The 41,523-nt window shown below is 60.3% G+C and carries 37 protein-coding genes; 20 read left to right on the forward strand and 17 right to left on the reverse strand.

The genetic code is table 11. The features are described 5' to 3' along the window. From Q0K02_RS10320 to Q0K02_RS10340, 5 genes are all read left to right on the forward strand, one after another. Positions 1 to 183 (forward strand): autotransporter outer membrane beta-barrel domain-containing protein (locus Q0K02_RS10320; protein ID WP_294488403.1); only part of this gene is annotated, 183 nt, incomplete at its 5' end. A 1,011-nt stretch (positions 184 to 1,194) separates the two neighbouring features. Further along, complete coding sequence (locus Q0K02_RS10325) at positions 1,195 to 2,586, forward strand: MFS transporter (RefSeq protein ID WP_294488406.1); 1,392 nt, start codon at positions 1,195 to 1,197, stop codon at positions 2,584 to 2,586. 201 nt (positions 2,587 to 2,787) lie between these two features. Beyond that, entirely contained in the window at positions 2,788 to 3,753 is a 966-nt protein-coding gene (locus tag Q0K02_RS10330) for a hypothetical protein (RefSeq protein ID WP_294488408.1), read from the forward strand. Positions 3,754 to 4,455: 702 nt separating this feature from the next. Further along, entirely contained in the window at positions 4,456 to 4,827 is a 372-nt protein-coding gene (locus tag Q0K02_RS10335) for a hypothetical protein (RefSeq protein WP_294488410.1), read from the forward strand. Positions 4,828 to 4,845: 18 nt separating this feature from the next. Beyond that, positions 4,846 to 5,112 (forward strand): glycine zipper domain-containing protein, encoded by a 267-nt coding sequence (locus tag Q0K02_RS10340; protein ID WP_346666425.1) that lies wholly within the window; start codon positions 4,846 to 4,848, stop codon positions 5,110 to 5,112. Positions 5,113 to 5,499: 387 nt separating this feature from the next. Here Q0K02_RS10340 and Q0K02_RS10345 read toward each other — a convergent pair whose 3' ends face one another. The 5 genes from Q0K02_RS10345 to cadR all read right to left on the reverse strand — a co-directional run bounded on the left by Q0K02_RS10345 (position 5,500) and on the right by cadR (position 9,394). Beyond that, positions 5,500 to 6,324, reverse strand: a complete 825-nt coding sequence (locus Q0K02_RS10345; protein WP_294488412.1) for an ABC transporter permease — start codon at positions 6,322 to 6,324, stop codon at positions 5,500 to 5,502. After that, the gene (locus Q0K02_RS10350; protein WP_294488416.1) at positions 6,321 to 7,367 is read right to left on the reverse strand and encodes an ABC transporter permease; all 1,047 of its coding nucleotides are present in this window, start codon (positions 7,365 to 7,367) and stop codon (positions 6,321 to 6,323) included. The genes Q0K02_RS10345 and Q0K02_RS10350 overlap by 4 nt, the downstream gene beginning before the upstream one ends. Positions 7,368 to 7,527: 160 nt before the next feature. Next, positions 7,528 to 8,097 carry a hypothetical protein gene (locus Q0K02_RS10355; RefSeq protein WP_294488419.1) on the reverse strand — a complete coding sequence of 190 codons (570 nt, stop codon included), beginning with the start codon at positions 8,095 to 8,097 and terminating at the stop codon, positions 7,528 to 7,530. A gap of 15 nt (positions 8,098 to 8,112) precedes the next feature. After that, positions 8,113 to 8,727: a hypothetical protein gene (locus tag Q0K02_RS10360; RefSeq protein ID WP_294488426.1), complete on the reverse strand. Its 615-nt coding sequence runs from the start codon at positions 8,725 to 8,727 to the stop codon at positions 8,113 to 8,115. A gap of 178 nt (positions 8,728 to 8,905) precedes the next feature. Next, the gene (gene cadR / locus Q0K02_RS10365) at positions 8,906 to 9,394 is read right to left on the reverse strand and encodes a Cd(II)/Pb(II)-responsive transcriptional regulator (protein ID WP_294488429.1); all 489 of its coding nucleotides are present in this window, start codon (positions 9,392 to 9,394) and stop codon (positions 8,906 to 8,908) included. A 481-nt stretch (positions 9,395 to 9,875) separates the two neighbouring features. Between cadR and Q0K02_RS10370 the strand changes: the two genes are divergently transcribed. Together Q0K02_RS10370 and Q0K02_RS10375 are read left to right on the forward strand one after the other, a co-directional pair. Then, positions 9,876 to 12,047 carry a heavy metal translocating P-type ATPase gene (locus tag Q0K02_RS10370; protein ID WP_363315680.1) on the forward strand — a complete coding sequence of 724 codons (2,172 nt, stop codon included), beginning with the start codon at positions 9,876 to 9,878 and terminating at the stop codon, positions 12,045 to 12,047. 405 nt (positions 12,048 to 12,452) lie between these two features. Next, a complete protein-coding gene (locus Q0K02_RS10375; RefSeq protein WP_294488435.1) occupies positions 12,453 to 12,848 on the forward strand; it encodes a NifB/NifX family molybdenum-iron cluster-binding protein in 396 nt (131 codons plus the stop codon). A gap of 305 nt (positions 12,849 to 13,153) precedes the next feature. Here the strand turns inward: Q0K02_RS10375 and Q0K02_RS10380 are convergent, their stop codons facing one another. Beyond that, positions 13,154 to 13,360 carry a hypothetical protein gene (locus Q0K02_RS10380; protein WP_294488437.1) on the reverse strand — a complete coding sequence of 69 codons (207 nt, stop codon included), beginning with the start codon at positions 13,358 to 13,360 and terminating at the stop codon, positions 13,154 to 13,156. Here Q0K02_RS10380 and Q0K02_RS10385 point away from each other — a divergent pair. Both Q0K02_RS10385 and Q0K02_RS10390 read left to right on the forward strand, forming a co-directional pair. Next, entirely contained in the window at positions 13,347 to 14,213 is an 867-nt protein-coding gene (locus Q0K02_RS10385) for a UTP--glucose-1-phosphate uridylyltransferase (RefSeq protein ID WP_294488439.1), read from the forward strand. The genes Q0K02_RS10380 and Q0K02_RS10385 overlap by 14 nt on opposite strands. 363 nt (positions 14,214 to 14,576) lie before the next feature. Beyond that, entirely contained in the window at positions 14,577 to 16,289 is a 1,713-nt protein-coding gene (locus Q0K02_RS10390) for a M20/M25/M40 family metallo-hydrolase (protein ID WP_294488442.1), read from the forward strand. Here the strand turns inward: Q0K02_RS10390 and Q0K02_RS10395 are convergent. Continuing rightward, complete coding sequence (locus tag Q0K02_RS10395) at positions 16,231 to 17,397, reverse strand: glycosyltransferase family 61 protein (protein ID WP_294488444.1); 1,167 nt, start codon at positions 17,395 to 17,397, stop codon at positions 16,231 to 16,233. The two genes, Q0K02_RS10390 and Q0K02_RS10395, sit on opposite strands and share 59 nt — an antisense overlap. A gap of 230 nt (positions 17,398 to 17,627) precedes the next feature. On the opposite strand from Q0K02_RS10395, the gene kdsA reads away from it, so the two are divergent. From kdsA to Q0K02_RS10410, 3 genes are read left to right on the forward strand one after another with little or no spacing between them, the layout of a single operon-like run. Beyond that, on the forward strand, positions 17,628 to 18,461 hold the full coding sequence (gene kdsA / locus Q0K02_RS10400) for a 3-deoxy-8-phosphooctulonate synthase (RefSeq protein ID WP_294488449.1): 834 nt from the start codon (positions 17,628 to 17,630) through the stop codon (positions 18,459 to 18,461). Continuing rightward, positions 18,458 to 19,189, forward strand: a complete 732-nt coding sequence (gene kdsB, locus Q0K02_RS10405; RefSeq protein ID WP_294488452.1) for a 3-deoxy-manno-octulosonate cytidylyltransferase — start codon at positions 18,458 to 18,460, stop codon at positions 19,187 to 19,189. The genes kdsA and kdsB overlap by 4 nt, the downstream gene beginning before the upstream one ends. A 2-nt stretch (positions 19,190 to 19,191) precedes the next feature. Then, entirely contained in the window at positions 19,192 to 20,130 is a 939-nt protein-coding gene (locus Q0K02_RS10410; RefSeq protein ID WP_294488455.1) for a KpsF/GutQ family sugar-phosphate isomerase, read from the forward strand. A 267-nt stretch (positions 20,131 to 20,397) separates the two neighbouring features. Here Q0K02_RS10410 and metA read toward each other — a convergent pair whose 3' ends face one another. From metA to Q0K02_RS10440, 6 genes are all read right to left on the reverse strand, one after another. Next, complete coding sequence (metA, locus tag Q0K02_RS10415; RefSeq protein ID WP_294488457.1) at positions 20,398 to 21,339, reverse strand: homoserine O-succinyltransferase; 942 nt, start codon at positions 21,337 to 21,339, stop codon at positions 20,398 to 20,400. A gap of 95 nt (positions 21,340 to 21,434) precedes the next feature. Further along, positions 21,435 to 22,718 carry an O-acetylhomoserine aminocarboxypropyltransferase/cysteine synthase family protein gene (locus Q0K02_RS10420; RefSeq protein ID WP_294488460.1) on the reverse strand — a complete coding sequence of 428 codons (1,284 nt, stop codon included), beginning with the start codon at positions 22,716 to 22,718 and terminating at the stop codon, positions 21,435 to 21,437. 836 nt (positions 22,719 to 23,554) lie between these two features. Beyond that, a complete protein-coding gene (locus tag Q0K02_RS10425) occupies positions 23,555 to 23,962 on the reverse strand; it encodes a cupin domain-containing protein (protein ID WP_294488463.1) in 408 nt (135 codons plus the stop codon). A gap of 397 nt (positions 23,963 to 24,359) precedes the next feature. Further along, entirely contained in the window at positions 24,360 to 25,550 is a 1,191-nt protein-coding gene (locus Q0K02_RS10430) for an MFS transporter (RefSeq protein WP_294488465.1), read from the reverse strand. Between the two features lie 73 nt (positions 25,551 to 25,623). Beyond that, positions 25,624 to 26,670, reverse strand: a complete 1,047-nt coding sequence (locus Q0K02_RS10435) for an alpha/beta hydrolase (RefSeq protein ID WP_294488468.1) — start codon at positions 26,668 to 26,670, stop codon at positions 25,624 to 25,626. Between the two features lie 28 nt (positions 26,671 to 26,698). Beyond that, positions 26,699 to 27,727: an alpha/beta hydrolase gene (locus Q0K02_RS10440; protein ID WP_294488471.1), complete on the reverse strand. Its 1,029-nt coding sequence runs from the start codon at positions 27,725 to 27,727 to the stop codon at positions 26,699 to 26,701. Between the two features lie 201 nt (positions 27,728 to 27,928). On the opposite strand from Q0K02_RS10440, the gene Q0K02_RS10445 reads away from it, so the two are divergent. Continuing rightward, positions 27,929 to 28,828: a LysR family transcriptional regulator gene (locus tag Q0K02_RS10445; protein WP_294488473.1), complete on the forward strand. Its 900-nt coding sequence runs from the start codon at positions 27,929 to 27,931 to the stop codon at positions 28,826 to 28,828. A gap of 260 nt (positions 28,829 to 29,088) precedes the next feature. On the opposite strand, the gene Q0K02_RS10450 is transcribed toward Q0K02_RS10445, so the two are convergent. The 4 genes from Q0K02_RS10450 to larB are packed head-to-tail and all read right to left on the reverse strand — an operon-like array spanning position 29,089 to position 32,526. Continuing rightward, entirely contained in the window at positions 29,089 to 30,198 is a 1,110-nt protein-coding gene (locus tag Q0K02_RS10450) for a DUF362 domain-containing protein (protein WP_294488475.1), read from the reverse strand. 37 nt (positions 30,199 to 30,235) lie between these two features. Then, positions 30,236 to 31,057, reverse strand: coding sequence for a tRNA(Ile)-lysidine synthetase (locus Q0K02_RS10455; RefSeq protein ID WP_294488478.1), 822 nt, complete (start codon positions 31,055 to 31,057; stop codon positions 30,236 to 30,238). 18 nt (positions 31,058 to 31,075) lie between these two features. Beyond that, positions 31,076 to 31,876, reverse strand: coding sequence for a LarC family nickel insertion protein (locus Q0K02_RS10460; RefSeq protein ID WP_294488481.1), 801 nt, complete (start codon positions 31,874 to 31,876; stop codon positions 31,076 to 31,078). Beyond that, the gene (gene larB, locus Q0K02_RS10465; RefSeq protein WP_294488484.1) at positions 31,873 to 32,526 is read right to left on the reverse strand and encodes a nickel pincer cofactor biosynthesis protein LarB; all 654 of its coding nucleotides are present in this window, start codon (positions 32,524 to 32,526) and stop codon (positions 31,873 to 31,875) included. The genes Q0K02_RS10460 and larB overlap by 4 nt, the downstream gene beginning before the upstream one ends. 484 nt (positions 32,527 to 33,010) lie before the next feature. On the opposite strand from larB, the gene Q0K02_RS10470 reads away from it, so the two are divergent. The 7 genes from Q0K02_RS10470 (at position 33,011) to Q0K02_RS10500 (ending at position 41,297) form a co-directional block, all read left to right on the forward strand. Next, positions 33,011 to 33,970: a DUF362 domain-containing protein gene (locus Q0K02_RS10470; protein ID WP_294488487.1), complete on the forward strand. Its 960-nt coding sequence runs from the start codon at positions 33,011 to 33,013 to the stop codon at positions 33,968 to 33,970. Positions 33,971 to 34,407: 437 nt separating this feature from the next. Beyond that, positions 34,408 to 35,118 carry a response regulator transcription factor gene (locus tag Q0K02_RS10475; protein ID WP_294488489.1) on the forward strand — a complete coding sequence of 237 codons (711 nt, stop codon included), beginning with the start codon at positions 34,408 to 34,410 and terminating at the stop codon, positions 35,116 to 35,118. Beyond that, positions 35,115 to 36,656 (forward strand): HAMP domain-containing sensor histidine kinase, encoded by a 1,542-nt coding sequence (locus tag Q0K02_RS10480; protein WP_294488491.1) that lies wholly within the window; start codon positions 35,115 to 35,117, stop codon positions 36,654 to 36,656. Before Q0K02_RS10475 ends, Q0K02_RS10480 begins: the two co-directional genes overlap by 4 nt. Before the next feature lie 123 nt (positions 36,657 to 36,779). After that, positions 36,780 to 38,531, forward strand: a complete 1,752-nt coding sequence (locus Q0K02_RS10485) for a UGSC family (seleno)protein (protein WP_294488493.1) — start codon at positions 36,780 to 36,782, stop codon at positions 38,529 to 38,531. Between the two features lie 86 nt (positions 38,532 to 38,617). Beyond that, on the forward strand, positions 38,618 to 39,589 hold the full coding sequence (locus tag Q0K02_RS10490; RefSeq protein WP_294488495.1) for a DUF6282 family protein: 972 nt from the start codon (positions 38,618 to 38,620) through the stop codon (positions 39,587 to 39,589). Positions 39,590 to 39,654: 65 nt separating this feature from the next. Then, entirely contained in the window at positions 39,655 to 40,866 is a 1,212-nt protein-coding gene (locus Q0K02_RS10495; RefSeq protein WP_294488498.1) for a hypothetical protein, read from the forward strand. A gap of 140 nt (positions 40,867 to 41,006) precedes the next feature. After that, positions 41,007 to 41,297 (forward strand): helix-hairpin-helix domain-containing protein, encoded by a 291-nt coding sequence (locus Q0K02_RS10500; protein ID WP_294488500.1) that lies wholly within the window; start codon positions 41,007 to 41,009, stop codon positions 41,295 to 41,297. Positions 41,298 to 41,523: the final 226 nt, after the last annotated feature.

Genomic DNA, 41,523 nt, shown 5'->3' on the forward strand with positions numbered 1-41,523 from the left:
TATGCAGGCATAGGCGCGCTCGACAGCGTGAATACCCGCATCATGGATTCCACGAGCTGGGCCGGAACCCTCGGCGTGCAGGCCGAAAAAGGCAACTTCGCCCTCGGTCTCAACTACGGCGTGCAGGCTTCCTCCCACGAAACCGACCAGAGCGTCAGCGTCGGCATAAGCTGGAAGTTCTAAAGGCAGGAAAGGCAGAAAAGACAGGAAAGGCATGCGGGGGAGATAATCTCCCCCGCGCCCCCATGTTTCCGCCTCCCGGCTTCGCCGGTTCGGCGGGACAGGAGGAACGGGAAAGACTGATGTCGTAAGACCAGCTCCGCGCTTTTCTGCCTCCTTCCTTCTCGACCGTGATTCCGGCAAAGGCCCACGGTCGGGCTCCGCAGAGTTGCGTTCTGCTTGCGCAGCCTTTCGTCGAGTTCAGGTAAGGCGCTTGCAGTGATGCTGCCAAAACAAACAAGGGAAGGGCTCCGGTTCGTTTGGCCGGAGCTTTTTTATGCGGGAGGAGAAGCGCAGATCCGTTGCCTTCGGACGGCATGCCGAAGGAGGGGAGATTTTTTTGTCGGCGGCGGGAGTTTTCTGGAGAATGTGAGCGGGGGAGGGGAGCCGTTGCCGTGTTGGAAAATGAGAACAGCTTTCATGATGCTGACAGTGCAGTAGGGCGAAAAGTCGCTTCCTGAGCGTTCGGAGGTGACCGGGATGTTTTGGTGACGAGGCGCGCTGTCGGTATTCTCCGACCATGCGAAGAGCTGCGGAGGAACGTGAAGAAACATCATGATTATGTGAACTAAAGAACGATGATAAGAAGGAAAACCAGGGGCGGATTTCTGGGAGGCCTGACCGACGAGAAAAACGCGGTAATCGAAGGAACATGCCGGGCGATCTATGATTGTTTGAATAGAGGAAGGCGCGTTGCGGAAGCCTTGCAGGCTCAGCTTGTCGTTTGTGCTTTTGTCGGGTCTGCCGTCTTTCGCGGAAATGGTCGGACTGTCGGCACGATGTTTTGACGGCAATGCATGGTTATGCAGAAGAATCAGACGGAAAAGGATGTGGATGGATCAGAAATGCGGCGGTTATGCTGCATCGTGTTGCGGAGCAGAAGAAGATTATTGTATTGATCGTTATTTCACGAAGATGACGGGCTTTCTTTTCACCAATGACGGTTTGGCGTAGGTTTTTGCAGGGAGGTTCGTCATGTCCGAAGCCGAAAACACCTCGTCTCTGCATTTGAAAGCCGTTATTGCCGCCCTCTGGACGGGCAATCTGTTCGCGCCTTTTCTCATGAGCGGCGTGGCCGCCATACTTCCGTCCATAGGTGAATCCCTGGGGGCTCCGGCCGTCATGCTCTCGCTGGTTATGGTGTGCTATAACCTGGGGCAGTCCATATCGCACATGCTGAGCGGTCGCATTGCCGACATATTCGGCGTCAAGCGCACCCTGCTGGCGGGCGTGGGATGCTTCTGCCTTTTCAGTGTGTTCATGGGCCTTGCTCCGACCATGTCGGTGCTCATTCCCCTGCGTTTTACTCAGGGCGTTGCCGCCGCCACCATTTCCTGCGCCGTCACAACGCTCAGCGTGACGCTTGCGCCGCCGCATATCCGCGGTCAGGTGATAAGCATTGTGGTGTCGGCCGTGTACCTCGGACTCGCCATCGGACCGCTGGCCTGCGGCGGCATTACGGAACTTTCCGGCTGGCGCATGGTGTTCTTCCTCATCGCGGCGCTGGGTCTGGCGGAACTTATTTTGCTGCATCACGTCATTCCCGGAGGAACGCAGGAAAAATCCGGCCGTTCCTTCGACGTCGTGAGCGCATTTTTGGGCGCGCTGGGCCTTGCCTGCATGACCATGGGCGCAACGTGTACGTTTCTGCATCCTGCCGTGGTGGGCCTGCTGCCTCTGGGCGTGCTGATACTGATGGCGTTTGTCCGCAGAGAATGGACGTCCGCCGATCCCATGTTCGACTTGAAGATACTGGCCAAGGTCCCGGGACTTCCCGACGGCATGGCGGCGACCTTCATCAACTACGGTTCCTTTCAGGGGCTCTCCCTGTTTTTCTCTCTCTATCTTCAGCAGGTGCTCGGCCTGAACGCCTTCCATGCCGGCATGATCCTCATGATGCAGAGTCTGTGTCAGACGGTGTTTTCGCCCGTGGCCGGAAGAATGGCCGACAAGTATCGCCCCGGCATCATTTCCACTTCGGGCATGATGGTGTGCGGTTTGAGCATATTGAGCCTCATGCTGCTGGGAGAGGGCAGTCCCGTGTGGCAGGTCGTGGTCAGTCAGGCGGCACTCGGCACGGGGGCTGCGTTCTTTGTGGCTCCCAACATGACGGCCACCCTGGGCAACGTGCCCAAGGAACAGCTTTCCGTGGCCTCGGGCCTGTTCGGATGTCTTCGTACCATGGGCGGATTGATGAGTCACATCATCATGGCCTGGATGATCGGCTTTTTCATGGGCGACACCGCCGTGACGCATGAAAATTCCGGACTCTTCCTGCACGCCATGCACTACACGCTGCTGCTGTTCGGCATGCTCAATCTTCTGGGTGTGGGACTCAGTCTGCGCGCGTTGCGGCATCATCGGTAAAAGAGCTTGCCCGTCGTTCTTCTGACGTGTAGCATGCCGGAGTATGAAGGCCCCGGCCCATGCCGGGGAAGGGAAGTCATCGCAATGCCGGATTCGCAGGCGCTGCGCATGTTCGTTTTCTAGTGCGGCGTTTTGCCGGACCGAAGTGCCCGTGCGGCGGTCCGGGGGCATGGCTCGGGGAACATCGAAAAAGGAGAAGGTATGGGAGTTCTGGGCAAACTTTTCGGCGGCAGGGGCAGCAGCACGGCAAGCAGGCAGCCTCCCCTGAGAAACAACACGTCCAGTGATTCCGCGCCGGACAACGAAGGGCCGTCTTCGGCCTTCATGGGCAGACACTTTGAAGGCCTCGGCGACGTGTGGTCCGCCTTTTTCCCCGGCGGAAGCCGAGAATATGTCGAAGCGCTGCAGCAGCTTTTTGAAAAAAGCTCGGCGCAGGGCCCCGTCATGCATCGCAAGGACGGCAGCAGCGTCATTCTTCTGGCCTCGCCCGTGAGCGGCGGCATAGGCATTCATTCGCACATCGTCATGACGCAGGGCAAGGGACAGGCGGATTTCGTGGGGGGATATCCCGCGCTGGAAGGTCTGCCGGTGCCTTCCGTCATTGAGCAGGCGCACATCTGGACCAGCGGCATATCCGGCGTGGTGGCCACGAGGGCTGTTGTCACCGGCGCGCCGTTTTCGTTTTTTCTGGCGGGCTTCTTTCAGCATGTTCCGCAGCTGCAGTTCGGCAGCCGGGCGGAGTTTCATATGGCCGGACTGGCGCTTTCGCTGGAGCAGGCGCGGCATGTCGATATTGCGCTTGAGAAGGGAACGCCCGCCTATGACGAGGCGCTGAAGGCGTTTCTCATCGCCCATCCGGAGAAGAAGGCGGCCGACTTTGCGCCCAAGAGCGTATCCACGCACGGGGTGGGCATGCTGTTTCCCACGGAGGTGGTGAGCATGTGGGCCTTTCAGGTTCCGGTGCTCGGCACGGAGTGGGTGGAGTTCATGGGACGGCGTTTTCTGCGCATGCTCACGCTGTTTTCCGGTTCGGGAGAACGTTCGGTGCGGGGCTATCTTTACGCGGCGGAGCACGTGCTGAAAGGCTTCGTGCCGCAGGTGGGCGACGATGTGACCGGCACGCTGTGGCTTCAGGGCGGCATGGAACAGTACCCCGAAGAGCGATGAAAAATTTTTCCGGCAGAAATTTGAGGCGTACAAAGGGCTCTATCATGGCTTTTCCCATGGTTTCGCGGTAATGCTGAACGTAGGGAAGAGAAGGATTTCGCAGGAGTTTGTTACAAAGAGCACTGTGGAGAAAATGGCGTGATATATCGTATTAAAACAGTATAATACGTGTATTTTTTTCGATGTGTGGCTCGTTTGCGCGACTCTTGCATAACAGGGGGCTGTGCGCTATCACCCTAGAAAGGATCCTGTCCAGTCTGCACAGGAAGAGGTAACATATGGATAGACGTACCTTTCTTTGTTCTCTGGTGAGTATGCTGACCGTCGGCATGACGGCGTCGTTGCTGCCCCGCGAGGCTGAAGCTGCGCCGCCTCCGCCTCCCCGCAGGCCCGCTCCCCGTCCGGGCGCTCCCGCGCCGAGGCCCGGCAGACCTGGCCCTCGTCCTGCTCCCCGCCCGGGCAGACCGGGGCCGCGTCCCGCGCCGAGACCCGGACGTCCCGGACCGAGACCTGCGCCGAGACCCGGACGCCCCGCTCCCAGACCCGGCAGACCCGGGCCCAGGCCTGCGCCGCGTCCTGGATCGAGACCCGCTCCCCGTCCGGGTGCTCCGAGACCGGGAGCTCCGCGTCCCGGATTGAGGCCCGATCCCAGACGACCCATATGAGGGCTCGTCAATACGTCATCAGCCGGAGGAATTGCCTATGAAAGTTCGTTTTCTCAAGTGCGCATGCGCCGCGCTCCTGATCTGCGGCCTGACTGTTCCCGCTCTTGAGGCCAAGGCCGGCCCGGCCGACCTTACCGGTAAGCAGTGGACGGTTTCCACCACCTCGGAAAAGCTGGCCTTCCTGTACGGGGTGTCGAGCACCGTGGCGATCGAACAGCTTGTCGCCGACAGACAGAAAACGGAGCCTTCTCCGTTTGTTGCGGCCTGGATCAAGGCTTTCGGCGATCAGAACTGGAAGCAGATTCAGAAGAATCTCGACGACTGGTATGCCGCCCATCCCTCGGATGCGGAACGACCGGTGTTTGATGTTCTCTGGTATGAGTTCATGGCTCCGGCCTATAAAAAGTGAGATGTTTCTCGGAGTAGTATGATGAAGAAACTTCCCGTTGTTGTACTTCTGGTGGGCGTTATGGCCTTCGGCTCCATGGGCTGCACCAATATGAACAGGACGCAGCAGGGCGCGCTCAGCGGAGCCGCCGGCGGCGCGCTTATCGGCGGCGGCCTGAGTGCTCTTACCGGCGGCAGCGGCACGACGGGCGCGCTCATCGGCGGTGGACTCGGAGCCCTGGCCGGCGGCATTTACGGCCATCAGCAGGAACGGAATGATTATTACGATCATGGCCGTCGCTGGTAGTGTTGACATGTCATGAGACAGGATCCGGGAAAGGAGCCGCAAGGTTCGCTTCCGATGAATGACAGGTCGGCGTTTCCGGCGGGAAGCCGCAGGAAGGGAACGGCATGATGCAGACATGCGCTGTTCCGAGGCCGACAGAAAAGACTGAAAAAGCCCCCGAAAGGGGCTTTTTTTGCGTCTGTCGCACGTCTGGTGCGCAGCCTTGCGACCGGCGTCGGCGTCCGCCGCATCAGGGAAAAGGCTGCTTTGAGGCAGCACCGCGCGGCTTTTCGGCAGGGCAGCAAGCGTGTTGCCGGGCGCGCCTTGCCTTGCGCTTGCGGGTTCGAGAATTCTCCGTCCCGGGGACGCGGGCGCTCGCAGGTGAAAAAGGCGCGCGGCCGATGCCGGTCAGCGATCTCTCAGGCGGGGATCCAGCATGTCACGAAGACTTTCGCCGAGCAGGTTGTAGCCGAGCACCGTGATGAGGATGGCCAGGCCGGGGTAGAGCGAAAGCCAGGGCGCTATTTCCAGAGTATTTTTTCCGTCCATGAGCATGTTGCCCCAGCTTGCGTCGGGCGGCTGCACGCCGAGTCCGAGGAAGCTCAGGGAGGATTCCACGAGAATGGCTCCCGCCACGCCGAGCGTTGCCGAAACCAGCACCGGCGCGAGGGCGTTGGGCAGAATGTGGACGAAAAGAAGACGGGAGGTGGGAGCCCCGGCGAGCTTTGACGCGGCAATGAAGTCGCGTTCCCTCAGGGACAGCGTTTCCGCGCGGACGAGGCGCGCCACGCCCATCCACGACGTGAGTCCGATGACGACCATGATGTTGGTGAGACTCGGTTCCAGAAAGGCGATGACGGCAAGAATGAGAAAGAACGAAGGAAAGCAGAGCATGACGTCCACGCCGCGCATGATGAGTTCGTCCGTCCAGCCGCCGAAGTAGCCGGAAGCCAGCCCCAGCACTATGCCGATGGCCGTGGATATGCCCACGGCGACAAAGCCCACCCACAGCGACACGCGCGCGCCGTAAAGCAGACGGGAAAACACGTCGCGCCCGAGTTCGTCGGTGCCGAGGAGGTGCTCGGCCGAGGGCGGCATGAGAATCTGATCGAGGTTCAGGGCCGCGGGATCAAAGGGGGCTATCCAGGGCGCGAGCAGCGCAAGAAGGCTCATCACGAGCACGATGGTCAGCCCCGTGAGAAACATGCCGTGTCTTTTCAGGGAGATGCTCATGCCTTGTTCTCCTGACGGGCGGAGGTTCTGATGCGGGGATCGGCCAGCCCGTAGCCTGCGTCGGCGAGCATGTTGCCGAGCAGGGTGAGCACCGCGCCGAGCACGAGATTGCCCATGATGAGCGGGTAGTCGCGGGCCATGACGGCCGTGTAGAAAAGCTGACCGAGGCCGGGCAGGGCGAAGATGGTTTCGATGATGACGCTGCCGCCGATGAGTCCGGGCACGGAGAGGCCCAGCATGGTGATGACGGGCAGAAGCGCGTTGCGCAGCGCGTGTCTGCCTATGACGAGCCTTGCGGGCAGGCCCTTGGCTCTGGCCGTGGTAATGTAGTCCTGCCGGAGCACCTCAAGCATGGAGGAGCGCAGAAAGCGCGACGTGCCCGCAATGCTGCCCACAAGTCCCACAAGAATGGGCAGGGTAAGATGCCGTGCGATGTCCAGCGCCTTTCCCAGGGGCGAGAGCTGGGCATAGTCGAGCGAGGTGAGGCCGGAGAGCGGCAGCCAGCCGAGATCAATGCCGAAATAGAGCATGAGCAGCATGGCCAGCCAGAAGCTCGGCATGGCGAAGCCGAGAAACACCAGCACGGTGAGCGCGCGGTCGAGCAGGGAGCCCCGCCGCACCGCGGACACGATGCCGATGGGGATGGAAACGAGCAGGGTGAGCAGCAGGGAAATGACGTTCATGCCGACGGTGAGGGGCATGCGTTCCATGATTTTTTCCATGACGGGGCGCGCGTCGCTGGAGAGGGAAATGCCGAAGTCCAGCCGGACGAGGCGGCCGAGCCAGTCCACGTACTGTTCCCAGAGCGGGCGGTCCAGTCCGTAGAGGGCGTTCAGGCGTTCGCGCACCATGTCGCCCGCCAGCGGATTCAGACTGGTCTGCATGTCCGTGGGGGTGCCGGGCGCAAGGTGGATCACGAAAAAGCTCACCAGCGTGATGCCCCAGAGCACCAGCAGCATCCACAGTGTCTTGCGCGCGGCGCGCACGGCGAGCGCCCGCCAGCGGGAGGCGGCGACGTCGCCGGAAGTCGGAGCGTCTTTCATTGCGTTCTGCTCCTCAATAAGCGGAAGTTGTGAAATTCGTGCAAAAGCGAGGTGCGTTGCGGCGGCTGGTCGGGAAAATGCCTGCGGAGCGCCTTTCGTCGGACGCTTTTGCGGAAAAACGGCCGCCTTCCTGCCTGTGCGTGGAAAACGGCCGTGAATGTCAGGCTCCGGGCTGCATGGTTCCCTGACTTATGTCGTGACGCATCCATTCGGCCACGGCTTTGGTTTCGGCCTGCCACGAGGCCGGGGTCAGACGCAGCTTGAGGAACTGACGGAACATTTCATCCAGCATGTCCAGCGCCTGATCGATCAGATACATTTTTTCCAGAAAAACGGCGTCCGGGTCTTCGGAAGCGTCTTCCTTCGAGATGGGCGGCGTGCGCAGGGAATTGATGCTGAAATCTTCGGCCTTCAGCGTCACCTGCCAGTCCATGCCGTCCTTTTCCAGACGCACGAGGGCGCGCACCACCTGCTTGCCGGTGAGCAGGCCGAGTCTGGCCTCGCGCAGGGGCGAGAAGGAGCCCACCACGGTGGCGGTTTCCTGATTCTCGCCTTCGCCGCCGCGCACCACGATGCGCTGTTCCATGGCCACGGTGAAGGGCTCGCCGTTGTGCTCCGGCGATTCCATGCGGAACACGTTGCCGGTTTCGCTGCGGAACCACAGCCAGGTCAGAAATTCCTGCCCCAGAACAAGATCGGTGTTTTCTCCGATGTAGCCGATGTCTGCCATGTTCGATGCCCCCGGTTAGATGAAGTGCGTGGATTCCACGGCGTCGAGCTTGTCGGCGCACTGTTCGCCGAACATGGAGAGCGCCAGCGCACAGGGAACGAGCTGTTCGAGGCGAAGATCGAAGCTGCGGGTGAAGAGTTCAAGAAACATTTCAATCATTTTCGTCTGCGTGGAGGCAAAATGCACGCGGCCCGTGCGGGTATTCCAGACCACCTGGAATTCCGCGGGAATGGGCAGAAAACGCCCCATGAGGCGCAGCTTCACCTGTTCGCCGATTTCCTTCTTGCGGTCGCGGGGAATGAACTTCTTGCCCAGTTCCCTGATGCGGGCCTCTTCCTCGCGCAGCGCGATGCGCGTGTGCTTGCGCAGCACGGCGGGCGGAATGCGGCGCGTGTCGAGCCGGAGGGAAAAGGTCAGGTAGTCGGCCTTTTCCGGCGGACTGAGCTTCCATTCGGTATCGAGCATGTCGTCGAAATTGGTCCAGCCGAAGGCCCGTTCCTCGGCGATGTCGTCGATGTCCATGAAGGCGAACTGACGGAGCTTTTCGGGAATGGCGGGCCACAGTTCGGCGGGAACGTCGTCAATGATGCGAAAGCGCGTGAAGCTGGTGCTTGCTTTGAGAAAACTCATATTTTCCTTCCTTTTGAGCGGGAAGGGAGCTTCCCGCAGGCCGGGCAATGGTACGACAAGCGGGCAGCGCGCGCAAGGGCGTATTGCGCGGACAAGCTCGGGCCCGGGCTTTTGCGGACAGGACGGGGCGCAGGCGGCGCACTCCGAAAGGCGCGGGGAAAAGCGCGGACAGACAGCCTCAGTGCGCGCGCGAACGCTTTTTCCCCGGCGCGGCAGAGGCGGCGGGATAGTCGTTCAGGGCACAGTGCCCCTCTTCGCAGCAGGCACAGGGATTGCCGTGATCCAGACTGTCGATGATGCCGCAGCCCTGTACATGATCGCCCGCGCAGGTGCGGCGCAGCGCCTCAAGATGTTTCTTGAGATGCTGGAGCGAGGCGATCTGCTTTTCCACGTCGGCGATGTGCTTGTCCACGAGTTCGTTGATCCAGGCGCAGCTCACCGTGGGATTGTCCTTGAAGGCCAGAAGATTCCGTATTTCGGCGAGATTCATGCCGTGCAGGCGGCAGCGCCGGATGAAGTGCAGGCGCTCCACGTCTTCGTCGCTGTAGAGGCGATAGTTGGCGTCCGTGCGTTCCGGCGGGGGCAGCAGTCCTTCCTTCTCATAATAGCGGATGGTCACGACCTGACAGCCTGACAGTCTGGCGAGCTCTCCTATTTTTAAAGGCATGTCGTCCTCCTTTTCCTGTTCGAGCCGGAGCCTTCATGGTAAGGATGCCGTTTGCCGAGTCAAGAGGCCCGCGTTGCTCGGCCGCTTGGAAGCAACGGGCGGCTCCTGACGTAAATCGAGAAATGATTGCAAAAAAATCCTTGTCGTTCAGTGTGTTGCAAAAATCGACAAAGATTTTCAAAAAAAATGAAAAAACGTGTTGACTCTATAGCTGCTATAGACACTACCTTGATTTCAACAAGGAGAAAACAGCATGAAGGACAACCTCATATATCCCGATTCCGGAAGCGGCGCGTGCGCCTGCAGCAACTTTACGCTGCGTCCCTTCTCCTCCGTGGAGCAGGAAGGCCGTCACGAGCATCATCACGAAGATCATGACCATGCTCATGCGCACGATCATGTCCATGAACACGACCACGAGGGTCACGAGCATCACGGGTGCTGCTGCCCGCATGAGCACAAGGATCCCGAACCCGTGGACATGTCTCTCGCGGCGGCGGCCTCGGACACCACGGCGGTGTACCTCATCAAGAACATGGACTGCCCCATGGAAGAGGCGCTCATCCGCAAGAGACTGGCGTCCGTGGAAGGCATCACCGGCCTTGAATTCAATCTGATGCAGCGCGTGCTTACCGTGCATCACGAGCTTGCTTCCACCGCGGTCATCGAGGAAGCGCTTTCGTCCATCGACATGATTCCCGAGCCGATCGGACAGAAGAACGAAGCTGCGCCGCGCAAATTTGAATCCACGCCCATTCCGTGGAAGAAGCTGGCGGCGGCCGGCGTGTTCGCCGCGCTTTCCGAAGGCATGGAGTTCGCGCTCGAATGGGGCGTGATCGCGCATCCGGCCGAGGGCTTTTCCCTGGTGGGCGCGCTGCCGCTCATTTTCGCCGTGGCGGCCATTCTGCTCGGCGGCCTCGGCACCTACCGCAAGGGCTGGCTGGCCGTTTCCAACCTTAACCTCAACATCAACGCCCTCATGTCCGTGGCCGTCACGGGCGCCGTGCTCATCGGTCAGTATCCGGAAGCCGCCATGGTCATGGTGCTGTTCAACGTGTCCGAAGCCATCGAAGCCCGCGCGCTCGACAGAGCCCGCAACGCCATCAGCAAGCTCCTGGCCCTGTCTCCCGAAACGGCCACGGTGCAGCAGAATGACGGCTCGTGGACGGAGCTCGACATCAGGCAGGTGCAGCCCGGCCGGCGCGTGCGCGTGAAGCCCGGCGAGAGAATAGCGCTGGACGGCATTGTCGTTGCCGGTCACTCCGCGGTGAACCAGGCTCCCATCACGGGCGAGAGCGTGCCCGTGGAAAAGACCGGGGGCGACACCGTGTTTGCAGGCACCATCAACACGTCCGGCTCGCTGGAATTTGAGGTGACGGCTGGCGCTTCGGACACCACCCTTGCCCGCATCATTCATGCGGTGGAAGACGCGCAGGGCCGTCGCGCTCCCATGCAGCGCATGGTGGACAGCTTCGCCCGCTGGTACACGCCTGCCGTGTTTCTGCTCGCGCTGCTCACGGCCGTGGTTCCGCCGCTCTTCATGGGCCGAGAATGGCTGGATTCCATCTACACCGGCCTTGTGCTTCTGGTCATCGGCTGCCCCTGCGCCCTGGTGATATCCACCCCGGTGAGCGTGGTCAGCGGCATGGCGGCCGCCACCAGAAACGGCATTCTGGTCAAGGGCGGCATGTTTCTGGAACAGGGACGTCTGCTGCGCTGCCTCGCCCTAGACAAGACCGGAACGCTGACCCACGGTCAGCCGGAACTCACGGACGTGGCGGCTCTCGGCGGCAGCGACGAACAGAAGGCGTTCATACTTGCGGCGAGCCTGGCCGGACGTTCGGATCATCCCGTGTCCCGCGCCGTGGCGGAGAAGGCGGAAGAAGAACACAAGACGCTTCTGCCTGTGGAAGACTTTGAAGCCGTGGCCGGACAGGGCGTGCGGGGCGTCATTGACGGCGTTCGCTACAGCCTCGGCAGCCTGCGCATGATGGATCAGGCCGGCATGGCGTCCGACGAACTGAAGCAGCGCGCCGCGGCGCTGGAAGCCGGGGGCAGAACCGTGGTGACGCTGGCCGACGAGCATAAGGCCGTGGCGGTGTTCGCCGTGGCCGACACCATCCGCGAAAGCAGCGTGGAGGCGGTGCGCGACCTCAAGAAGCTCGGCGTGCGCACGGTCATGCTGACGGGCGACAATGAAAAGGTTGCGCAGGTTGTGGCGGAACAGGCGGGCGTGGACGAATTTCGTGCGGGTCTTTTGCCTGAAGACAAGCTGAGCGCCGTGGAAGAACTGGAAAAGAACTGGGGTCATACCGGCATGGCCGGCGACGGCATCAACGACGCTCCCGCGCTTGCCCGTGCGGACATCGGCTTTGCCATGGCTGGCGGCGGCACCGACACCGCCATGGAAACGGCCGACGTGGCCCTCATGGACGACGATCTGCGCAAGATTCCGAGATTCATCCGGATTTCCCGTGCCACGCATGCCATTCTCGTGCAGAACATTGCTTTGGCCCTGGGCGTGAAGGCGCTGTTCTTCGCCATGGCCTTTGCCGGATGCGCCACCATGTGGATGGCCGTGTTCGCCGACGTGGGCACCGCGCTGGTTGTGGTGGCCAACGGTCTGAGGGCTGCGGGCAATCCTGCGGAGTAGGACGCGCCCGACCTTTGACGGACAGGGGCTTTCGGAAGGTCTGAGAACCGCCGAAAGCCCCTGTTGCCGTTCTGAGGCGGCGGAGCGCATAAAAAAGTCCTTGCCCTCTTGATGAAAGTCCGGGGAAGATTTATTTACTCATTTGAGCATAATTGCATGCGGATGGAAGCCGTGTCCGTGTTGTCGAAGCTTTTTCGGCGCAAGGCCCCGGAGTTTTTCGCCGGGGTGCGGCACGTGAAAACGCCGCGGAAGCTGCGGGCGGATCTGCGCCGGAAGCCCCGGCGGAACCGGAGCGTGCAGCGCCTGTTCCGTCGGCGGCCCGCAGAGGACGACGTTTCGGTCGGGCGCAGGCAGATCATCCGCGATGTCGCGTTGTTTACGATTTCAACCGAGAGGAGAGTTACCATGTCTGAAGTTGTTCTTGTTGCCGTTCCTTCCGATGCTCCCGCCGGACTCAACGCCAGACCCAGCGCGCATTTCGGCCACTGCGACGCCTACACCGTGGCCCGCATTCAGGACGGAAAGATTCTCGACGTTTCCATTGAATACAACGAGGGACATGAGCAGGGCGGCTGCATTGTGCCCGTGCAGGCGCTGGCGGGCAAAGGCGTCAAGGTGCTCATTGCCGGAGGCATGGGCATGGGACCGCTGAACGCCATGCATCAGATGGGCATGCAGGTGTTCTACGCTACCGGTTTTCTGACCGTGCAGGAAGTGCTGCAGGCGTATATCGACGGCAGATTGCAGGAATTCGGTTCCGCCAATCTGTGCCGCGGCGGCTGCGGACATCACCAGGCCTGATGTTGCCGCTTGGAAACCGTAAATTGTAATTTTTTGAACATGACCCCGGAAGAGCGTCTCTTTTCCGGGGTCATGCCGTGTCTGCGGTCAGGCATGTCAGGGAAAAGGCCGGGCTTTTTTGTCGACGAACGGAAACATTCTGCTGTTTTCCATGCTTTTATATAAGGAATAGAAGAAGGCGAAGGGACGGGGCGGACCGTACCATCAATATGTTGCGCCTGTTACAGGCAAAAAAATTTTTGTTTCATCCTTTTTACATTTGTATGAACATATGGACGTAAGCGGAAAAAAAGTGTAGCTTGGACTCAAAAGAAGAGCATGTTGAGCGTATCTGATTGATAATGCAGCGGAAGGCGTTTCTTGCGATAAAAATGACTTTCGCGTTGAGGCCTGCCGCGCGGCAGGCGCGTCGGGCATGCTTTCAAGCGGATGATTCCGCGTTGTTCCGGAAAACGGCACAAGCCGTCAATGCTTTTTCCAAGGTTCTGTGAGGTCGTCATGAAAGTAAGCAAGGTCGTTCTTCCTGTTGCAGGATGGGGTACCCGTTCTCTTCCCGCCAGCAAGAATATTCCCAAGGAAATGCTGCCCATCTATAACAAGCCCGTCATCCAGTACGTTGTGGAAGAGGCTGTGCGCGCCGGCGTTCAGGAAGTCATCTTTGTGACGAATCGTCACAAGTGCGTGGTGGAAGATCATTTTGACCGCAACATCGAGCTTGAGGAACTGCTGGCCGAAGCGGGCAAGATAGAGCAGCTCAAGGCCGTGCAGGAAGCCGCCACCATGGTGGACGTCATGGCCGTGCGTCAGAAGCAGCAGCTGGGACTCGGTCATGCGGTGGGCTGCGCCAGATCCATAGTGCAGGAAGACTATTTTGCGGTCATGGTGGGCGACGATTTCATGGTGGGCGACAACGCCGGTCTTGTACAGCTCGTGCAGACCGCGGAAAAGTACAACATGCCGGCCATCGGCGTGATGGAAGTGCCTGCCGACAAGATCGACAAGTACGGCATGGTGGCGGGCGAGGAGCTTGAGGAAGGCGTGTACCGCATCACCGACATGGTGGAAAAGCCCGCCGTCGGCTCCATGAATTCCCGTCTGGCCATCGTGGGACGCTATGTGCTTCCGCGTGAAATTTTCAGCTACATTGCGAAGGTCAAGCCCGGCAAGGGCGGAGAAATTCAGCTGACCGACGCGCTGGCCGACTACATGAAGGACAAGGGCATGCTCGCCGTGAAGATGAAGGGTCGTCGCTTCGATGCCGGCGACTGGGTCGATTACCTGACCGCGGGCATTTACTTCGGCCTTCAGGACAAGAAGCTGCACGAGCCTCTGCGCGAGGCGCTCAAGGAACTGCTTGACCAGTAGCACAGGCTTTTGCCGATAATAATGAAGGCGCGCATGACGATTCTGCCGTGCGCGCCTTTTTTGCGTCCGTGGTTCAGAAGACGGCGGGCGCGCCGGAAGCGGGAAATGCATGCGCGGCCTTGGAAAAAGCCCGGGACGGCTGCCATTTTCAGAACGGAACCGGCGCTCCGACAGGCTTTTCTCGGGCGGAAAAAGCTGTGTGTGGAAGAAACAGGCTTACTCTGCCGGAAACGGGCGCTTTGGGGGCGGGCAGCAGGCGGAACGTTTTTCGCGGGGCGCTTTCCGTCGGGAATTTTCCGCGGCTGCGGCCTTGTATTTTTGAGTCGCCGGGAATAGGTTCGGCCCTGAACCAAAGGAGGCGTCATGCTTGAATTTACACGGGAAGGAATGCTGAACCTGACCAAGGAGCTGGTCCGCATACGGAGCGTATCCCACACGCCGGGAGAAAATGAGGCGGCCGACGCCATTTTTTCTCTGCTGGCCAAAGAGGACTATTTCAGAGACCATCCGGAATTTCTTCGTTTTCTTCCCGTGGAAGAGGGCGGACTCCAAAGACGCGCCGTGCTTGCCTTTGTGGAAGCCGGAGAGCCTGTTTCGCGCACGGTGCTTCTGAACGGGCACTTCGACGTGGTGGATACGGACGTGTGCGGCGATCTGGCCGATCTGGCCTTTGACGCCGACGCCTACACGGCGGCGGTGGGTCGGCGCGACATTCCCGAGGAAGCCCGGGAAGACCTGGCTTCCGGCAACTGGCTTTTCGGTCGCGGCGTCATGGACATGAAGGCGGGGCTTGCCGTTCACATGGCGTACCTTGCGCACATGGCCCGTCATCGTGACGAGCTGGGCGTGAATCTGCTTTTTCTGGCCGTGCCCGACGAAGAGGGAAGTTCGGTCGGCATGCGCGGATCGCTTTCCGGCCTGTGCGCGTTCATTCGGGAGCGTCGTCTGAATCTTGTGGCCGCGCTTTCCGGGGAGCCCGCGTTCTGGACGTCGAAAACTACGGGGGAAAGCCGTCCGCATCGTGTGCTGTTCACGGGCACCACGGGGAAGATCATGCCGCTGTTTTTCTGCGTAGGCAGAGAGGCGCATGTGGGCTATGCCTTCGACGGCGTGAACGCCGCGGCCATTGCCGCGCGCGTCGTGTGCCTGATGGACGCCTGCCCGGACCTCATCGACGGCTCGGGACCGGATACCCTGACGCCTCCGGTATGCCTCAAGCTGAAGGATCTTCGCGACACGTATTCCGTGACGTTGCCCGAGCGCGCGGTGGCGTATTTCAACGTGCTTACCGTGAGCAGAAGTCCGCTGGACATGCTGAACATCTGCCGCGACGTGGCGCAGCGGGCGCTTGACGAAACGCTTGCGGGCATCAAGGAGGCCGGACGTCGTTTTCAGCAGCGCTCCGGCCGCAGGGACACGCCGGTGCCCGACTGGCAGTCGAGCGTGGTGACGGTGCATGAGCTGACGGAACGTCTTGTCGGGGAACTGGGCGCGGAAGAGGCGGAAAAGCGTCTGCGGGACTTTGCCGAGGCTCTTCCTGCGGACATGGATGAGCGGGAAAAGGGCCTTGCGGTGCTGGATCACCTGGTGTCGCTGCTCAATCTCAAGGGCCCTGCCGTGGTGGTGGGATTCCTGCCGCCCTATTATCCGCAGCGCATCAATCTGCGCGTCACGGACAAGGAGCGTCGTCTGCGTTCCATCATGGAGGGCGTGCTGGACGATCTCGAAAAGAGCGTGGGGCAGGTCAGTCTTGTGGACTGCTTCAGCGGCATCATGGATCTGAGCTACATGGGCTTCCAGGGACGCCCCGAGGAGCTGAACACGCTGGCCGAGAACATGCCCGGCTGGGGACCGGTCTTCTCCCTGTCCATGAAGGATCTCATGTCGCTCGACGTTCCCATCGCCTCCGTGGGGCCTTCGGGCAAGGACGCGCACAAGGACACGGAACGCCTGGAGCTGGACTACTCCTTCACCGTCGCGCCGAAGATGCTCGAACGGGTGATCCGGAAATTGTCCGTCACTTCCGATGAAGGCGCTGCCACGCGCTCTGCTGAAATGCCGTCCAGCCGTCCTTGATCGGGCGACACCGGCGCCGCAGATAGCGGTAGAAGTAATAGAGCCGGTCTGCGGCGGAGACGTTCATGTTGAACAGTATGGGGCTGCCTGTGGCGTTGACGGCCTGCCGGTCTTTGATGGCGGTCATGCCCGGGCAGCCTTCCATATTGCCGCAGAAGTCGTCCCGGGCGTCCAGTTCGCGACGTATGGCTTCTATGTCAAAGGCGTACCAGGGCCAGGCGTGATGAATTTTGCGTCGGCGCAGGGGACGGGCTTCGTGTTTGGGCGGCTCCCATACGTAATAGTTGTCCGTTTTGGCTTTGGCGATGAGGTCGAACTGAAGATTGTGGGCCTCTTCGTCGCCGTTCATGCGGTTGATGACGATATACCGCGTGCCCGGATTTTTCAGCAGCAGCATGGTGTGGAAGGCGGAGCCGATGCAGCCCATGACCACTTCGGCCGAACCCAGCATGTCGATTTGCTCTTCCAGCGAATGATGTTCCGGATGCACGATGAGCCAGCCCCGCGACGCGAGCATGTCTTCCAGTTCCCGCTCGTTGGTGAAGATGATGTTGTCGGAATTGACGGCGGAGCGGGAAAGCCAGACGCGTCTGCCTTTCTGCACGACGGATTCATGCACGGCAAAGGCGTCCACCTGTTCCTGAGTGAGCCATACGTCGCACATCAGACCTGGCACGGGGAAGAGCATGTCGCGGAACAGGGTGGGCTCGTTGACGAAGACATAGCCGTTTCGATCGCATTCCGTAAGATGGAACAGCGTGTGCTGCCAGGGCGTGATGTCGCCCGCCGAGGCGTTGCGCCAGACGATGCGCCTTTCGGGATGGCGGCGGAACGCGTAAAGGCTCTGCATGGTTTCAATGAGAAAGTGCCCGTAGTGGAGCTGAAAAAGTCCGCCCCATATGCAGGGTTCCTCCACAATCCGCACCGGGGCTTCATACGGAGCCTGTCTGCGGGCCTGGCGTCCGCGACGACACATGTGCGCCAGCGCGACGGGTTTTCCATCGCACCAGGCTCCGGAAAATCCGTATTTGTCGGGAAGAATGACGACGTCGTGGAGAAGCGTCTCCTGAAGTGTGACGGGCCTGAGGTTTTTGATTGAACTCGGCATGGCGACCTTCCGAGAGTCTTTGAAGGTTGAGGGCGGGGCCGCAGACGTGTCCTGCATGATATCGCTGATGGAGAAAGTCGTCCATGCCTTTGTCTCAGGCGGAAAAGGCGCGTCATCCGATAAATCTCCGGCGCGCAGGAGCTCGGGACTTCCCTTGAAGTCGGCCGGAGCATGGCTTATACTGCTAGGCGTTGTTTTTCCCTTTTCCGCCCGACGGGCTTGGAGTTTTCATGTTTGAACTTGCATTCAACGGCAGGCCGTATCTTACGGTCGACAACACGCTGCCTCTTTTCTTCATAGCCGGGCCGTGCGCCATCGAAAGCCGGGCTCATGCGCTGGAGGTGTCCGCCGCGCTCAAGGAAATTTTTGCGGAGGCGGGCATTCCCTTCGTGTACAAGTCGAGCTTCGACAAGGCGAACCGCAGCTCCGGCGCGGGCTTTCGCGGCGTGGGCATGAAGGAAGGGCTTTCCATTCTTGCCGAAGTGCGCGAGAGCCGGAACATTCCCGTGCTCACCGACATTCACACCGCCGAGCAGGCCGCGCCCGTGGCCGAAGTGGCGGATTATCTGCAGACCCCGGCCTTCCTCTGCCGTCAGACCGATCTCATTCTTGCGGCCGCTTCCACCATGAAGCCGGTCAACATCAAGAAGGGGCAGTTCCTTGCGCCGTGGGAAATGGAAAACGTGCTCAAAAAGGCCCGTTCCACGGGCAACGAGCGCATCACGCTGTGCGAGCGCGGTACCACCTTCGGGTACGGCAACCTGGTGGTGGACATGCGGGGCCTTGAAATCATGAAGAAATTCGCGCCGGTGGTGTTCGACGCCACCCATTCGGTGCAGCTTCCGGGCGCACAGGGCTCGTGCAGCGGCGGTCAGCGGGAATTCGTGCCCACGCTGGCCCGCGCCGCAGCAGCCGTGGGCGTGGCCGGCATATTCATGGAAGTGCATCCCGATCCGGACAAGGCTCCCTGCGACGGGCCGAACATGCTGGCGCTCAGGGATCTGCCGAAATTCCTTTCCCTCATCAAGGCCTTTGACGCCGTGGCCAAGGAGAAAAGAGCATGAGCATGATTGCCGTCATTCCTTCCCGGTACGCGTCCACGCGTCTGCCGGGCAAGCCGCTGGTGGACATCTGCGGCAAGCCCATGGTGCAGCACGTGTACGAACGGGTGCGCCGGGTTTCGCTGTTCGACGAGGTGCTGGTGGCCACGGACGACGAGCGCATTGCAAACGCCGTCGAGGCGTTCGGCGGCGCGGCCTGCATGACCAGTCCCGACTGTCCTTCGGGGTCGGATCGGCTTATCGAGGTGGCGAAGTCCCATCCTGCGGACGTCTATGTGAACGTGCAGGGCGACGAGCCGCTGGTGGAGCCCGCTTCCATTGAAAAGCTGGCGCGCGCCATGCTGGACGATCCTTCGCTGCAGATGGGCACGCTCTGCTATCCCGTAAGCGCGGAACAGGCGCAGAATCCCAATCTGGTGAAGGTGGTGCGCGCCCACAACGGCAACGCGCTGTATTTCAGCCGCAGCCCCATACCGTTTCCGCGCTCCGGGGGGATTGCTCCGCAGTATTTCGGACATCTCGGCATGTACGCCTATCGCCGGGAATTGCTGATGAATTTCGGCAGTTTTCCGTATTCGCCTCTGGAAAACACGGAAAAGCTGGAGCAGCTGCGCGTGCTTCAGGCGGGCATAGCCATCCGCGTGCTGGAAGTGGAGGCCACGGGGCCGGGCGTGGACACGCCCGAGGATCTTGAAGCGGTGCGCCGCATACTGACGGAAAAGGCCGGGTAGTCATGGCAAAGTATCTTGATGAAGCCAGGCAGGTGCTGCGCGACGAAGCTCACGCCCTGCAGGTTCTGGCCGACGATCTCGGGGAAAGCTTCGAGCGCACGGTGGATTGTCTTCTCGGCATCAGGGGCCGCATTGCCGTGACGGGCATGGGCAAGAGCGGCCATGTGGCGCGGAAAATCGCGGCGACGCTCGCTTCCACCGGGTCTCCGGCGTACTTCATTCATCCTGCTGAAGCGAGTCACGGCGATCTCGGCATGATGACGCCCGACGATGCCGTCATTGCCATCTCCAATTCCGGCAACACGGCGGAGCTGACGGACATCGTGCTCTACGCCTCGCAGAACAACATGCCCATAGTGGCCATTACCCGAAACGCCGACAGCTTTCTCGGCAAGCACTGCGATTATCTGCTGTTGCAGCCGCAGCTTCACGAAGCGTGCCCCCTCGACTGCGCGCCCACCACGAGCACCACGGTGCAGATGGCTCTCGGCGACGCGCTGGCCATGTGCCTGCTGACGGCGCGGGGCTTCCGCCGGGAGGACTTCCGGCGTTTTCATCCCGGCGGTTCGCTGGGACAGAAGCTTTCGCTGGTGCGCGATCTCATGCACACGGGCGACGCCATGCCGCTGCTGACGCCCGACGCGCCCATGATGAACGTGCTGGCCGAAATGACGCGCAAGGGCTTCGGCTGCGTGGGCGTCATGGACGGCGAGAAGCTGGTGGGCATCATTACCGACGGCGATTTGCGGCGTCACATGGGGCCGAACATTCTGGAGAGCACGGCCGAGGAGCTGATGACCAGAAATCCCGTGTGCGTTGACGCCGACGCGTTGAGCGCCAAGGCGCAGGGAATCATGGAAGAGAAGAAGATCACCTGCGTGTTTGTGGTGGACGACGAGCACAGGCCGCTCGGCATTCTGAGCATGCACGACATTTTGTAAAGATCGCGTTCCCTGCTTCACCATGCAGGGGCGAGGTTTGCGGCGCGGCAGCGCGCCGAGTGACGGCCGGATTCTCCGAACGAGGGAATCCGGCCGTTTTGCGCATGAGAAAAAATGATGGATGACGGCAGGGGGGAGCCGTGTTCCGTTTTGGGGGCGGGGTGGCAAATGAATGACAACGACAAAAGGCTCCGTGCTCTCATGACGAGGGCGCGGAGCCTTGTACGCTGCTTGATGCCGCTTGTTTGCGGAAGAAGAAAATGCCGGTTACTTCCTTGCGGCCTTTGCCTGCTTCTCGAGTTCCGCCAGATCGTAGGGCGTGGACTGATACACGAAGTAGTTCAGCCAGTTGGCATAGATGAGATGGGCGTGGGCGCGCCAGGTCATGCGGGGCGGCTGACTGGGATCGTCATTCGGATAGTAGTTCTCGGGAATGTCGGGATTGAGGCCCGCGGCCACGTCGCGCAGGTATTCCTTGTTCAGGGTGTCGGCGTCGTATTCGGAGTGGCCGGTAATGAATATCTGCTTGCCGTTGTCCGTGGAGATGGCGTAGAGCCCGGCCTGCGGTGAGGAGGCAAGAATCTTGAGTTCCGGCTGCTTTTCCACGTCGGCGCGGTCCACGGTGGTGTTGCGGGAATGGGGAACCATGAACACGTCGTCGAAGCCGCGGAAGAGGATGGAACCCGCATGATCCACATGATGGGGGTAGATGCCGGAAAGCTTTTTGGGCAGAAGCTTTTTCTGAATGCCGTAGTGATAGTAGAGACCGGCCTGCGCGCCCCAGCAGATGTGGAAGGTGCTGTGAACGTGCGTCTTGCTCCATTCCATGATGTCGCAGAGCTCGTTCCAGTATTCGACTTCCTCGAAGGGCATGAGTTCCACGGGCGCGCCGGTGATGATCATGCCGTCGTAGTAGTTGCGGCGCACGTCGTTGAAGGTCTTGTAGAAGGAAAGCAGATGGCTGCGCGGCGTGTTTTTGGATTCATGGCTGGAGGTGTGGATAAGTTCAAGTTCCACTTGAAGGGGCGTGTTGCCGAGCAGCCGGGAAAGCTGGGTTTCCGTGGCGATTTTGGTGGGCATGAGGTTGAGCAGAAGTATCTTCAGCGGGCGGATATCCTGCGTGACGGCGCGCGTTTCGGTAATGACGAAGATGTTTTCGTTGTTGAGGGTTTTTACGGCGGGAAGTTCGTTGGGAATTTTAATGGGCATGGCATCCTCCCGGATGGCGGACGGAAAAGTGCGGGAAGCCGGCGGTCGGACACGGCAAAAAGGGCCTTCCGACGCATGTCGGAAGGCCCGGAACATCAGCGGTTGGCGTCCAGAGCCTGAGCGATGTCGGCGATGAGATCCTCGGCGTTTTCTATGCCGCAGGAGAAGCGCACGAGCTCGGGCAGAATGCCGCACTTGCGCAGTTCATCGTCGTTCATCTGGCGATGCGTGGCGCTCGCAGGATGCAGGCAGCAGGTGCGGGCGTCGGCCACGTGGGTTTCGATGGCGGCAATGCGCAGATGCTTCATGAAGTTTTCCGCAGCCTTGCGGCCGCCCTTCACGCCGAAGCTCACCACGCCGCAGGAGCCGTTGGGAAGATACTTCTGCGCGAGTTCGTAGTACTTGTCGCCGGGCAGACCGGGGTAGCGCACCCAGTCGACCATGTCGCTCTGGCTGAGATACTTGGCCACGGCCAGACCGTTTTCGCAGTGACGGGCCATGCGAACGTGCAGGCTTTCCAGACCGAGATTCAGCAGGAAGGCGTTCTGCGGAGCCTGAATGGCGCCGAAGTCGCGCATAAGCTGCGCGGTGGCCTTGGTGATGTAGGCCGCGGCGTTGCCGAACTTGGTCACATAGGTGATGCCGTGATAGCTTTCATCGGGCGTGCAGAGGCCGGGGAACTTTTCGGCGTGGGCCATCCAGTCGAACTTGCCGGAATCCACGATGCAGCCGCCCACGGCCGCGCCGTGACCGTCCATGTACTTGGTGGTGGAGTGAACCACGATGTCCGCGCCCCATTCGATGGGACGGCAGTTCACGGGCGTGGCGAAGGTGTTGTCGATGATGAGCGGCACGCCGTGCGCGTGAGCGGCCTTGGCGAAGCGTTCGATGTCGAGCACCACGAGGGCGGGGTTGGCGATGGTTTCGCCGAACACGGCCTTGGTGTTGGGACGGAAGGCGGCTTCAAGTTCTTCGTCGGAGCAGTCGGGCGAGACGAAGGTGAAGTCGATGCCCATGCGCTTCATGGTGACGGCAAACAGGTTGTAGGTGCCGCCGTAGATGGTGGAGGAAGCCACCACATGATCGCCGGCGCTTGCGAGGTTGAACACGCTGAAGAAGGAGGCAGCCTGACCGGAAGAGGTCAGCATGGCGGCGGAACCGCCTTCGAGGGCGGCGATTTTGGCGGCCACGTAGTCGTTGGTGGGGTTCTGCAGACGGGTGTAGAAGTAGCCGCTGGCTTCAAGGTCGAACAGCTTGCCCATGTCTTCGCTGGTGTCGTACTTGAACGTCGTGCTCTGAATGATGGGAATCTGACGGGGTTCGCCGTTGCCGGGGGTGTAGCCGCCCTGAACGCAGGTGGTTTCGATATGCTTGTTCATGGGAGATCCTTTCCGAAAGGTGAGAGAGTTTATATGGCTGTTGTGCCGGCCGGACACGGAGCTTGTCCGAAACGGGGTATCCGACAGGAACTGGTGAACAAAAATGAAAAAGCCCGCGCTTGTCGCACGGGCTTCTTGCCAGCATGAATCAGGTATGAAGGAAGACCGGTGCGACTGTTGTTTCGCCCCTGCACATGCGTTCGTCGAGAAGTTCGAGAAAGTATTCCATCATGCCTGCCTTTTGATATAACTCTATATCTGGAAATCCTTATATAAACGGCTTTCAAAAATGTCAAGCGCCGGGAGGGAAAGTCCGGGTTTTTCCCCGGGAGGCCGCAAAAGGCTTGCGCCCCATGCGGAAGCCGGATGTTGCCGGAAAAAGCTGCATGTCCAGAAGGCGCATGGGAAAGATTTCAGACGATGTTGTACCCTGAAACATGGACGACGGCACGGCAGCACCTGTGTTCGGGCGGAGGGCTGAAAAGAAGGGCCGCAGTCTGCGTTGTGCTTGCGAAGAGGCGTGCGTGCTCGGGATGGGAAGAGCGGGAGCATGGGCGCGCAGGCCGAAGCGGGGCCGACGGGCAGGGAAGCGGCGATAACGCGAAGCCGCAAAAACGCGCGGCACGGGGCGAAACGGAAAAGGAGTCTCGCCCGGATGATGTGGCGCAGGGCAAAAAAAAGCCGCGTCGCAGAAAGGGGCAGAAGCGTGCGACGCGGCGACGCTGCGGGAAAGATTTCGCGCAGCGCAGACGAAGCGTTCGATGTCCTGGCGGAAAGCGACCGTTTCGTCATAGGCCCCGGATGGAACGCTCGTTCATGCCGGGGCGGGAGAAAGGTCAGGGCAGGGGATCGTATTCCTCGGCGGAAACGGGTTCGAGCCATTCGTTGGAGGTGTTGTCGCCGGGCACTTCCACGGCCAGGTGCGCGAACCAGCTGTCCTTGGCCGCGCCGTGCCAGTGCTTGACTCCGGCCGGAATGATGACCACGTCGCCGGGATGGAGTTCACGGGCTTCCTTGCCCCATTCCTGATACCAGCCGCGTCCTGCCGTGCAGAGCAGAATCTGCCCGCCATGAGCGGTGGCGTGATGGATGTGCCAGTTGTTGCGGCATCCGGGTTCAAAGGTCACGTTGCCGATGGCCACGCCTTCGGTGGAAAGCATGTTCAGCCAGCTGTTGCCCGTAAAGTATTTCGCATAGGCGGTATTGGCTTCGCCGCGGGGAAAAAGATCGGTGATCGTCTGCATGAAGCTGCTCCTTGGGTGGATTGAAGCAAGAGGACGCGCCCGCCGTTGCGGCGTTTTTTGGCCCGCAGTCCGCAAAAAGCGTGTCGGAGCGCTGCGGATTCCGGGCCGATTGCGCATGGCGCACGTGTTCGGAAGCGTGTGCGGGGCGTCCGTTGTTTTTCGTTGTTGGTTGTTACCGTAGTCCTTCGCCGGGAAGGATCATAGAGCGTATTCTCTCCAATTCTTGCCTTATTCTCTCAAACTTGGAGAAAATCGTCGAGGGGAGGGGGCGGGGCGTTCGTCCGCTCAGGCGGCGACGAGGCCTTTCGGCATCCGGCAAAGGCGCGTGCAGCGCCGGAATGCTGGGGGCGGCTGTTTGCCGCGCTGTTCGGAACGCTCCGGCGCGCCGTGTCGGAGGTTAGAGTTTTTTCCCTGTGCTGCGGAAGTAGAGGGAAAAGCTGGTCACGGCGAGCACGATGGCTCCCACAAGAATGACGGAGGCCATGAGGAAAATGCCCGACATGCCGGAGGCGTCGTAGATGTGACCGCCGAGGGCCGCGGCGGAACCGATGGAGAACTGGATGGCTGCCACCGAGAGTCCGCCGGCGATTTCCGCCTTGTCGGCCAGAGTGAGGGCGATCCAGGCCGTCCAGCCGACGCACAGCATGCCGAAGAAAAAGCCCCAGAGCAGAAGCAGCGGAATGCTGACCACGACGGAACCGGGCACGATGAACAGAATCATGGCCATGACGGCGAGGGCGGCGTGCATGCCCATCATGGTGGCGCGGAAATGGCGGTTCAGCAGCACGCCGGCGATGAAGGTTCCGGCGGTGTTGGCGACGCCGTAGGCGAGCAGCATGGCGGAAAGCGCGCCGGGAGCGAGCGCGAGGCCGTGTTCCAGATAGGGGCGCAGGTAGGTGAACAGGGAATGGTAGCCGCCGTAGGCGAAAATGATGGCCGCAATGCCTGCAAGCGCCCAGCGCACCTTGAGCAGGGCGAACATGCCGCGAAAATCGTTGCCCGGGCGGGGCGGAATGGAGGGCAGCACGGCGTACTGCCAGATGAGGGACACGATGCCGGGCACGGCGGAAAGCAGAAAGACGTTGCGCCAGCCGAAGGTTTCTTCCAGCAGGCTGGCCAGCGGCAGGGAAATGATGGTGGCCACGGACACGCCGGAATAGAGGATGCTGAGCGCGCGGGGAATGTCCTTCTGCGGAACGAGCTGAATGGTGACGGCGGAGGCCATGGACCAGAATCCGCCGACGCACACGCCGAGCAGCGCGCGGCCGAGCATGAGGGTGATGTAGTTGGAGGCGAAGGCCACCAGCAGGTTGGAAACCACGAGCAGGGCGGAGAGGATCAGCAGAATGCGGCGTCTGTCGGTGTGACGGGTGAGGGGCGCGAGCAGCAGACTGGTCATCATGGCGAGCGCGCCCACGGCGGTGACGGTCTGTCCGGCCATGCCTTCGGAAATGGAAAGTCCCTGGGCTATGGGGGTGAGCAGACTCACGGGCGTGAATTCGGCGGAAATGAGACAGGTCACGCCCATGAACAGGGAGAACACGGCGGACCAGCGGGCTTTGGCAAGAGGGGAGAAGGCAGCTTCCATGACAATTGCCTCATAGAAATGAAATATTGAATGAACGGGGAAGAAAAAGCCCGCCTTGCGGCGGGCTGCGATGTTATTTCAGGCTCGCCTTGAAGAAGGTATCCAGTTTGTCAAAGGGAATGAGCGAAGTGCGGTCGTACAGATCTACATGCCCGGCCTTGGGCACGATGAAGAGTTCCTTGGGTTCCGCAGCTTTCTTGTAGGCGTCCTGGCTGAACTCAAGGGAATGGGCGTTTTCTCCCGCGATGAAGAGAAGAGGCCGGGGCGAGATGGTGTCCAGGTCGTTGAAGGGATAGAAGTTCATGAAGGTGACGTTGCTGGTGAGAGTGGGATGCGTGGTCGTCAGAGGATCGACGCCTTCCGGGGTGAATTCTCCGCGCGGAGTGCGGTAGAAGGCGTAGAATTCCCGTTCGACGGGCGTGGATGTTTCGGTGAGTTCGTGAACGGTGCCGCTGGTATATTTCGGCTTTTCGCCCTTGAATTCGGCATAGCGCTGTTCTGCCGCCTCGCGGAGTATGGCCTTTCGCTGTTCGAGCGTGAGCGAGCGGCGAAGACCGTGTCTGTTGGCGGCGCCCATGTCGTACATGCTGACGGTGGCCACGGCCTTCAGTCTCGGATCAATTTTGGCGGCGCTTATGGCAAAGCTGCCGCTTCCGCAGATGCCCAGCGCGCCGATGCGTTCCCTGTCTATGAAAGGACGGGTGCCGAGAAAGTCCACGGCGGCGCTGAAGGCTTCGGCATACATGTCCGGCGAAACGGCATTGCGCGGCTGTCCTTCGCTTTCGCCCCAGAAGGGGAGATCAATGGCAAGGGTGACGAAGCCCCGTTCCGCCATCTTGGCGGCATACAGGCCGGAACTCTGTTCCTTGACGGCTCCCATGGGGTGGCCGACGATGATGGCCGGATAGGCGGCTTCAGGATTCATGTTCTTGGGAAGATGAAGATTTCCGGTGACCTTCATCTTGTACAGCGTGGGGAACGTCACCTTTTGAATATCGACGAGGTTGCTTTTGTAAAAGTTTTCGGCGTCGCTGGGAATGTTCGCCTCTTCGGCAAGAACCGACGAAGGCAGAAAGCTCAGAAGGCCGATCACGAGAAGGCTGCAGAGTGTCTTGTTCATGGGGTCTCCTTTTTCGCGGACCAGCATGTCAGTCCGACAGAGGTTTGAGGTTTTTCTTGAAGAATCGCCCGAGCTCTTCAAAGTGGAATCTGGCTTCGGGCATGTCCGCGTCCATGTGATACTGCGCGTGCGAGAGCCCTTCAAAAACGATGAGATCGGCGGGCACTCCGGCCTGTCTCATTTTGAGATGCATGCGCACGGTGTTGCTGAGAAAGAGGTCTCTGGTGCCGGAGGTGAGCAGCGTGGGCGGAAAGCCGCGCACGTCGCCGTTCACCGGAGAGAGGTAGGGATCTTCCATGTCGTGACCGGCGGCGTAGAGTCTGGCCGCGCCTTCCAGCCAGCCGTGATAGCTGACGAGCACGTTGTCCACGCCTTCGTTGGTGGCGTAGCTGTCGCCGACTTCGTTGATCTGCGCCCACGGCGTACCCGCGGCCAGAGCGGCGGGAAGCGGCAGGCCTTCGTCTTTGGCGCGAAGAGCGAGAATGAGCGTCATGGCTCCGCCCGTGGACGTGCCGAACACGCCGATGCTTTCCGCCGGACGCCGCTTCAGAAGTTCGCGATACACGGTCATGGCGTCGTCGATGGCGGCGGGATACGGAAAATCCGGAGCCATTCTGTAGTCGGCATAGACGACGCGGCACTTGCCGATGCCGGCCATGAACACGGCTTCCTGCGTGCCTGCTTCTCCAGGGCCGAGAACGTAGCCGCCGCCGTGCAGATTCAGGAGCAGACGCCCGTCGTCGGGAACGTCCTTCGGCTCGAAAATGAACACGGGTACGCCGGCAATGGTGTCGGCCTTCATGGTCACCCCGAGCTTTTCGCGCAGGGTGGGCAGGCTCTCAAGCTGACGCTGAGCCACGGCATGAATCCAGGTTTTCCATTCCTGAACGGTGCGGGGCGGCTTGTCCCATCCCTCGGGAATGCCCGCGGCGATCATGGACTGAAGCTGGGGGCTGACGGTGGAGGGCACGGGAAATTCGCTGTCCCTGCCCTGGGCGGAAAGCGCGGGAGCAAAGGCCAGAAGCGCCGACAGAAGAACCGGGACAAAAGCGTTCATGCAGAACTCCAGAAGGCCTGACGGCCGAGGTCGAAAAAGGGTGAGGAAGAACTGAAAGTCGTTATAAGAGAGGAAGCACATCCATAGCAAATACTTATAATGAATCCAAACCATGCTTTACAGGCATGAAAAAGAGCCGTAGGATAGCCGTCCATGGCGCAACGCAGGACGATGCAGAAAGCGCCGGAACAGGGAGGATGCATGGAACTGAGAGTGTTGCGCTATTTTCTTGTGGTGGCGCGCGAGGAAAGCATTTCCCGCGCGGCGGAGCTTCTGCACATCACGCAGCCGACGCTTTCCCGGCAGATCATGGAACTGGAGGACGAGCTCGGCAAGAAGCTGTTTCTGCGAGGCGGCCGCCGCATGACGCTGACGGAAGACGGCGTGTTTCTGCGCGGAAGGGCGCAGGAAATCGTGTCGCTGGCGGACAGCACGGCCGAGGAATTCCGTTCGACGGAGGAAGACGTCAGCGGCGAGATACGCATAGGGGGCGGGGAGTCGCCGGGCATGCGTCTCATTGCCGCCGCGGCCACGGAGCTTGTGGCGGCGCATCCTCACGTGTCCTGCCAGTTTTTCAGCGGCAACGCGGCCGACGTCATGGAAAGGCTGGACAAGGGCCTTGTGGATTTCGGCGTGTTTGTGGAGCCTGCCGATCTTTCCCGCTACGAGTACGTCAGGCTGCCGACGGCGGAGCGCTGGGGCGTGCTCATGCGCTCGGACAGTCCGCTTGCGGCCAGGGCGTCGCTGCGCCCCGAGGACGTGACGGCGCTTCCGCTCATCTGTTCGCGTCAGGCGCTGGTGGCCAATGAGATTTCCGGCTGGATGGGGCAGAGCTTCGACAGGCTGAACGTCATAGCCACGTACAACCTTCTTTATAACGCGTCGCTGCTGGTGGAGGAGGGCATGGGGTATGCGCTCTGCCTTGAAGGCATCATCCGCAGCGACAACGGTGGGCCGCTGTGCTTTCGTCCGCTGGAACCCGGGCTGGAGGTGGGGCTGGCCCTTGCGTGGAAGAAATATCAGGTGTTTTCCCGCGCGGCGGAAAAGTTTCTCGACATACTTCAGGAGAACGTGCGGCGCAGAAAAGCTTCTGTGCGCTGACCGCTGCGGGGAAGGTCATTGCGGACGAGCGGAGCTGCGCGCCTGGTGGGGAGCAGCGGGCTCGGATTTTGGGCGAACGGGCGCGGCGGAAGATTGCATGCGCGTTGCCTGTCCGGCGTCGTTTTGTGAGCATAAAAAAGGGCCCCTGCAGGGAGGGGCCCGGAATGCCGTCAGGCCTGACGACGCCGAAGGTGGAAGCGCGGTCGGGCGTTGATCGGAGCGCGGCGTGAAAACGCGATGTTTTCCCGCCGCGTCTGTTTTTAAAGGGTGACGAGTTCGTATTCGGCGGTGCCGAGGCCGATGGCTTCGGCGTGTTCAATCTGACTGCGCCAGTCCGTGGTGGGATGGATGCTGGTGAAGTGGTCGTGCTGACCGTGATCGCACTGACCGAGCACGCTGGAGGCGATGACGGGCGCGGCGTTCACGGCGTCGATGCAGGCCTTGTCCAGAGCCACGGGGTCGAAGCTGGCGAACATGCCGATGTCCGGCACCACGGCGGCGTCGTTTTCGCCGTGGCAGTCGCAGCAGGGGGAAACCTGATTGACGATGCTGATGTGGAAGCTGGGACGGTCCTGAACCACGGCCTTGGTGTATTCGGCCATGCGGCGGTTCAGAATGCCGCTGTCGGCGTCGATGGCGTTGGAAATGGCGTCGAAGTTGCAGGTGGCAATGCAGCGGCCGCAGCCCACGCAGACGTCGTGATTGATGACGGCCTTGTGATCTTCGCCGTAGGAAATGGCCGACTGCGCGCAGTAGCGGGAGCAGGTGCGGCAGCCGCGGCACTTTTCAGGATCAATTGTGGGTTTGCCCAGGCTGTGCATGGCCATTTTGCCCGCACGGCTGCCGCAGCCCATGCCGATGTTCTTGATGGTGCCGCCGAAGCCCGTCATTTCATGTCCCTTGAAGTGGGTGAGGGAAATGAAGATGTCGGCGTCCATGATGGCGCGGCCGATGCGGGCGCTCTTGAATTCCGTGCAGCCTTCCAGCGGCACTTCCACGTCGTCGGTGCCCTTGAGGCCGTCGGCAATGATGATCTGGCAGCCGGTGCTCAGGGGCGAGAAGCCGTTTTCATTGGCGGCGTCGAGATGTTCCAGAGCATGCTTGCGGCGGCCGACGTACAGGGTGTTGCAGTCGGTGAGGAAGGGGCGGCCGCCGAGTGCCTTCACGCGTTCGGCCACGACGCGGGCGAAGTTGGGACGCAGGAAGGACAGGTTGCCGGGTTCGCCGAAGTGCATCTTGATGGCCACGAACTTGTTTTCAAAGTCGATGGTCTCGATGCCGGCGGCGCGGATGAGCTTGTCCAGCTTGTCGAGCAGGCTGACGCCCACCTTGCAGCGCATGTCGGTGAAATAAACTTTCGATGGTGCCATGGAAAATCCTCCTGGTACGGGTATGAGGCGATAAGGGTTACGCGGATGGCCGGTCGAAAAAGCCGGAAAGGGTTGCCTTGGCGGACAGCACGGGCGCGGGATATCCCGGCATGGCCGCATGGACGGTCTGGAGCAGTCGCTGTTCAAGGTCCGGGGGCATGGCGCCGACGTCGGCGGCGAGCATGTGCAGTTCCGGTCTTTCTTTGGAAACGAGGCGCAGACGGAAGTCGGCCTCGGGCATGCCGGCTTCGGCAAGCATGCGCCGCACGACGTGTTCTCCGGCGGCAACGGCCGCAAGCGCGTCCTCCGTGGGAGAGACGCCGTAGGGCAGGCGGGTGAGCAGACAGGGTCTGGCTTTCTGCTGCGGCAGCGACATGCCGGTTTTTTCGGCAAGCAAGTGTATATCGTTTTTGGTCAGTCCGGCAAGAGCGAGAGGGGAGGCGACGCCAAGTTCGCGCACGGCCCGCAGGCCCGGACGGAACACGAGGGCGTCGGAAGCGTTGGTGCCGTCGCACAGCGGCAGGTCGGAAACGGCGGCCAGCGTGGTGAACATGGCTTTTTTGCACGCGTAGCAGCGCTCGCGCGAGCCTTCGGCCACGGAAGGCAGGCCCAGCGGATTGACGGGAATCTCCCGGAATTCAAGGGAGAGACTTTCGGCCCACGAACGGGCGAAGGCGGTTTCTTCCGGCGGCACGTGCGGCCCCGTGACGTGCAGAAGCAGCGGCGAAAAGCCCAGAGCATGCGCGGCGTGCGCAAGAAAGCGGCTGTCGAGCCCGCCGGAGTAGGCGAGGGCGAAGCGTTTCTGATCGGCCACGGAGGCGAGAATGTCGCCCAGAGGGGCAAGAGAAGCGTAGTTCATGGAAATTCGGCGGGAAAATCAGAATTCTTCAGGGCGTCCGCAGGCGAAGAGGGCTCCGTTGGGAGCGTCTTCAAACACGCGGGTGCCGTACACCAGGGCCTTTTTTTCCACCTGCATGGCGGGCCAGGGGCCGAACTCTGCGCCGAGCGCCTTGAGCAGCGCCATGGCCGTGGGCGTGACGGTTTCTCCCTGACCGGGGAAGGGCCGCACGGGCACGCCGTCCAGAAGTTCCAGCACGGCAGGGGCGGGCACGGGAATGACGCCGTGGGCGCAGTGTACGAAGCCGTCGGCCATGGGCAGCGGGCTTGCGACAAAACGGGAGGGCGAAAGCCTGTGGAACAGTTCGCAGCTCAGGCAGATGTCGAGAATGCTGTCCAGCGCGCCCACTTCGTGAAAATGCACCTGTGCGGGCGTGAGGCCGTGAACCGCGCCTTCGGCCTGGGCAAGCAGCGTGAAGGTCTGCGAGGCGAGAGCCTTGCCTTCGTCGCTCATGCCGCCTGCGGCAATGAGCGACAGAATGTCGGCCAGCGTGCGGTGTTCGTGCTGATGCGGAAGCGTGACCTGCGCGTGCCAGCCGCCTATGTGGTTCACTTCCTTGTGCACGAGCTGAACGCATCCCGAAAGCTCGGGCATGATGGAAACAAGGGTCGCTTCCAGCTCGTCCGGCGAAATTTCCGTCATGCGGAGCAGACCGGCGAGAAACATGTCGCCGGAAAGCCCGGAATGGGCGCGGACGGTCAGCACGGGCGCGGACGGCGCGTCGTGCTCGTGATGGTGATGGTCGTGGGAGTGGGGGTGATCGTGATGTTCGTTGCTCATAGATGATTTACCACGCGGGCTGCGGCACAGGCCGCGCCGTAGCCGTTGTCGATGTTCATGACGGCAATGCCCGGGGCGCAGCTGGAAAGCATGCTTGCCAGCGCCGCCTGGCCGCCTTTGGCCACGCCGTAGCCCACGGAGGTGGGCACGCCGAACACGGGCAGAGGGGTGAGTCCGCCCATGACGCTTGCCAGCGCCGCGTCGAGTCCGGCCACGACGATGACCGCCTGAAAGCGGTTGATTTCGTCCAGCCGTTCCGCAATCCTCCAGAGCCCGGCCACGCCGCAGTCTTCAAACACGGCGTGTTCTATGCCGAGATATTCCAGGGTGCGGGCCGCCTCCCAGGCAACCGAGCCGTCGGAGGTGCCGGCGGAAACGATGGCCACGCGGCCTTTCTTGCCCGCGGGCAGGGTGTCGCCGAAGGCCGTGCGGGAAAGAGGGTGGTAGTCGTACTGTTCCCGCAGCTCTGCGGGCATGCGCTCGAACACGTCCGGGGCGAGCCTGGTGAACAGCACGGGGCGTCCGGATCCTCTGCCGAATTGTTCCAGAAGTTCCCGGACGGCCTCGAAGGGCTTGCCTTCGCAAAAGACCGCTTCCGGCAGGCCGATGCGCGAGGCGCGGGCATGGTCGAAAAGAATGCCGTGATTCATGTTGATTCCTCTTGCAACGGAGATAGCGTTCCCGGGCGATTTTCGCAAGTCGGCGCGTGGAGGCCGGGGGAACGGAACTTGTCATGATGTTTAGAGCAGAAAAAGCGGAACGGGTAGATACTATTCTTTCAAATTCTTGCCTGATTCTGCCGAAATCGCCTGAGCAGGGCGTTCTTCTGATGCTTTTCGCTCAGAAATCTCGGCGCAGGCGGAACGCGCTGTCCGTGTCGCTGCCGGCGTCTTCCCGCGAAGATGGGCCCGTCATGTCCCGGCGTCATGCGGAGGGCGGGCGCAGAAGGCGTCGTTCGCAGGACTCGACGCTTGGAACGCGCCCGGGCCGCAGCGCGGACGAAAAAGGGCGGAATATGCAGGATCAGGCAAGAACGAGAGAGAAATGTGTCTGTTTTTCCGGCGCGGAGCTGATAAGGTCAAAGGCAGAATAGGCGAAAATCGTCCGTCTTCGCGCGTTGACAAGGAGGTAGTCATGAGCATTTCTCGACGGAATTTTCTCAGGGCCGGAGCGGTCGTGGCGGGAACGCTGGCCGCGGGCATGGCGCTGCCGGGCCGCGGCGTTGCGGCGCAGAGCCGGGCGAAGGTGTACGCCGCGAAGTCGCTGGACAGCGAAACGCTGCGGAAAATGTACGCGCTGGTGAACGGCGGCATCACGGGCAGGGTGGCCATCAAGCTGCACACCGGTGAGCCGGACGGGCCGAACATTCTGCCCCGCGACTGGGTTCGCGATCTTCAGGCGACCATTCCGCAGAGCAGCATCGTCGAGTGCAACGTGCTTTATACGAGCCCCCGCCAGACCACGGAAGGGCACAGAGAGGTGATCCGGCACAACGGCTGGACGTTCTGCCCCGTGGACATCATGGACGCCGACGGCGACGCATCCCTTCCCGTGACGGGCGGCAGGCATCTCAAGGAACTGGCCGTGGGATCGCATCTTCTCAATTATGACTCCATGCTGGTGCTGACCCATTTCAAGGGGCACACGCTCGGCGGATTCGGCGGTTCGCTCAAGAATATTTCCATAGGCTGCGCGTCGGGCAAAACGGGCAAGCAGCAGCTGCACCGTCTGACGCCGGACGGCGGCTGGCCGGGCGGCGAGCCCTTCATGGAACGCATGGTGGAGGGCGGCAAGGCCATTGTGGATCATTTCGGCACGCATATTGCCTACATCAATGTGCTCCGCAACATGTCGGTGAGCTGCGACTGCGAAGGCACGGCCGCCGAACCCGTGCGACTGCCGGATCTCGGCATACTGGCGTCCACGGATATTCAGGCCATAGACCGGGCGTCCGTGGACATGATCTACGCGCTGCCGGAAGACGTGCGCGCGCCCATGGTGGAACGCATGGAAAGCCGGAAGGGACTGCGTCAGCTTTCCTACATGAAGGAAATGGGACTCGGCAGCAGCGAGTATGAGCTGATCTGGGTGTAGGTTTGCCGCACGCCGTGAGAATGCGGCGCAACGAAATGTTTTCTTTTCAGGAGAGGGGCGCCGGCGTAAAAGCGGATCAGCTTTTACGCCGGCGCTGTTCTCTTTTGCAGGAGCGAACTTTGCTGACGAGGCGGTAAAGGCGTCAATGCCTTGCCGCCGTTTTTTCTTTTTGCCGGGCCCGGTATCTTTCCCCACTTTTTGTTTTTGTCATGTCGGCAGGTCTTGCCGCAAAAATCGTATTCCTAATGGCCGCAAAGCCTTGCGCGGGCGTTGCTGAGCGAGGTTTTGCTTCACATTTTTTTACAACATTGTGCGTTGCCTTCGGGGAATTGTTTACGCTACGATGGTATTATGGAGAGTGGGGAATGCCGGTGCGAGGCTTTCGGAGCCGGACGGTAGCACGGCGTTCTTACGAGGTATTTCAACGGGACGTTGCCATGAGCGAAGAGAAGAACGGCAGACTGCTTCTGATAGATGACGACGAGGAGTTCTGTCTCCTGGTCAGGGACTACATGGATCTTCAGAACATAGCGCTCGATTACCGCATGAGCGGGGAGGAAGGTCTTGCCGCTCTCGGCAGAAAAGGCTACGACCTGGTGCTTCTGGACATGATGCTTCCCGACGTGCCCGGAGTGGAGGTTCTGCGCCGCATCCGCGTGAAGAGCGGCGTTCCGGTCATCATCTTTTCCGCGCACAACGACGAAACGGACCGCATAGTCACGCTTGAGCTTGGAGCCGACGACTATGTGCCCAAGTCTTTTTCCTCCCGGGAGCTGCTTGCCCGCGTGCGCGCCGTTCTGCGGCGCAGTGCCGCTTCCGACGACGGGCGTGAGGAAGTTTTGCGCGTTCACGGCATAGAGCTCAATCCCCGGACTCTTCAGGCTTCGTTCCGGGGACGCCCCATGGAACTGACGTATGTGGAATTTCAGATTCTTCAGGCCATGATGAAGGAGCCGGGCCGCATTTTTTCCCGGGAAACGCTGCTCAATCTTTTTGCTGACAAGGAATGGAACAAGTTCGACCGCAGCGTGGACGTGCACATTTCCACGTTGCGCAAGAAACTGGCCGATGCCACGGGCACAAACACGCATATCCGTACCGTGCGCAGCATGGGGTATGCCTTCATTCGCCAGGACGATGAGGCATGAACGTGCTCAGGTGCAATCTGTATGTCAAGATCACGTTGTGGATGCTGCTCAATCTTGTGCTTCTGGCCGTTCTGGGGTGCGGGTTCAGCCTTTATCTCATGGCGGGCAGAGGGCAGGACGGCATATTGCCTGCGTCCCTGTTCAGCACCAGGGCTGACAGCGCACTGCGCGTCATAAGTGCCAATCTTCAGTATCATTCCGTGCTGGAGTGGGAGGAACTTCTCGAACCTCACGCCAGAAGGCTGCCTGTGCATGTGCATCTTCAGTCTCTGGATACGGAGTCCATACGGGATACGGCCATTCCCGAGCGGATGGTCGAACAGGCCAAAAAGCTTCCCCGCGCCATTTATTCCTTCTGTCCGTCCCCCGAAGTCATGTTCTGGGATCCCATGGGAAGCACCATGTTCGCGGGAAAGAACAGCAACGTGGAATACGGACTTCCGCCCGTGCCGCCCGCGCTTTTTCGGCATACGGATTCTCCTTCCCGCTACTGGCTTGGAAGAGTCATGTACATTCCCGACGGCAACAGGCAGATTCATACCGTGCTTGTGGTTTTGGAATCCGACACTGTGGACGGGCACGGCCTTTTTTTTGATTTCGACGCCCTGTGCCTTCTGGTCCTGGCGATTTTAGGCGTATCCTTTCTCTGGTGGCTTCCTTTCGTCCGTCACCTTTCCCGCCCCTTGCGTCGCATGGCAAAGTATGCGGAGGAGGTGGAGTTCGACAAGTTTTCCTGCGTGGACAGGCCGTTTTTGCGCGACAGGGATTTTTCCGGAGCGCGAAAGGATGAAATCGGCCGGGTGGGCTACGCGCTTGTTTCCATGACCCAGCGCATGAACCGCATGCTTACGGGGCAGAGGCAGTTCATACGCTATGTTGCCCACGAACTGAACACGCCGCTGGCCAAGGCGCAGATGGGGCTGGGCGTGCTGGAGTGCAAGCTTTCCGGCGACGAGCGCGTCCGCGTGCAGCAGGTGCTCAGGCACATCAAGCGGCTTTCCGTTCTGACCGAAGAAGTGCTTTCCTACCTTCAGGCCAAGGCGGCCATGAACACGCCGCAGGACGCGGTGGTGGACTTGTGCTCTTTTCTTTCCTCCACCGTTCAGGGCGAGGCTCCGGAAGACGACGTGCACGTGGAAGTTGAGCCGGGGCTGAGCGTTGTGACCGACAGAGACTACCTTCAGCGCATGGTCAGCAACGTGCTGAGAAACGCTCAGCACTATGCCGGAGACTGCGGCCCCATTGTCATTCGTGCGAAAAAAAAGGATGCAGAAATAATGATATCCGTCATGGACAGCGGCCCCGGCGTGCCCGAAGAGGATCTGCCTTCCCTCTGTGAGCCGTTTTTCCGAGGCCGTGCTGCGGTTACGCATCCCGGCGGAACGGGGCTGGGACTTTCCATTGTAAAATACTGCATCGAGGCCTGCGGGGGCAGAATGGAGTACGGAAACCGTCGTCCCCGCGGTTTTTTCGTGCGCCTGTGGTTCCCCGTCAAGAAGAAAGGGCACGGCCTCTGGGAAAACGGCGCGGAAATGTAAAGAGAACTTTACAATAGTTTTAGTTTCCTTATCACACCTGGTTCCGTTTTCGTGTATTCTTTTTCACAAAAGGGAGGCTCTCCTCGGGGAACCTCAACGGAATATTCTAACAGGAGAAGTGGTATGTTGAAACTTTCCCGGATCATCGCAATGGGAACCGTTCTGCTTCTTGGGGCTTTTTCGGCTCAGGCCATGGAAAAGCCGCAGGAGTGGGAACTCGTCAATCCTTCCGGCGTCATCAAGCAGGCCCAGGTGGAACCCGCCAAGCGCATTACCGCGCTTGAAGGAAAAACCATTGCTCTGCGCTGGAACGGCAAGAACAACGGCAACGTCGTGCTTGACCACCTGGCTGAGCTCATAAACAAGCGCTATCCTTCCGCCAAGGTCGTTAAAACGTACACCGACAAAAGTCTCAACACCATCTCCGGTACTCCGGCCAACTCCGAGCGCATTGCCAAGGCCGTGGCAGCAGTAAAGCCTGACCTCGTCATTGCATCCCAGGGCGACTGAGGCAGCTGTACCTCATGGCTGGTAGTTGACCAGTGCAATCTTGAAAAGCTCGGTATCCCCACAGTGACCATCATGACCCCCGATTTCGTTTCTCTTGCCAGGGGCACGCAGAAAAGTCAGGGGCTCACGGATCTGTGTCTTGTTTCCGTTCCTCATCCCATCGGCATGATTTCCAAGGAAGAAGTTTATGCCAAAATAGACAAGGCCTTCGACGACATCGTCAAGGCGGCTACGCAGTGGAGTCCGTCGGCGGACAATGCGCCAGTACAGGCGGCTCCCTATCCTGCCAAGCACTTTAAGTTCACCGGCACCTACGCCGATGTGAACAATGTTTTCGTCAAGCGCAAGTGGTCGCTTGGACTTCCCATAGTGCCGCCCACTCCCGAAAGAGTGGCCGACATGCTGAAGGCCACCAAGCGCGACCCCGCCGAAGTGCTCTGGATCGTTCCGCCGCGCAACGGCATGCTTACCGTGGAACTTGTGGCCACGCTCGGCGTTATGGCCGGGGCTAGGCCCGAACATATGCCGCTGCTGCTGGCCACGGCCGAGGCCATGGCTGATCCCAACTCCTCGTGGCGCGGAACTTCCACCACCACGGCCCCCACGGTGCCCGTGCTGTTCATTAGCGGTCCTGTTGTGGAACAGCTGAAGCTGAACTACGGAACGGGAACCAGCGGTCCTCTCAATGAGGTCACCAACGCACTCGGTTACTTCATCAATCTGGTGGGCGACGTCGTGGGCGGCTCTGTGGCTCCGTCGCTCGATAAGAGCGCACACGGTTCTTCCGGTGACTTTGTGGCCGAAATTTATGTGGAAAACGCCAAGGCCAACCCCTGGAAGAAGACCTTTGCCGAGGAAGAGGGCGCAAAGCCCGGCGAAAGCGTGGTGTCTCTGTTCACCTGCTATCCCGGCAATGGCAACATCGATCACAACAACCTTACGGGCGCGGGTCTGCTGAATACCTTTGCTCTGGGCGCGCTGGCCTCGCCGGTCGGCATAGGAAGCTGCTTTGCCGATTACGACAAGCCGTACATTCCCGCCAACAGCATTGTCATGGACATGCTGGTGCTTTGCCCCGAACATGCCGCCACCATAGCCAAGGATTTCCCCACCATGGAAGGCGTGCAGAAGTATTTGCAGCAGGCTGCCGTCATGCCGTTCAAGTTCTATGCTCCCGAACGTTGCGTGCCTCCGGAGGACATGCAGGTTACGCCCGACACCATGCTTCCGCGTTTCGTCAATCCCAAGTCCTTCCGGATATTCGTCTCCGGCGGACCTGGCAAGCAGTCGTGGATATGGGCTCCCTTTACGCAGGTACTGCGCCCTGTGACCAAGGTCATTCATGAGCTTCCCAGCGCGAAATAAATGACGACTTCGAAGAGCGGGCTCCTTGACCGGGGCTCGCTCTTCCTGATTTTGGACTTCTTCATGCGCCAGACAAAGGAGACGTTATGACTTCTTCTCGCAGAGAATTTTTGAAGAGCGCCGCCGTGATAGGCGCCGCCGCCGTTACCACCGCCCCTTTGTTCGCCGACAGTGCCTCCGCCGCCACTCCTCCCGTGGACAAGGATTTGGAAGGCGTTATTGAAATGCACGTTCATGCCGATCCCGATGTGCGCGCACGCTGCATTGATCAGCTTACCCTTACGCAGCAGTGCCGCCGCAACGGATACCGTGCCATCATGTACAAGTGCCACGACTTCTGCACGGCGGACAACGCCTATCTTCTTCGTTCCATGGTTCCCGGCATAGAAGTGTTCGGCGGCATTGTGCTCAACCTCAACTACGGCCCCAGGGTAAACGTGCAGGCCGCCAGAATGGCGACGCAGATTACGGGTCACTACTGCCGCTGCATCTGGATGCCTACCTATCAGTCCGCCTATGACATGAAAAAGGCGGGGAAAACCGGCGTTCCTGTTCTTGATGAGTCGGGCAAGGTACTGCCCGAGGTCGTCAAGGTCATGGAGCTGTGCCGCGATGAGAACATCATTTTTGCTACCGGTCACTCCTCGCCGGAGGAGAGCGTCGTTCTTTCGGTCAAGGCCAGGGAAGTCGGAGTGAAGAAGTTCGTGGTGACTCACTCCACGCAGGCACCATGGTTCCTTTCCCTCGATCAGGCCAAAAAGTGCCTGGAAAACGGCGCTTATTTGGAACACTGCGTACTTCCGTATTACAAGGGGCCTCATTCTCTTCTTCCCAAGTATTTCGAGGCGCGTCAGACTACCATGAAGGATTTTGCCGAATACATTGCCCTTGATCCTTCTCATCAGTTTCTGGCCACGGACTGCGGCATGTCCAAGATGCCCGGACCTGTGGACGCCATGCGCGACTTTATCCGCGGCCTGCGTGGAGCAGGGGTGTCTGAAAAGGATATCGACACGGTAAGCCGCAAGGTTGCGGCAGGTCTGCTGGGTCTGGATTAGCTGTTCTGCGTCGGATTCTGAAACAGGCGGAATCTGCCGCGCCATTGCTTTGCGAGAGGGGGCTGATGCGCGCATTTTTTGCCATGTTGCTGGCGGCCTTTCTGCTGTGTCCTTCTTTGTCCTACGGGCTTGTGGTGTGTAATCCGGCCGGACAGACGGAGGACGGTCTGTATGTCGATGCCTATCTTGAGCAGACGAGCGGCGGAAAGACGGACTTTCCGCGTGCCGAGCGAGAGGAAATATGCGCAGAAGGGGATGAGCTTGCGGCCTTCAACGAGCTGTTTCTGTCCCGCGGCTGGGGCGACGGACTTCCTTTGATCCCGCCCACACCCGAACGCGTGGCGGCCATGGTGGAGGGGTATGATCTGCCCGGCGACTTTGCCATGGCCACGCTGGCTCCCATGGAGGGAGTGGCCACGGTGGAAAAAATCGCGGTCAACGCCGTCATGGCAGGGTGCGAACCCAGACACATGCCGCTTCTTGTGGCGGCCGTGGAGGCGGTCAGTCGGCCGGAATTCGACTTGCGCGGCATGGCAACAACTACCAATCCCGACGCGGTGCTCATGATCGTGAGCGGCCCCATCGTCAAGCAGATGGGACTCAATGCCGGAAGCGGTGCTTTCGGACGCGGAAACCGTGCCAATGCCTGCATCAGCCGTGCGCTTCATCTCATCATTCAGAATGTGGGCGGAAGTCGGCCCGGCATTACCGACATGTCCACGCTCGGACAGCCCGGGGAGTTCGTCATGTTTCTGGCCGAAAACATCGAGGCGAGTCCCTGGCCTTCCTGGCATACGGAGTTCGGCTTTTTGCCGGAACGCAACGTGGTGACCGTGGCGGCCGTGGAGGGATATTCCGGCATCATGGGCATAGGATACAGCAGGCTGGAATATCTTGAGCTCATTGCCCAGTGGCTTCGCGGGCATGACAGGCCGTACAGAAGTGCCGTCATTCTCGTTGTTGCTCAGGATACCGCAAAAATGCTGGCCCGGGAGGGCTGGACGCGCGAAAGCATCCGTGCTCATCTTCGGGAACGCGCCAGGGTGCCCTTCGGCGACTGGATTCGGCAGTACCATGCCGCCAGGGAGGCCAGAAGGGGAGTGCCGGAAGAGGTGCTTTCCATAACGGACGAGCACGCCATGATTCCCAAGCCCTTCTTTGACGCCATGCCCATTATTGTGGCCGGAGGAACGGGCGAAAAAAGCATGATCATGCCGTGCTGGGCCGCCGGGCGCATGGTGAGCGAGGAGGTGCGACTGCCCTGCGACTGGAAATGAAAGGCGCGATTGTAAAGAACTCCATGACGAATCTTTACAAAACATGGAGTGTTTCCGGTATATTCAGAAGGAAAAACTCGTTATGGTAACTCGACAGGAAGGTAGTTTTTCCTGCCGCATGCTGTATAAGGAGATATTGTATGAAAATGCGTTTTTTGATGCTGGCCCTGGCGCTTATACTGTCCGCCGCTCCCCTGGCCTATGCCAAGTCCGACAATCCGTTTGAGCTCAACAACGCCACGACGGAAGAGCTGATGAACCGTTGCTTCTTCTCGCAGGAAGATGCCGAACGCATTCTCGATCTGCGCGACTCTCTGGGCGGATTCCAGAGCTGGGACGACCTCAAGGAACTGAATCTTTCCGAAGCACAGCTCAGCATTCTGGCTTCCGAAGCGACGATTTCCGGCATTTCCACGGACTGCAATTGCTGACAGTCGGCATTGCGTCCATTCTTTGAAAAGCGGTCTGGCCTTCGCTGACGGTTCAGGCCGCTTTTCCTTTTTCGGCAAATGGAGGCGATTTGTCTCATGTCGGAGCGTTTCGTTGAAGAGACGCCGCTTCGACTGTCTGTTTTTCCCTTCATGTTCAACAGGCAGGTTTATCATGCCCGACAGGTATTCACGAAGAAATTTTCTTAAGCTGAGCGCGGCTCTGCTT

It is taken from the genome of uncultured Mailhella sp. (assembly GCF_944324995.1).
Lineage (GTDB): Bacteria > Desulfobacterota > Desulfovibrionia > Desulfovibrionales > Desulfovibrionaceae > Mailhella.

What these genes read in the sequence shown, in the direction of transcription:
- Q0K02_RS10355 (WP_294488419.1), bottom strand. Translation starts at nt 8,097, where the DNA reads ATGGCAGACATCGGCTACATCGGAGAAAACACCGATCTTGTTCTGGGG.
- Q0K02_RS10430 (WP_294488465.1), bottom strand. Translation starts at nt 25,550, where the DNA reads ATGGAAGCTGCCTTCTCCCCTCTTGCCAAAGCCCGCTGGTCCGCCGTG.
- Q0K02_RS10425 (WP_294488463.1), bottom strand. Translation starts at nt 23,962, where the DNA reads ATGCAGACGATCACCGATCTTTTTCCCCGCGGCGAAGCCAATACCGCC.
- Q0K02_RS10375 (WP_294488435.1), top strand. Translation starts at nt 12,453, where the DNA reads ATGTCTGAAGTTGTTCTTGTTGCCGTTCCTTCCGATGCTCCCGCCGGA.
- Q0K02_RS10490 (WP_294488495.1), top strand. Translation starts at nt 38,618, where the DNA reads ATGACTTCTTCTCGCAGAGAATTTTTGAAGAGCGCCGCCGTGATAGGC.
- Q0K02_RS10475 (WP_294488489.1), top strand. Translation starts at nt 34,408, where the DNA reads ATGAGCGAAGAGAAGAACGGCAGACTGCTTCTGATAGATGACGACGAG.
- Q0K02_RS10450 (WP_294488475.1), bottom strand. Translation starts at nt 30,198, where the DNA reads ATGGCACCATCGAAAGTTTATTTCACCGACATGCGCTGCAAGGTGGGC.
- Q0K02_RS10350 (WP_294488416.1), bottom strand. Translation starts at nt 7,367, where the DNA reads ATGAAAGACGCTCCGACTTCCGGCGACGTCGCCGCCTCCCGCTGGCGG.
- Q0K02_RS10370 (WP_363315680.1), top strand. Translation starts at nt 9,876, where the DNA reads ATGTCTCTCGCGGCGGCGGCCTCGGACACCACGGCGGTGTACCTCATC.
- Q0K02_RS10440 (WP_294488471.1), bottom strand. Translation starts at nt 27,727, where the DNA reads ATGAACGCTTTTGTCCCGGTTCTTCTGTCGGCGCTTCTGGCCTTTGCT.
- Q0K02_RS10360 (WP_294488426.1), bottom strand. Translation starts at nt 8,727, where the DNA reads ATGAGTTTTCTCAAAGCAAGCACCAGCTTCACGCGCTTTCGCATCATT.
- Q0K02_RS10410 (WP_294488455.1), top strand. Translation starts at nt 19,192, where the DNA reads ATGGCAAAGTATCTTGATGAAGCCAGGCAGGTGCTGCGCGACGAAGCT.
- larB (WP_294488484.1), bottom strand. Translation starts at nt 32,526, where the DNA reads ATGAATCACGGCATTCTTTTCGACCATGCCCGCGCCTCGCGCATCGGC.
- metA (WP_294488457.1), bottom strand. Translation starts at nt 21,339, where the DNA reads ATGCCCATTAAAATTCCCAACGAACTTCCCGCCGTAAAAACCCTCAAC.
- Q0K02_RS10500 (WP_294488500.1), top strand. Translation starts at nt 41,007, where the DNA reads ATGAAAATGCGTTTTTTGATGCTGGCCCTGGCGCTTATACTGTCCGCC.
- Q0K02_RS10470 (WP_294488487.1), top strand. Translation starts at nt 33,011, where the DNA reads ATGAGCATTTCTCGACGGAATTTTCTCAGGGCCGGAGCGGTCGTGGCG.
- Q0K02_RS10420 (WP_294488460.1), bottom strand. Translation starts at nt 22,718, where the DNA reads ATGAACAAGCATATCGAAACCACCTGCGTTCAGGGCGGCTACACCCCC.
- Q0K02_RS10330 (WP_294488408.1), top strand. Translation starts at nt 2,788, where the DNA reads ATGGGAGTTCTGGGCAAACTTTTCGGCGGCAGGGGCAGCAGCACGGCA.
- Q0K02_RS10340 (WP_346666425.1), top strand. Translation starts at nt 4,846, where the DNA reads ATGATGAAGAAACTTCCCGTTGTTGTACTTCTGGTGGGCGTTATGGCC.
- Q0K02_RS10460 (WP_294488481.1), bottom strand. Translation starts at nt 31,876, where the DNA reads ATGAGCAACGAACATCACGATCACCCCCACTCCCACGACCATCACCAT.
- Q0K02_RS10480 (WP_294488491.1), top strand. Translation starts at nt 35,115, where the DNA reads ATGAACGTGCTCAGGTGCAATCTGTATGTCAAGATCACGTTGTGGATG.
- Q0K02_RS10445 (WP_294488473.1), top strand. Translation starts at nt 27,929, where the DNA reads ATGGAACTGAGAGTGTTGCGCTATTTTCTTGTGGTGGCGCGCGAGGAA.
- Q0K02_RS10335 (WP_294488410.1), top strand. Translation starts at nt 4,456, where the DNA reads ATGAAAGTTCGTTTTCTCAAGTGCGCATGCGCCGCGCTCCTGATCTGC.
- Q0K02_RS10385 (WP_294488439.1), top strand. Translation starts at nt 13,347, where the DNA reads ATGAAAGTAAGCAAGGTCGTTCTTCCTGTTGCAGGATGGGGTACCCGT.
- Q0K02_RS10455 (WP_294488478.1), bottom strand. Translation starts at nt 31,057, where the DNA reads ATGAACTACGCTTCTCTTGCCCCTCTGGGCGACATTCTCGCCTCCGTG.
- Q0K02_RS10395 (WP_294488444.1), bottom strand. Translation starts at nt 17,397, where the DNA reads ATGCCGAGTTCAATCAAAAACCTCAGGCCCGTCACACTTCAGGAGACG.
- Q0K02_RS10390 (WP_294488442.1), top strand. Translation starts at nt 14,577, where the DNA reads ATGCTTGAATTTACACGGGAAGGAATGCTGAACCTGACCAAGGAGCTG.
- Q0K02_RS10495 (WP_294488498.1), top strand. Translation starts at nt 39,655, where the DNA reads ATGCGCGCATTTTTTGCCATGTTGCTGGCGGCCTTTCTGCTGTGTCCT.
- kdsA (WP_294488449.1), top strand. Translation starts at nt 17,628, where the DNA reads ATGTTTGAACTTGCATTCAACGGCAGGCCGTATCTTACGGTCGACAAC.
- kdsB (WP_294488452.1), top strand. Translation starts at nt 18,458, where the DNA reads ATGAGCATGATTGCCGTCATTCCTTCCCGGTACGCGTCCACGCGTCTG.
- Q0K02_RS10325 (WP_294488406.1), top strand. Translation starts at nt 1,195, where the DNA reads ATGTCCGAAGCCGAAAACACCTCGTCTCTGCATTTGAAAGCCGTTATT.
- Q0K02_RS10435 (WP_294488468.1), bottom strand. Translation starts at nt 26,670, where the DNA reads ATGAACAAGACACTCTGCAGCCTTCTCGTGATCGGCCTTCTGAGCTTT.
- Q0K02_RS10345 (WP_294488412.1), bottom strand. Translation starts at nt 6,324, where the DNA reads ATGAGCATCTCCCTGAAAAGACACGGCATGTTTCTCACGGGGCTGACC.
- cadR (WP_294488429.1), bottom strand. Translation starts at nt 9,394, where the DNA reads ATGCCTTTAAAAATAGGAGAGCTCGCCAGACTGTCAGGCTGTCAGGTC.